At 39.4% G+C, this 57671-nt stretch carries 64 protein-coding genes and 3 tRNA genes (1 of these 67 running past the window's edge); 53 read left to right on the top strand and 14 right to left on the bottom strand.

Going from position 1 to position 57671, the window contains the following annotated elements; translation table 11 throughout:
* From metG to spoVG, 13 genes are all read left to right on the top strand, one after another.
* Positions 1-1830: the 3' portion of a methionine--tRNA ligase gene (gene metG / locus AC5WOC_RS18895; RefSeq protein ID WP_496056968.1), read on the top strand. Its footprint begins 147 nt before the window's first position; the window shows 1830 of its 1977 coding nt (coding positions 148-1977); its start codon lies off the left edge, out of view; its stop codon occupies positions 1828-1830.
* Between the two features lie 77 nt (positions 1831-1907).
* Entirely contained in the window at positions 1908-2432 is a 525-nt protein-coding gene (lepB, locus tag AC5WOC_RS18890; protein WP_496056967.1) for a signal peptidase I, read from the top strand.
* 23 nt (positions 2433-2455) lie between these two features.
* Positions 2456-3223 (top strand): TatD family hydrolase, encoded by a 768-nt coding sequence (locus AC5WOC_RS18885; RefSeq protein ID WP_496056966.1) that lies wholly within the window; start codon positions 2456-2458, stop codon positions 3221-3223.
* Positions 3224-3237: 14 nt separating this feature from the next.
* On the top strand, positions 3238-3789 hold the full coding sequence (gene rnmV, locus AC5WOC_RS18880) for a ribonuclease M5 (RefSeq protein ID WP_496056965.1): 552 nt from the start codon (positions 3238-3240) through the stop codon (positions 3787-3789).
* Complete coding sequence (gene rsmA, locus AC5WOC_RS18875; RefSeq protein ID WP_496056964.1) at positions 3786-4676, top strand: 16S rRNA (adenine(1518)-N(6)/adenine(1519)-N(6))-dimethyltransferase RsmA; 891 nt, start codon at positions 3786-3788, stop codon at positions 4674-4676. The genes rnmV and rsmA overlap by 4 nt, the downstream gene beginning before the upstream one ends.
* 64 nt (positions 4677-4740) lie before the next feature.
* A complete protein-coding gene (locus AC5WOC_RS18870) occupies positions 4741-5214 on the top strand; it encodes a ribonuclease H-like YkuK family protein (RefSeq protein WP_496056963.1) in 474 nt (157 codons plus the stop codon).
* 105 nt (positions 5215-5319) lie between these two features.
* Positions 5320-5601 carry a biofilm formation stimulator Veg gene (veg, locus tag AC5WOC_RS18865; RefSeq protein ID WP_028777584.1) on the top strand — a complete coding sequence of 94 codons (282 nt, stop codon included), beginning with the start codon at positions 5320-5322 and terminating at the stop codon, positions 5599-5601.
* 130 nt (positions 5602-5731) lie between these two features.
* A complete protein-coding gene (locus tag AC5WOC_RS18860) occupies positions 5732-5992 on the top strand; it encodes a hypothetical protein (protein WP_496056962.1) in 261 nt (86 codons plus the stop codon).
* Positions 5993-6181: 189 nt separating this feature from the next.
* Positions 6182-6364, top strand: a complete 183-nt coding sequence (locus AC5WOC_RS18855) for a small, acid-soluble spore protein, alpha/beta type (protein ID WP_496056961.1) — start codon at positions 6182-6184, stop codon at positions 6362-6364.
* A 302-nt stretch (positions 6365-6666) separates the two neighbouring features.
* The gene (gene ispE, locus AC5WOC_RS18850) at positions 6667-7560 is read left to right on the top strand and encodes a 4-(cytidine 5'-diphospho)-2-C-methyl-D-erythritol kinase (RefSeq protein ID WP_496056960.1); all 894 of its coding nucleotides are present in this window, start codon (positions 6667-6669) and stop codon (positions 7558-7560) included.
* A gap of 24 nt (positions 7561-7584) precedes the next feature.
* Positions 7585-8400 carry a pur operon repressor gene (purR, locus tag AC5WOC_RS18845; protein ID WP_496056959.1) on the top strand — a complete coding sequence of 272 codons (816 nt, stop codon included), beginning with the start codon at positions 7585-7587 and terminating at the stop codon, positions 8398-8400.
* Between the two features lie 14 nt (positions 8401-8414).
* The gene (locus AC5WOC_RS18840) at positions 8415-8798 is read left to right on the top strand and encodes a RidA family protein (RefSeq protein ID WP_496056958.1); all 384 of its coding nucleotides are present in this window, start codon (positions 8415-8417) and stop codon (positions 8796-8798) included.
* Positions 8799-8883: 85 nt separating this feature from the next.
* The gene (gene spoVG, locus AC5WOC_RS18835; RefSeq protein ID WP_028777589.1) at positions 8884-9177 is read left to right on the top strand and encodes a septation regulator SpoVG; all 294 of its coding nucleotides are present in this window, start codon (positions 8884-8886) and stop codon (positions 9175-9177) included.
* A gap of 122 nt (positions 9178-9299) precedes the next feature.
* On the opposite strand, the gene AC5WOC_RS18830 is transcribed toward spoVG, so the two are convergent.
* The 6 genes from AC5WOC_RS18830 to AC5WOC_RS18805 form a co-directional block, all read right to left on the bottom strand.
* Positions 9300-9533 (bottom strand): hypothetical protein, encoded by a 234-nt coding sequence (locus tag AC5WOC_RS18830; RefSeq protein WP_496056957.1) that lies wholly within the window; start codon positions 9531-9533, stop codon positions 9300-9302.
* A 194-nt stretch (positions 9534-9727) separates the two neighbouring features.
* A complete protein-coding gene (locus AC5WOC_RS18825; protein ID WP_496056956.1) occupies positions 9728-10000 on the bottom strand; it encodes a hypothetical protein in 273 nt (90 codons plus the stop codon).
* 103 nt (positions 10001-10103) lie between these two features.
* Positions 10104-10358 carry a hypothetical protein gene (locus AC5WOC_RS18820; protein ID WP_496056955.1) on the bottom strand — a complete coding sequence of 85 codons (255 nt, stop codon included), beginning with the start codon at positions 10356-10358 and terminating at the stop codon, positions 10104-10106.
* 138 nt (positions 10359-10496) lie between these two features.
* Entirely contained in the window at positions 10497-10760 is a 264-nt protein-coding gene (locus AC5WOC_RS18815) for a hypothetical protein (protein WP_496056954.1), read from the bottom strand.
* Positions 10761-10903: 143 nt separating this feature from the next.
* Positions 10904-11212, bottom strand: coding sequence for a hypothetical protein (locus AC5WOC_RS18810; protein WP_496056953.1), 309 nt, complete (start codon positions 11210-11212; stop codon positions 10904-10906).
* 235 nt (positions 11213-11447) lie between these two features.
* The gene (locus AC5WOC_RS18805) at positions 11448-11702 is read right to left on the bottom strand and encodes a hypothetical protein (protein ID WP_496056952.1); all 255 of its coding nucleotides are present in this window, start codon (positions 11700-11702) and stop codon (positions 11448-11450) included.
* Between the two features lie 155 nt (positions 11703-11857).
* Here AC5WOC_RS18805 and glmU point away from each other — a divergent pair, with 155 nt between their 5' ends.
* From glmU to AC5WOC_RS18775, 6 genes are all read left to right on the top strand, one after another.
* Positions 11858-13285 (top strand): bifunctional UDP-N-acetylglucosamine diphosphorylase/glucosamine-1-phosphate N-acetyltransferase GlmU, encoded by a 1428-nt coding sequence (glmU, locus tag AC5WOC_RS18800; RefSeq protein WP_496056951.1) that lies wholly within the window; start codon positions 11858-11860, stop codon positions 13283-13285.
* 14 nt (positions 13286-13299) lie between these two features.
* Positions 13300-14247 carry a ribose-phosphate diphosphokinase gene (locus AC5WOC_RS18795; protein ID WP_496056950.1) on the top strand — a complete coding sequence of 316 codons (948 nt, stop codon included), beginning with the start codon at positions 13300-13302 and terminating at the stop codon, positions 14245-14247.
* A gap of 42 nt (positions 14248-14289) precedes the next feature.
* Positions 14290-14865, top strand: a complete 576-nt coding sequence (gene pth / locus AC5WOC_RS18790; RefSeq protein ID WP_496056949.1) for an aminoacyl-tRNA hydrolase — start codon at positions 14290-14292, stop codon at positions 14863-14865.
* Positions 14866-14902: 37 nt separating this feature from the next.
* Positions 14903-15127 carry an anti-sigma-F factor Fin gene (locus tag AC5WOC_RS18785; protein WP_496056948.1) on the top strand — a complete coding sequence of 75 codons (225 nt, stop codon included), beginning with the start codon at positions 14903-14905 and terminating at the stop codon, positions 15125-15127.
* A gap of 74 nt (positions 15128-15201) precedes the next feature.
* A complete protein-coding gene (gene mfd, locus AC5WOC_RS18780) occupies positions 15202-18747 on the top strand; it encodes a transcription-repair coupling factor (protein ID WP_496056947.1) in 3546 nt (1181 codons plus the stop codon).
* Positions 18731-19756 carry a peptidylprolyl isomerase gene (locus AC5WOC_RS18775; protein WP_496056946.1) on the top strand — a complete coding sequence of 342 codons (1026 nt, stop codon included), beginning with the start codon at positions 18731-18733 and terminating at the stop codon, positions 19754-19756. The genes mfd and AC5WOC_RS18775 overlap by 17 nt, the downstream gene beginning before the upstream one ends.
* A gap of 164 nt (positions 19757-19920) precedes the next feature.
* On the opposite strand, the gene AC5WOC_RS18770 is transcribed toward AC5WOC_RS18775, so the two are convergent.
* A complete protein-coding gene (locus tag AC5WOC_RS18770) occupies positions 19921-20238 on the bottom strand; it encodes an ArsR/SmtB family transcription factor (RefSeq protein ID WP_496056945.1) in 318 nt (105 codons plus the stop codon).
* Positions 20239-20827: 589 nt separating this feature from the next.
* On the opposite strand from AC5WOC_RS18770, the gene spoVT reads away from it, so the two are divergent.
* Positions 20828-21370 carry a stage V sporulation protein T gene (gene spoVT, locus AC5WOC_RS18765; RefSeq protein ID WP_496056998.1) on the top strand — a complete coding sequence of 181 codons (543 nt, stop codon included), beginning with the start codon at positions 20828-20830 and terminating at the stop codon, positions 21368-21370.
* 107 nt (positions 21371-21477) lie between these two features.
* Here the strand turns inward: spoVT and AC5WOC_RS18760 are convergent, their stop codons facing one another.
* Both AC5WOC_RS18760 and AC5WOC_RS18755 read right to left on the bottom strand, forming a co-directional pair.
* On the bottom strand, positions 21478-21873 hold the full coding sequence (locus tag AC5WOC_RS18760; RefSeq protein ID WP_496056944.1) for a hypothetical protein: 396 nt from the start codon (positions 21871-21873) through the stop codon (positions 21478-21480).
* Positions 21874-22020: 147 nt separating this feature from the next.
* Complete coding sequence (locus AC5WOC_RS18755) at positions 22021-22452, bottom strand: hypothetical protein (RefSeq protein WP_496056943.1); 432 nt, start codon at positions 22450-22452, stop codon at positions 22021-22023.
* A 197-nt stretch (positions 22453-22649) separates the two neighbouring features.
* On the opposite strand from AC5WOC_RS18755, the gene AC5WOC_RS18750 reads away from it, so the two are divergent.
* Both AC5WOC_RS18750 and AC5WOC_RS18745 read left to right on the top strand, forming a co-directional pair.
* Complete coding sequence (locus AC5WOC_RS18750) at positions 22650-24230, top strand: putative polysaccharide biosynthesis protein (RefSeq protein WP_496056997.1); 1581 nt, start codon at positions 22650-22652, stop codon at positions 24228-24230.
* Positions 24231-24461: 231 nt separating this feature from the next.
* Positions 24462-24857 carry a hypothetical protein gene (locus AC5WOC_RS18745; protein ID WP_496056942.1) on the top strand — a complete coding sequence of 132 codons (396 nt, stop codon included), beginning with the start codon at positions 24462-24464 and terminating at the stop codon, positions 24855-24857.
* Positions 24858-25378: 521 nt separating this feature from the next.
* Here AC5WOC_RS18745 and AC5WOC_RS18740 read toward each other — a convergent pair.
* A complete protein-coding gene (locus tag AC5WOC_RS18740; RefSeq protein ID WP_496056941.1) occupies positions 25379-25564 on the bottom strand; it encodes a hypothetical protein in 186 nt (61 codons plus the stop codon).
* Positions 25565-25726: 162 nt separating this feature from the next.
* On the opposite strand from AC5WOC_RS18740, the gene yabN reads away from it, so the two are divergent.
* The 5 genes from yabN to AC5WOC_RS18715 all read left to right on the top strand — a co-directional run bounded on the left by yabN (position 25727) and on the right by AC5WOC_RS18715 (position 28698).
* A complete protein-coding gene (gene yabN, locus AC5WOC_RS18735; protein ID WP_496056940.1) occupies positions 25727-27199 on the top strand; it encodes a bifunctional methyltransferase/pyrophosphohydrolase YabN in 1473 nt (490 codons plus the stop codon).
* Positions 27196-27456 carry an RNA-binding S4 domain-containing protein gene (locus tag AC5WOC_RS18730; protein WP_496056939.1) on the top strand — a complete coding sequence of 87 codons (261 nt, stop codon included), beginning with the start codon at positions 27196-27198 and terminating at the stop codon, positions 27454-27456. Before yabN ends, AC5WOC_RS18730 begins: the two co-directional genes overlap by 4 nt.
* A gap of 66 nt (positions 27457-27522) precedes the next feature.
* The gene (yabP, locus tag AC5WOC_RS18725; protein WP_496056938.1) at positions 27523-27807 is read left to right on the top strand and encodes a sporulation protein YabP; all 285 of its coding nucleotides are present in this window, start codon (positions 27523-27525) and stop codon (positions 27805-27807) included.
* Complete coding sequence (gene yabQ, locus AC5WOC_RS18720) at positions 27804-28346, top strand: spore cortex biosynthesis protein YabQ (RefSeq protein WP_496056937.1); 543 nt, start codon at positions 27804-27806, stop codon at positions 28344-28346. Before yabP ends, yabQ begins: the two co-directional genes overlap by 4 nt.
* The gene (locus AC5WOC_RS18715; RefSeq protein ID WP_496056936.1) at positions 28330-28698 is read left to right on the top strand and encodes a septum formation initiator family protein; all 369 of its coding nucleotides are present in this window, start codon (positions 28330-28332) and stop codon (positions 28696-28698) included. Before yabQ ends, AC5WOC_RS18715 begins: the two co-directional genes overlap by 17 nt.
* 78 nt (positions 28699-28776) lie before the next feature.
* Here AC5WOC_RS18715 and AC5WOC_RS18710 read toward each other — a convergent pair whose 3' ends face one another.
* Positions 28777-28932: a hypothetical protein gene (locus AC5WOC_RS18710; protein WP_496056935.1), complete on the bottom strand. Its 156-nt coding sequence runs from the start codon at positions 28930-28932 to the stop codon at positions 28777-28779.
* A gap of 12 nt (positions 28933-28944) precedes the next feature.
* Positions 28945-29817 carry a haloalkane dehalogenase gene (locus tag AC5WOC_RS18705; RefSeq protein ID WP_496056934.1) on the bottom strand — a complete coding sequence of 291 codons (873 nt, stop codon included), beginning with the start codon at positions 29815-29817 and terminating at the stop codon, positions 28945-28947.
* 376 nt (positions 29818-30193) lie between these two features.
* On the opposite strand from AC5WOC_RS18705, the gene AC5WOC_RS18700 reads away from it, so the two are divergent.
* The 11 genes from AC5WOC_RS18700 to cysK all read left to right on the top strand — a co-directional run bounded on the left by AC5WOC_RS18700 (position 30194) and on the right by cysK (position 40825).
* Positions 30194-30270: transfer RNA gene (locus AC5WOC_RS18700), tRNA-Met, on the top strand.
* Between the two features lie 7 nt (positions 30271-30277).
* A tRNA-Met gene (locus tag AC5WOC_RS18695) sits at positions 30278-30354 on the top strand.
* 15 nt (positions 30355-30369) lie between these two features.
* Positions 30370-30446 (top strand) — tRNA-Met (locus AC5WOC_RS18690).
* 89 nt (positions 30447-30535) lie between these two features.
* Positions 30536-31024 (top strand): ribonuclease FAU-1 family protein, encoded by a 489-nt coding sequence (locus AC5WOC_RS18685; RefSeq protein ID WP_496056933.1) that lies wholly within the window; start codon positions 30536-30538, stop codon positions 31022-31024.
* 268 nt (positions 31025-31292) lie between these two features.
* Positions 31293-33734, top strand: coding sequence for a stage II sporulation protein E (gene spoIIE / locus AC5WOC_RS18680; protein ID WP_496056932.1), 2442 nt, complete (start codon positions 31293-31295; stop codon positions 33732-33734).
* A gap of 122 nt (positions 33735-33856) precedes the next feature.
* Positions 33857-35245: a tRNA lysidine(34) synthetase TilS gene (gene tilS / locus AC5WOC_RS18675; protein WP_496056931.1), complete on the top strand. Its 1389-nt coding sequence runs from the start codon at positions 33857-33859 to the stop codon at positions 35243-35245.
* A gap of 69 nt (positions 35246-35314) precedes the next feature.
* The gene (gene hpt / locus AC5WOC_RS18670) at positions 35315-35857 is read left to right on the top strand and encodes a hypoxanthine phosphoribosyltransferase (protein ID WP_496056930.1); all 543 of its coding nucleotides are present in this window, start codon (positions 35315-35317) and stop codon (positions 35855-35857) included.
* A gap of 133 nt (positions 35858-35990) precedes the next feature.
* Positions 35991-37973, top strand: coding sequence for an ATP-dependent zinc metalloprotease FtsH (gene ftsH / locus AC5WOC_RS18665; RefSeq protein ID WP_496056929.1), 1983 nt, complete (start codon positions 35991-35993; stop codon positions 37971-37973).
* Between the two features lie 202 nt (positions 37974-38175).
* Positions 38176-38943: a type III pantothenate kinase gene (locus tag AC5WOC_RS18660; protein WP_496056928.1), complete on the top strand. Its 768-nt coding sequence runs from the start codon at positions 38176-38178 to the stop codon at positions 38941-38943.
* Between the two features lie 10 nt (positions 38944-38953).
* Complete coding sequence (hslO, locus tag AC5WOC_RS18655) at positions 38954-39823, top strand: Hsp33 family molecular chaperone HslO (protein ID WP_496056927.1); 870 nt, start codon at positions 38954-38956, stop codon at positions 39821-39823.
* Positions 39824-39895: 72 nt separating this feature from the next.
* On the top strand, positions 39896-40825 hold the full coding sequence (cysK, locus tag AC5WOC_RS18650) for a cysteine synthase A (RefSeq protein WP_496056926.1): 930 nt from the start codon (positions 39896-39898) through the stop codon (positions 40823-40825).
* Between the two features lie 104 nt (positions 40826-40929).
* Here cysK and AC5WOC_RS18645 read toward each other — a convergent pair whose 3' ends face one another.
* Positions 40930-41250, bottom strand: a complete 321-nt coding sequence (locus AC5WOC_RS18645; protein ID WP_496056925.1) for a hypothetical protein — start codon at positions 41248-41250, stop codon at positions 40930-40932.
* 163 nt (positions 41251-41413) lie between these two features.
* On the opposite strand from AC5WOC_RS18645, the gene AC5WOC_RS18640 reads away from it, so the two are divergent.
* The 12 genes from AC5WOC_RS18640 to AC5WOC_RS18585 all read left to right on the top strand — a co-directional run bounded on the left by AC5WOC_RS18640 (position 41414) and on the right by AC5WOC_RS18585 (position 52849).
* Positions 41414-41986 (top strand): anthranilate synthase component II, encoded by a 573-nt coding sequence (locus AC5WOC_RS18640; protein ID WP_496056924.1) that lies wholly within the window; start codon positions 41414-41416, stop codon positions 41984-41986.
* A gap of 12 nt (positions 41987-41998) precedes the next feature.
* Positions 41999-42814, top strand: coding sequence for a dihydropteroate synthase (gene folP, locus AC5WOC_RS18635; RefSeq protein ID WP_496056923.1), 816 nt, complete (start codon positions 41999-42001; stop codon positions 42812-42814).
* A 208-nt stretch (positions 42815-43022) separates the two neighbouring features.
* Positions 43023-43379 (top strand): dihydroneopterin aldolase, encoded by a 357-nt coding sequence (gene folB / locus AC5WOC_RS18630; RefSeq protein WP_496056922.1) that lies wholly within the window; start codon positions 43023-43025, stop codon positions 43377-43379.
* Positions 43376-43876 carry a 2-amino-4-hydroxy-6-hydroxymethyldihydropteridine diphosphokinase gene (gene folK, locus AC5WOC_RS18625; protein WP_496056921.1) on the top strand — a complete coding sequence of 167 codons (501 nt, stop codon included), beginning with the start codon at positions 43376-43378 and terminating at the stop codon, positions 43874-43876. Before folB ends, folK begins: the two co-directional genes overlap by 4 nt.
* A 28-nt stretch (positions 43877-43904) precedes the next feature.
* On the top strand, positions 43905-44888 hold the full coding sequence (dusB, locus tag AC5WOC_RS18620) for a tRNA dihydrouridine synthase DusB (protein ID WP_496056920.1): 984 nt from the start codon (positions 43905-43907) through the stop codon (positions 44886-44888).
* 30 nt (positions 44889-44918) lie between these two features.
* Positions 44919-46409: a lysine--tRNA ligase gene (gene lysS, locus AC5WOC_RS18615; protein ID WP_496056919.1), complete on the top strand. Its 1491-nt coding sequence runs from the start codon at positions 44919-44921 to the stop codon at positions 46407-46409.
* An 820-nt stretch (positions 46410-47229) separates the two neighbouring features.
* Positions 47230-47880, top strand: coding sequence for a nucleotide exchange factor GrpE (locus tag AC5WOC_RS18610; protein WP_496056918.1), 651 nt, complete (start codon positions 47230-47232; stop codon positions 47878-47880).
* A gap of 342 nt (positions 47881-48222) precedes the next feature.
* A complete protein-coding gene (locus tag AC5WOC_RS18605; RefSeq protein WP_496056917.1) occupies positions 48223-49746 on the top strand; it encodes an Hsp70 family protein in 1524 nt (507 codons plus the stop codon).
* A 22-nt stretch (positions 49747-49768) separates the two neighbouring features.
* Positions 49769-51076 carry a tetratricopeptide repeat protein gene (locus AC5WOC_RS18600; RefSeq protein ID WP_496056916.1) on the top strand — a complete coding sequence of 436 codons (1308 nt, stop codon included), beginning with the start codon at positions 49769-49771 and terminating at the stop codon, positions 51074-51076.
* Positions 51077-51587: 511 nt separating this feature from the next.
* A complete protein-coding gene (locus AC5WOC_RS18595) occupies positions 51588-51968 on the top strand; it encodes a hypothetical protein (protein ID WP_496056915.1) in 381 nt (126 codons plus the stop codon).
* Positions 51857-52309 (top strand): RNA-guided endonuclease TnpB family protein, encoded by a 453-nt coding sequence (locus tag AC5WOC_RS18590; RefSeq protein ID WP_496056914.1) that lies wholly within the window; start codon positions 51857-51859, stop codon positions 52307-52309. Before AC5WOC_RS18595 ends, AC5WOC_RS18590 begins: the two co-directional genes overlap by 112 nt.
* Before the next feature lie 150 nt (positions 52310-52459).
* Positions 52460-52849, top strand: coding sequence for a hypothetical protein (locus tag AC5WOC_RS18585; protein ID WP_496056913.1), 390 nt, complete (start codon positions 52460-52462; stop codon positions 52847-52849).
* Between the two features lie 143 nt (positions 52850-52992).
* On the opposite strand, the gene AC5WOC_RS18580 is transcribed toward AC5WOC_RS18585, so the two are convergent.
* Entirely contained in the window at positions 52993-54252 is a 1260-nt protein-coding gene (locus AC5WOC_RS18580; RefSeq protein ID WP_496056912.1) for an MFS transporter, read from the bottom strand.
* Between the two features lie 263 nt (positions 54253-54515).
* On the opposite strand from AC5WOC_RS18580, the gene AC5WOC_RS18575 reads away from it, so the two are divergent.
* Genes AC5WOC_RS18575 through pyrB form a run of 3 tightly spaced genes read left to right on the top strand, consistent with a single transcriptional unit; the run spans position 54516 to position 57623 of the window.
* A complete protein-coding gene (locus tag AC5WOC_RS18575; protein WP_496056911.1) occupies positions 54516-56477 on the top strand; it encodes a tetratricopeptide repeat protein in 1962 nt (653 codons plus the stop codon).
* A gap of 22 nt (positions 56478-56499) precedes the next feature.
* The gene (locus AC5WOC_RS18570; protein ID WP_496056910.1) at positions 56500-56709 is read left to right on the top strand and encodes a hypothetical protein; all 210 of its coding nucleotides are present in this window, start codon (positions 56500-56502) and stop codon (positions 56707-56709) included.
* A gap of 5 nt (positions 56710-56714) precedes the next feature.
* On the top strand, positions 56715-57623 hold the full coding sequence (pyrB, locus tag AC5WOC_RS18565; protein WP_496056909.1) for an aspartate carbamoyltransferase: 909 nt from the start codon (positions 56715-56717) through the stop codon (positions 57621-57623).
* Positions 57624-57671: the final 48 nt, after the last annotated feature.

Here is a 57671-nt window from a genome sequence, read left to right as displayed (position 1 = left end):
GGAACAGACGAACACGGTCAAAAAATACAAAAGAAAGCACAAGAAGTTGGAAAATCGCCTCAACAGTTTGTCGATGATATTGTAGTAGGGATCAAAGAGTTATGGAATAAGTTAGATATTTCTTACAATGATTTCATCCGCACAACAGAAGACCGACATAAAGTAATTGTCCAAAAGATTTTTACACAGTTACTAGAACAAGGCGACATTTATTTGGGGGAATATGAAGGATGGTATTGTATCCAATGTGAAGCATTCTTTACAGATCGCCAAGTGGTAGACGGCAAATGTCCAGATTGTGGTCGTCCAGTAGATCGCATCAAAGAAGAAAGCTATTTCTTTCGTATGAGTAAATACGTTGATCGATTGCTGCAACACTATGAAGAAAACCCAGAATTTATTGAGCCAGTCTCTCGTAAAAACGAAATGATTGAAAACTTTATCAAACCAGGATTGGAAGATTTGAGTGTCACACGTACCACCTTTGATTGGGGGGTGCCGGTACCTGGGAATCCTAAACATGTCACATATGTATGGTTAGATGCGCTTGCAAATTACATTACTGCACTTGGCTATGGGACAGATGACCCTGCTAAATTTGAGAAATACTGGCCAGCAGATGTACATCTGATCGGAAAAGAAATTGTCCGCTTCCACACCATATATTGGCCAATTTTCTTGATGGCATTGGATTTACCACTGCCGAAAAAAGTTTTCGGACATGGATTTTTCCTTGTCAAAGGAGAGAAAATGTCTAAATCCAAAGGGAATGTAATTGATCCAGTTCCATTGATTGAACATTTTGGTCTCGATGCAGTGCGTTATTATATGCTTCGCGAAGTACCATTTGGCAGTGATGGAATCTTTACTCCAGAAGCATTTGTGGAGCGGATTAATGCTGATTTGGCAAATGATCTAGGCAACTTACTGCATCGGACTTTGACGATGGTTGAAAAATATTTTGACGGGGTTGTTCCTGCTTATATCCCAAATGCTACTGATCATGACCAAGCATTTGTTTCATTAGTGGCAGAGACAGTAAATAAAGTAGAACAATCGATGGAAAAAATGCAGTTTTCCGTAGCATTAACACAAATTTGGGAGCTTGTGCGGGCAGGTAATAAATATATTGAAGCTACTACTCCTTGGAACTTAGCTAAATCAGAAGAAACAAGAACTGCACTTGGTTCTGTCTTATATCATTTATTAGAAGGTATCCGAGTTGTAAGTGTTTTGATTCAGCCGTTTATGACGAAAGCGCCACAAGCGATGTACCAACAATTGCAATTGAGTGAAGATGAGCACGCTTGGGAAAGTATTCATCGATTTGGTGTGACAAGAGCAGGAAAAAAAGTTAGTAAAGGAAAACCAATTTTTCCTCGTTTGGAAGTGGAGAAAGAACTGGAAGCTATCGCGGAAATGATGGATCAGGCTGCAAAACGTCGTCAAGAACCAGTAACGGATAAAAAAGAAATAAAAGTAGAAGAGAAAAAAGAGGTGCAAACGGAGCATATTTCCATTGATGATTTTGCAAAAGTAGAACTCACGGTAGCAGAAATCGTAGCTGTTTCTCCAGTAAAAGGAGCAGACCGTTTGTTACAATTACAGCTCGATTTGGGAAGTGAACAGCGCCAAGTCGTCTCAGGCATAGCAGAACATTACACTGCAGATCAATTAGTGGGTCAAAAAGTCATTGCTGTAACGAACCTAGCTCCAGTCACCTTGAGAGGAGTACGTTCAGAAGGTATGATTTTAGCCGCGAAAAAAGGCAAGAAACTTGTGCTTTCAACAGTGTCAGATGATATTCCCAATGGTACCCGGGTAAAATAATTTAGGAAAATATGCTATGATTGGTGCAATCCACTCATTTTCTGAAGTCTATGAATTAAGTTAAAGGACGTGACCAGATGTCAAGTAATAGTGGCTCTGTGAAAAGCTCAATAATCGAGTGGGGGGTAGCGGTTATCTCTGCCTTATTAATTGCAGTGGTGATTCGATTTTTCCTCTTTGCTCCTTATGAGGTAAATGGTACTTCGATGTATCCAACCCTCGACGGTAATGAATTGTTGATAGTGAATAAGTTTATTTATGATGTTAGCAAGCCTAGTTATGGTGATATTGTCGTTTTTCATACCAATGAACAACGCGACTTTATTAAGCGTGTTATTGGTGTACCTGGTGACAAGATAGAAGTGAAAGATGGGTATGTTTACCGTAATAACAAACGTTTGACAGAGCCCTATATCGCTGAAAAAATGATTGGTGATTTTAAGCAAGTGACAGTACCAAAAAATCATCTGTTTGTATTAGGTGATAATCGGAATAATAGTAAAGATAGCCGTATCATCGGAGCCGTAGATGATAGTGCGGTTGTTGGTCGCGCTGATCTAGTAGTGATGCCTTTTAAAGAATTTCGTTTATTAAATAAGTAGTAAGAGACAAAGGGGTTTGAGACATGCTGTTTGAGACTCATACACATCTAAATGACGAGCAGTTTGATCAAGATCGTGAACAGGTGATCAAGCGGGCACAAGATGCAGGAATCTCATATATTTTGAACATCGGTTATAATCGCAAAACGATTCCTAGTTCAATCCAATTGGCTGAGAATTACCCCTTTTTCTATACTTCTGTTGGATGGCATCCCCAAGATGCCATTTCTTGTTCAGAAGAAGATATCGATTGGTTACGTTCGCTCACTGTTCATGAAAAAGTCGTAGCAATTGGTGAAATTGGTTTGGATTATTATTGGGATACATCACCAAAGGAAATACAACATGCTGTTTTTCGCCAGCAGATTCAGCTCGCAAAGGAAGTTAACCTCCCTATTATTATTCACAATCGTGATGCTGACGAAGATGTTCTGCGAATTTTGAAAGAAGAACATGCAGAAGAAGTCGGTGGTGTGATGCACTGTTTTTCTAGCGATGTTGACTATATGCAGGAGTGTATCCAGTTAGATTTTTCCATTGGAATCGGTGGGCCAGTAACCTTTAAAAATCGCCCTGTGTTAAAAGAAGTCGCCAAAGTAGTCCCATTGGATCGATTGTTATTGGAAACAGATTCTCCTTACTTAGCGCCACATCCATTCCGGGGAAAACGCAATGAGACATCATATGTGCGCTTAGTTGCAGAAGAAATAGCGAGGCTTCGGGAAATTAGTTTGGAAGATTTAGCAGAAGCAACTACAAAAAACGCAAAAAAATTGTTTCAAATTATATAGATAGGGTATAGATTATGCGGAAGGTAAAAGAAATCATTGTAGTAGAGGGAAAAAATGACAGCCTAGCGATTAAGCGAGCAGTAGATGCAGATACGATTGAAACACAAGGTTCAGCAATTCCTAAGCATGTTTTGGACGAGCTTCATCGCGCTCAAAAAGCAAGAGGTGTAATTGTTTTTACAGATCCTGATCATGCCGGCGAGCGAATAAGGAAAATTATTTCCCGGGAAATCCCAAATGTGAAACATGCATTCATTGAAAAGGAGCTAGCATTTGAAAAGCACAAAGTTGGTGTAGAGCATGCTCATCCTACGGATATCATTGCTGCGCTTAATAACGTTCGAACGATGGTAGAGGAACAAGAATTTTGGCTTACATGGCAAACGTACTTTTCATATGAATTAGTTGGTTATCCGTACTCTAAGAGATTGCGGGAAAAATTGGCAAAAGAATTAGCAATCGGTTATGCGAATGCAAAGCAATTTTATCACCGGCTGAAAACTTTACGTATAAGTAGGGAAGAATGTGAACAAGCACTCCTGAACATAAGAGGAGATTTAGTATGAATTTTGGTATTTCTGCAAAAACACGAAAATTGTTGAAGCAGCATAATATAGTACTAAAAAAAAGTTTAGGACAAAACTTTTTAACTGATCAAAATGTACTGCAACGAATCATTGAAGCTGCTAATTTGAGTGACCAGTCTGGAGTTATTGAAATCGGACCGGGTTTAGGTGCTCTGACAGAAGGGTTGGCTCAACAGGCAGAAAAGGTAGTAGCGATTGAACTAGACAATCGTTTGATTCCTATCTTACAGGAATTATTTATCAATCAGTCAAACATTGAAATTGTACATGCTGATGCAAGCAAATATGATTTTGCTCAGCTTATATCGGATAAATTCTCCTCATGTTCAGATGTTCACGTAGTGGCGAACTTACCTTATTATGTTACATCGCCTATTTTAGTGAAGTTGCTAGAGTCAAAATTAAATCTAACTAACATTGTGGTCATGATCCAAAAGGAAGTTGCTGAGCGGATTTTAGCTGCGCCTGGAACAAAAGTTTATGGATCACTCAGTGTATTTGCTCAGTATTTCAGTGAACCCAGCAAAGTAGTACAAGTTCCAAGTACAGTATTTGTTCCCTCTCCGAAAGTAGATTCGATGGTTATTAAGTTAGCAATCCGCTCCACACCTGCAGTACCTGTGCTCGATGAATCATTCTTTTTTCAAGTAGTTAGGGCTTCTTTTGCGAAACGGCGAAAAACGTTAGTAAATTCTCTGGCAAGTTCTTTACCTTTCCCATTGGAGAAAATGTATCTGGAAGAATTGATTCAAAGTATTGGGTTAGATCCGGGTTATAGGGCAGAAATGCTCTCAATTGACGCGTTTGCTCAGTTATCCAATGTCTTATATCGACAGAGAGAGGCAGTGGCTACCAAACAAGTTTAACTCATTCATTTATTGATGTCTTGAGCTGCAATTTCCATGCAAAAACCACTTGGAGGGTGATGGAATGGATTTTTTTCATCCACGTAAAGGCAAGTACAGTATGGATAACATGATTAGGGAAATCAAGGATTACCTAGAAGCAGACCGCAATAGAGACTACAAGATAATGATTGGTACCGATTCACAGACCAGAACGAGAGAAACATTGTTTGTCACAGCTATTATTATCCAACGAATTGGAAAAGGTGCATTGTTCTTTTATACTCGAAAATCACATCCAGCGATGAAAGACTTACGATATCGTATATATCGTGAAACAGAATATAGTTTGCATTGCGTAGACATGTTAAAAGAAAGTGGTTTTTTTCGCTTAGCGGAAAATATTCCCATGGAGATCCATTTGGATGTTGGTCAACGGGGAGAGACACGAAAAGTAATCCAAGAAGTAGTAGGCTGGGTTACGGCTGTAGGCTATGAAGCCAAGATTAAACCCGATTCTGTTGCAGCAAGTGCAGTGGCAGATCGTTTTACGAAATAAAAATTGATTGACAAATCCTTTGTACCACTGCTATAATAACAAATTTGACATTTCACACCGTATGGTATATAATCTTCTATGAGTGAAGTGAGGTGGTCGTAGACAATGGGCAAAAACGCACTATCAGAAATCAAACTAAAGTTAGATGGCTATATCGGACAGAAAATCCACCTAAAGGCCAACAGCGGACGCCGCAAGACCATTGAACGGACAGGTATATTAGAAGAGACATACCCTTCTGTCTTTATCGTAAAACTGGATGAGGATCAGCATTCGTTCAAACGGGTTTCCTACAGTTATGCAGATATTTTGACGGAGTCGGTAGAGCTCACCGTTTATCAACCCGACAACGAGCAGGTACAAGTAAAATACATTAAGGCAACATAAAACAAGGAGATCCTTAGGGATGTCCTTTTTCTTTTGTGGAGTAAATTGGATCAATATTGAAAATAAATCATGAAAAAGATATGCTTGATTTGTCAATGTCAGAGCGTTTCTCGGTTGGAAAGGGTCATTCATGGCTGGTACTGTCGGAGAAGTGAAAGTAGCCCTTCGTTCTCTTCGTAATACATTCGGAGAGAAGGAGAATGTGTGGGGAGTCCTTGATCGGATTTATCACAATCTGAACTCGCAGGGACTGAGTGATGCTACACTGATCACAAGTGCTAAGAATGCTGCCGACTATAAAAGGAAGCTGGAAACCCTGGAATCTTGGGGTGTAAACCTATCCCCTGACCATAAATCAAAGAGGGATGCATTGGTTGGGATGTTTTCCTGACAATGACGGGTTGAGTAATCTCAACCCGTCACAAAATTTTATAATAGTGATCTGTTTATTTGATATGCAGTTTGTTTTTGTGGACAAGTCAGATCGATTGCATACAGAAATGAAATCTTATTTAAATAAAAACCAGTTTCCTTTCTCATACTAATAGATACCCTGTTAATCTTTAGGAGGCGATGGTAAATGGCACGACGGGCTGTGATGTCAGAAGCCTTAAAAGTAGAGTTAGCCAAAGAGCTTGGTTTTTACGATGTAGTACAGCGTGAAGGTTGGGGCGGGATTAAAGCCCGTGACGCTGGAAATATGGTAAAAAGAGCGATTCAGTTAGCAGAAGAGCAGTTGGCAAAACAAAAAGCAGGGGAATAAGAAAAAGTCGGGGGTTTAACTCTCGGCTTTTTCTATTGTTTGATCTATTTATCTGGCTTTAAAAAAAGCTAGCCAATCACCAAGTTTTCTTTCGCAGATAAAGCGGAAGAGGAAGGATTGCATTATCTGCATAAGTGCAACTAGGGTTCTGTTGTCGCTTTAAAAAAAGCTAGCCAATCATCAAGTTTTCTTTATTGGTATGTAAACCTGCTCGTGGTACAATAAAACAATAATCTGGACGGACAAGCATCAATGGTTACCCAAAATAGTGTTTTGGGGTGTTACGAGGAGGAATATATGGTTTGTTTATATCAGAAAAAGCGCCAGCGAAAATTAATCTTACATTAGATGCGCTATACAAGAGAGCGGATGGATATCATGAATTAGAAATGGTCATGACATCTGTCGATTTAGCTGATCGCATTGATCTGCTGTCCATCCCGACTTCGGCGATTCTCTTAGAATCTAGCTCTGGGTTAGTGCCGCAAGATGATAAAAATCTTGCATATATGGCTGCTAGTTTGCTGCGGAAAAAAGTGGGGATTCGACGTGGGGTTGCGATAAAAATAGATAAAAAGGTACCCGTAGCTGCTGGATTGGCTGGAGGGAGCAGTGATGCGGCTGCTACTTTACGTGGGTTAAACCGGTTATGGGGATTGGGATTGAGCCTTCGAGAGTTAGCAGAAATCGGAGCAGAAATTGGTTCAGATGTACCTTATTGCGTATTTGGAAATACTGCTTTGGCAACTGGCCGGGGAGAGAATCTACAGGTGTTACCTGCACCACCACCATGCTGGGTTGTTTTGGCAAAACCACCTCAAGGAGTATCTACTGCTGATGTGTTTGGAGCTTTGCGCGTAGATCAGGTAAAACGCAGACCACGAACAAAAGAGATGATCGATGCTCTCTATCGCCAAGACTATCGAGCGATTACTCGAATGATGGGAAATGTCTTGGAGACGATAACTATGCAAATGGAGCCGGATGTTCGGAAATTAAAACAGAAAATGTATCAGTTTGGTGCAGATGGTGTGTTGATGTCCGGTAGTGGTCCAACGGTCTTCGCCCTTGTAGATCGTGAGTCGAGGGCGCGAAGAATGGTGAATAGTTTAAAAGGATTCTGCCCGCAAGTTTTCGCAGTACGAATGCTCGGAAACTTGAACAAAACCAAACAAAATGTTATAGTTCAGGCATGATGTTCGGGTTTTGGGGGATTGCGAATGGAAAAATGGAAACGGAGTGCGCGTTTAGTCGATATGACACGCCAATTGCTAAACGCCCCTTATCAACTGATTCCGCTTACAGCGTTTGCAAAGCGTTATCAAGCTGCCAAGTCTTCCATCAGTGAGGACTTAACGATTATTCAAGAAGTATTGCATGCAGAGGAAAACGGGCAATTGGAGACAATGGCTGGCGCCTCTGGCGGTGTGAGATATATGCCTGGTATGGGTGTTGACGAGACAAAAGAGGTTTTATCTCGATTGTGTAGACGTTTGACAAACCCGGAGCGGATCCTACCAGGTGCTTTTTTATTTATGTCTGATTTACTGGGTGATCCAGTACTGCTTCATTCGATTGGACGGATATGGGCAAAAATATTTGGGCGCAGCAATATCGATGCAATTGTAACAGTAGAAACCAAAGGTATTCCGCTCGCTTATGCGGCAGCATATCATTTGCGTAAACCTGTCGTTATTGTACGCTATGATACAACTGTCACAGAAGGTTCTGTTGTGACTGTAAACACCGTTTCTGGATCTAGCGGGAGACTGAAACAATTATCACTTGCTCGAAGAAGTCTGGCACATGGTTCCCGTGTTTTATTGATTGATGATTATATGAAAGCGGGTGGGACCGTTCGAGGACTGATCGAATTACTTCGCGAATTTGAGGCGGAAGTAGTTGGAGTCGGGGTGATGGTTGATTCCGTGGTACCAGAAAAGTTAGTTGATGATTATGTTTCATTGGTAACCGTAACTGAGGTTGATGAGAAAGAAAAACGAATTACGACACAGATTGGTAATCTGTTCGAATAAGGAGTGTTTACACTGTGAAAATCATTCAAACTAATAAAGCACCACAAGCAATTGGCCCATACTCGCAAGCAGTAAAAATTGGAAATTTTTTATTTGCATCAGGGCAAATTCCGTTAACACCGGATGGTGAACTAGTTTCGGGTAGTATAGAAGAGCAGACACACCAAGTCTTAAAAAATATTACCAATCTCTTGGCAGAAGCAGATGCAAAACTAGAAAACGTCGTCAAAACAACATTGTTTATAAAAAATATGGATGATTTTGCAGCGATTAACGAAGTGTATGGACAATATTTTGCGACACACAAACCAGCACGTTCAACAGTAGAAGTAGCGCGTTTGCCTAAGGATGTAGGGATTGAGATCGAGGTCATTGCAAATCTTTCCAGTGATTTCTAATTTTTTTGTCATATTTGGAAGGAATTTCAAGTGTTCCCGCGAATACTAAGAGTAAAGTCATCTTGGTAACAGGTGGTGCATTTGGATGGAAATAACAGATGTAAGATTACGTAAGGTTAATCGAGAAGGTCGTATGCGTGCGATTGCATCGATTACAATTGATAGTGAGTTTGTGATTCATGATATTCGTGTGATTGATGGGAATAATGGTATGTTTGTTGCAATGCCTAGTAAGCGTACTCCTGACGGTGAGTTTCGCGACATCGCTCATCCGATTTCTCCGCTCAGCAGAGAAAAGATCGAATCAGCTGTGTTAGAAGAATACCGTCGGGCTGATGATATAGAAGAAGATATCATTCCTACGCCAAAAGCATTATAGGGAAAAGCCTCCTTCCATGAGAAAGGAGGCTTTTTGCTTTTTTATGTTAAATAGAAGATTGTTCTTGTTGTCTGCTGGGTTGAATTATATTTATTTTATAAACCTAGCAGACATGAAAAAAGTTATGTAACAGTGATCGTTACTTTGAACTCGCTACATGTCAACCATTCGGCATGTAGCCTACTTTTTTCATAACGTGTCAGTAGTTTTTTGTTATCAATAATCTCCAGTGAGCCGCTTATTTTGTCTGTATCCTCTACTTTGATTTTAAATTTAGGATTATTTCTCCATTTTGTCTCACTACAAAATATTGCAAAATCGTATGCGACATTTCTCGCTTCCACAGATTGGGACATTTTCCCTCCGATTAATAGAGAAACATGCAAGTTAATTATAACAAAAATTATTTTAAGGATGGTCATGATTTAAAAGATTTTATTATTAGTTTAAGGTGCATGAATATACGAAATAATGGGGATGGGGAACCAGTTGTTGAACTATTGGACTCCTAGACAAAGGATACCTTCATCTAGGAGTATTATGAAAACTACTACTTCTTGGGTTTAATATTTATGGTAACCTCGTACTTCACAAAGTAATTTTTGGTTACGAAAATACCCTCAAATGCTTCGGTGATCCAGTCTTTTGTATCTTTGTCTAGGAGATTTTTCTCATCAATAATATGGAGTTTCGGCGGGGCATATTCTCCAGAATTATATGCAGTTCTCTCCATGGATACTTGTTCGATGGTTACACCATTGTCTTTGCTATGAATTTCCCAAAGTCGGTCAAGTTCAGATTGGCATTCCGGCTTTTTAGCCATTTTTTCTCCAATCAACTGAAGTAGACAACTGTATTATAACATAGAATTATTTATCTTTGATTTGGCTCCTAGATGGAATGTAACCACCTAGGAGAGGAGCAATTTACTTCTGTTTCACTTCCACTTCCGCAGAAAACGTGGGAGTATACTTGGCAGCAAATTTTTTATATATCGTTTCAAGTTCATTGTTTTGGTCTGAAGTCAGGAGATGCAGTTTATCTTTAATTACAAGGTCTGGACCAGAAGGATCTTCCTTTAGATTTTTTTGGACAATCTTTACTCCAAAAGATCCTTCATATGTTTGCCAAATCATGTTCAGCTGAATTTGGAACATCTTTTTGGAAATCGATTCTGCCATTTTGACTCCAAGTAATCTTGAGGACATGGATCAAGAGTAGTATATCAAATATTTATTGATTTTTCAGTCATTGGTATGGCGAATGTTTATATCGTTTGTCTCCTAGAAAAAGAGTTCTTTTTCTAGGAGGGGCAGGATTTACTTCTTCTTTGGTTCAACCACTACTTCCACCGAAAATGTGGGAGTGCACTCTGAAGCGAAGCGAGCAAATACAGCTTCCAATTCCATTTTTTGTACTTGTCTCAGCAGCTTGTTATCATCTGTATAACCTACAATCTTAGGGTCAGTGGGAACTTTTTTCAGTGCTTTATGTCGAATCGATATTCCCCAGCTACTCTCATACGTTTCCCAGATTTTATTCACTTGCTCTTCGAAATGCTTCTTCGTGATTTGCTTTGACACTCCAACTCCAAATTTTGTTGTGGATCGTAGACGATATTAGTATATCATTTCATGTTTAATTGTTTTTATGACTAGTTAAAATTGGACTATCATAATATTTCTGTTCCCTGCTGAGCAAACCATACTCAGCAGTTGATTTTGTGTTAAGCTCGGTCAACCGTGATGGTAATGGTATAACCAAAAGAGATGAAATTTTGCAGGATGAAAAATGTTTCGAGCCGAGATTTCTGATATTTTTTTAGAAAAAGGTGAGGATCAATAATTTTTACGGAAGGGTGCTTGTCTTTCTCTACCCTGACGCTAATACGAAGATTTTGGAACGTAAAGTAGTTTTGGTCCTCAATCGCTATTTTTGCGATTTCTTCTGCGTAGATTGTTGATTTTTTCAGTTTATCAAGGTGCTCAAGGCAATCTTTGAGATCCTTGGAAAGACGGCCCCAAAAAGTTGACATTTTTCCTCCTATAAAAGGGGATTGGACATCATTATTATATCATGCTGATCATTTTGAATTATATAATAAATAGTTGGACTCTTAGATGTAGTTTCTAATAGAAGTGTGGCAGCAAAAATTGTTCAATAGTATTGGCTGCAACTCAATTTCGGGATGGATATATTTCTGTGTTGCTTCTTCGTATTTTTGGGTCTCCATACTGAAAATTATTTAGTATGGGGACTTTTAAATATTTTTAATTCACAATTAGAGTGATTGTAAAGGCGTTGAAATAGGGCACCCTGAGACGCTCCTCAAAGAATGCCTTTTCAAACTTTGTAAGGAGCTTATCATCTCCCTTATAAACAATCGACCCTTTATTTACAGACGTTTCTGTCACATCTTCAATAATGACTTCTTTTGCCCTTGTCCAAACGTTTTCCCTATTTTTTTCCAAAATAATCGACAAGAAATCATTATAGACAGTTTCGATGGAATGTTGGTTGGGCATGAGAGCCTCCTATATTGTTGTCTGTAAATCGTAACTATTTTATTATAACACTTCGTTTTGTTCCAATCTGCTAATAATTCGAGATACGATTTTATAGGTACCTTAGAATAAAATACAAAAGTTGCATAAACCCCTATGATTACGATATATTCAAAATGGTAATTTATAACGATGGGAGCTTATACACTGTGACGGAGAATTTAAGCGCGGTTATCTTGGCGGCGGGGAAAGGTACCCGGATGAAATCAAAGAAACACAAAGTTTTGCATGAATTATGCGGGAAGCCAATGATAAACTATATCTTGGATACATTAAAAGATATGGGGACAGCCCAGACGTTAATGGTAATCGGACATTTAGGGGAAACATTAGAAGCAGCACTTGGGGAACAAGTTACTTTTGTACGGCAAACAGAGCAGTTAGGAACTGCTCATGCTGTCATGCAGACAGAGGATCACTTAAGAGGGAAAGATGGAATTACCCTTGTGTTAAATGGTGATCATCCGTTGTTTACAAAAGAGACACTGCAGTCATTAATAGAAAATCATATCAATCAAGAAGCTGCTGCTACCATTTTAACAGCCGAGTTAGAAGATCCCACTGGATATGGCAGAGTGATACGCCAATCGGATGGAAGTGTTTCGCGAATCGTTGAACATAAAGATGCCAGTGAAAAAGAACACGCAGTTAATGAAATAAATACAGGAACGTACTGTTTTAATAATCGGAAGTTATTTGAAGCGCTGAAATTGGTAAACAATAATAATGCACAAGGGGAATACTATCTCCCTGATGTTATTTCTATTCTCCAAGAACAAGGTGAAATCATTGCCGCTTCGATGATGGATGACGAAAAAGAAGCGATGGGTGTTAATGATCGAGTACAACTAGCAGAAGCAGAAACTCATCTACAACAGCGTATCATCAAAAAACATATGCTAAACGGCGTTACCATTCATCAACCGTCTACCGTTACAATAGAAGCAGAAGTAGAAATTGATGCTGATACAGAAATATTTCCCGGGAGCACTCTCAAAGGAAATACAAAAATTGGAAGTGCTTGTATTATCGGACCAGAAGCCGATTTGTATAATGTTCGAGTAGCAGATCAAACAAAAATCCGGTATAGTGTAATCGAAGATAGTGAGATAGGAAGTAATGTTAACGTTGGTCCATACACTTATATCCGCCCAAATACATCTTTGGCGGAAAATACTAAAGTAGGTGCATTTGTTGATTTGAAAAATGCGCAGTTAGGCAAAGGAACGAAAGTCTCCCACTTGGCATATGTAGGAGATTCAGAAGTAGGGCAGGATGTGAATATTGCCTGTGGTGTAGTGACGGTAAATTATGATGGTATTGCCAAACATAAAACCATTATTAAAGACGGTGCATTTATTGGCTGCAATACCAACTTGGTTGCACCTGTTACTATTGAAGAAAAGGCATATATCGCTGCAGGTTCGACCATTACTGATGATGTCCCAGCAGAGGCATTTGCTATTGCTCGTGAGCGTCAGGTGACCAAAGAAGATTATGTTCCAAAACTGCGTCAGAAAATCAACAGACACAATTCATTATAGGTGGAGATAAGGTAATGTCCCAGGCAAACTCTCGTATAAAGGTTTTTAGCTGTAATTCAAATCCGCTGTTAGCCCAAAAAATATGTAATCACTTGGGAATTCCATTAGGAGACTCCAAAGTGAATAAGTTTAGCGATGGTGAAATCCATATCCAGTTAAATGAGACAGTTCGAGGGTTAGATGTATATGTAGTTCAGTCTACCTGCGATCCTGTTAACCAGCATTTGATGGAATTACTCGTCATGGTAGATGCGCTAAAACGAGCATCTGCAGGTACGATCAATGTAGTAATCCCTTATTATGGTTATGCGCGTCAAGACCGGAAAGCGCGAGCGAGAGATCCAATTACAGCAAAATTAGTAGCAAACTTGATCGAAACGGCTGGTGCAGATCGTGTGATTGCAATGGACTTACATGCCACACAGATTCAAGGATTTTTTAATATTCCAGTTGATCATTTACTTGGTGTACCAATTTTGGCGAATTATTTCCAAGGGAAAAATTTAACGGACCTTGTAGTGGTATCACCTGACCATGGGGGCGTTATTCGTGCGAGACGTTTAGCTGAGCGGTTGGAGGCTCCACTTGCCATCATTGATAAAAGAAGACCAGAGCCAAATGTTTCGGAAGTAATGAGTATTATCGGAAAAGTTGCTGGTAAAACAGCAATTATCATTGATGATATTATCGATACTGCAGGTACGATTTGCTTAGCAACCGAAGCAATTCTCGAGCGTGGAGCAAAAGAAGTGTATGCTTGCTGTACACACCCTGTCTTATCAGGTCCAGCTCTCGAACGCATTGAAAACTCTGGTATTAAACAATTAGTAGCGACAGATACCATTGCACTGAAACCAGAAAAAATGTTAGATAAAATAGAAGTTCTTTCTGTGGCACCAGTTATTGGAGAAGCGATTTATCGTATTCACCACGAACAGTCAGTAAGCAAATTATTTGTATAGGCGGTCAAGGTTGATCGTCTTTTCTTTTTTGAGGTGAGCGTGTTGAAAGTTATTGTCGGGTTGGGAAACCCTGGGAAAAAATATGAATTAACAAGGCACAATGTTGGTTTCTGGGCTGTTGACCAATTAAGTGATAAATGGAATATTCCTTTTCAAAAAGAAAAATGGAGCAGTATGGTTGCAGAAGGGGTAGTAAATGGGGAAAAAGTTTATTTGTTAAAGCCTCTTACATATATGAATTTATCAGGTGAAGCAGTGGGAGCTGCTGTGCGTTTCCTTAAATTATCATTAGATGATTTACTGGTAATTTTTGATGATATGGATATTCCATTGGGACAACTGCGACTGCGACAAAAAGGGAGTTCGGGTGGTCATAACGGCATTAAATCTTTGATCCAACACCTTGGAACGGAACAATTTAACCGAATAAAAATTGGCATAAATCGTCCGCCGGCACCCATGACGGTTGTAGATTATGTGTTAACTCGATTCTCCGATCTCGATCACAAAGTAGCTGCTGACGCTGCAGTTGCTTCTGCTGAAGCAACAGATGAGTGGTTGAGGAATGATTTTCTATCTGCGATGAATAAGTATAATGGAGCGATCTTACGAACATAATAAGAATTGACTCTTTTAGAAAGCGAGGCATCTCAAAATGGAGTATGTCTGCCGTTTTTGTCAATCATCGTTGGGAAAATTAAATAGTTCTGTATATTCCGAAGAAGAACTCGGGTTGGATCGGTTGACCGCAGAAGAACGAGAAGATATAATTATCCGTGACACAAATGGTCAGATGCAAGTTCGAGTAGTTTGTGAGAACTGCGAACATATCTTAAACCATTACCCGGAACGTTCCCTTCTACCATCACTGTATCACTAAATACATCGAATGGAGAAGCATAGCCTTGGCAATCTGCTGAGGCTTCTTTTATATAGGGGGAGAAGGAGGAAGCCTTGGAACCGCTTACGAATTTATTTGACCAAGATAAAGATGTCCAATCCATTTACCAAGGAGTCCAATCAGGACTTCAGGAACAACTAGCTACCGGTCTTACTGGCTCTGCACGTATGATTTTTGTAGCTACGCTGTACCAAAAAACGAAGCGCAGTTGTGTAGTAGTCACACATAATTTGAATCAAGCTCAAAAAGCTGCTGATGATTTAAGCGAATTATTATCAAAAGAAGAAGTATTATTATATCCTGCTGACGAGCTGATCACAACGGAGATAGCTCTTGCTAGTCCAGAAACATTGGGAAATAGAATCGATGTTATCACTCGTCTTACCTCTGGATTCTCAGGGGTATTTGTCATTCCTTTCGCGGGGCTTCGAAAAATATTCCCCCCAAGACGAACTTGGAATCACTGTTCGATAGCGTTGTCTGTGGGACAGGAGTATCCGATAGAATCATTATCTGAAAAATTAGTACACATGGGCTATGAACGAGTAGATATGGTAGAAAAGAGTGGCGAATTTTCCGTTCGAGGTGGAATTGTAGATATATATCCTGTTACGTTTGAACAGCCTATGCGTATGGAATGGTTTGATGATGAGGTTGATTCCATTCGAAAATTTTCTGTTGCAGATCAACGTTCAACAGATAAATTAATGGATGTTATTTTGCCTCCTGCAAAAGAACTTTTTGCAGATGCGAAAACGTTGTATCAAGCAGGAGAACACGTTCAACAATTATTGACAGAACGATTGAATAAAACCAAAGATCCTGCTCTGCGTGAAAAATTACAACAATCAATTGGTTGGGATATTGAGCAACTGCAGTCAGGTGTATATTTTACTGGAATTTATAAATATATTTCACAAATTTATCCACAGGGAGAAAGTATTTTAAACTTTTTGCCTACAGATTCCATTCTCATTTTGGATGAACCTGCTCGTATTCAAGAAACAGGGAAACAGTTGGAAAGAGAAGAAGCCGAATGGCAGACAGCCCTTTTAGAACAAGGCGAGATGCTGCCGTCTTTGAAGCTCTCTTATTCTGTAGAAGAAGTATCTAAATCAAATCATCAAAAAATATATTTATCCTTGTTTATGCGGCAACTAGCCCATATGCAGGCACATAATATTGTACAATTTATGTGTCGCAGCATGCAGCAATTTCATGGCCAGATGCATGTATTAAAGGCAGAATTGGAGCGTTTGACGAAAGCAAAATATACGATTTTATTTACAGCCAGTACAGAAGATCGTATGTTAAGACTTATTCGTGTATTGCAAGATTATGGAATGGAGATAACCAAAACCGATGCTTCTTCTTCTCTTCCCATTGGTAAACCAGTAGTTCGAATCTCCTCTTTATTAAATGGGTTTGAAATGAGTAGTAACAAATTAGCAGTTATAACCGAAGGGGAAGTATTTACACAGAAACAAAGAAGGACTCGTAGATCGACTAAATTAGATCATGCAGAAAAAATTAAAGATTATCAAGAATTAAAGCCTGGTGATTATGTAGTACATGTCAATCACGGAATAGGGAAATATCTTGGCATCGAGACATTAAATGTAGCTGGATTGCACAAGGACTATATGCATATTCAATATGCAGGCAATGATAAATTATATGTACCTGTTGAACAAATTGACCAAGTGCAAAAATATGTAGGAAGCGAGGAAAAAATTCCGAGAGTTTACAGCTTGGGCGGCAGCGAGTGGAGCAAGGTCAAAAACAAAGTTCGAACAGCTGTAGTAGATATTGCCCAAGATTTGATCAAATTATATGCAAAGCGCCAAGAAGCAAGAGGATATGCTTTTCATGAGGATTCTGCCTTTCAGCGTGAATTTGAAGCGATGTTTCCATATGAAGAGACACCAGACCAGCTTCGATCCATTCAAGAGATTAAAAAAGATATGGAAAAAAGTCAGCCAATGGATCGCCTATTATGTGGGGATGTGGGGTATGGAAAGACTGAAGTTGCTGTACGTGCGGCATTTAAAGCGATTATGGATGGGAAGCAAGTAGCTGTATTGGTTCCTACAACCATTTTGGCACAACAACACTATGAAACTTTTCGGGAGCGGTTTGCTGATTTCCCTATAGAAGTACATGTACTCAATCGCTTTCGCAGTCGAAAGGAACAAAAAGAAACAATCGAAGGCCTTAAGGCTGGATCAGTAGATATCGTGATTGGAACGCATCGTGTATTATCAAAAGATCTAGGTTTTCGTGATCTTGGATTGTTGATTATAGATGAGGAACAGCGCTTTGGTGTAAAGCATAAAGAGCGAATCAAGGAATTAAAAACAAATATCGATGTCTTGACGCTAACTGCTACTCCTATTCCTCGAACCTTACACATGGCGATGATGGGTGTTCGCGATTTATCCGTTATAGAAACGCCTCCAGAAAATAGATTTCCTGTTCAGACATATGTTATTGAATATTCAGCAGCATTGGTGCGAGAGGCGATTGAACGAGAGCTGTCCAGAGGAGGACAAGTATACTTCCTCTATAATCAAGTCAACAACATTGACCGGATGGCAGATCAAATTCGCATGCTCGTCCCTGAAGCTAGAATAGCTGTAGCACACGGTCAAATGGTAGATACAGAATTGGAACGAGTCATGTTAGACTTTTTAGATGGGGAATATGATGTTTTAGTCAGTACGACGATTATTGAGACAGGTGTCGATATTCCAAACGTAAACACATTGATAATTTATAATGCAGATAAGATGGGACTGTCTCAACTTTATCAGCTCCGAGGAAGAGTTGGACGATCCAATCGTATTGCCTATGCGTATTTTACGTATCAGCGAGATAAAGTGCTTTCCGAAACTGCAGAAAAAAGATTACAAGCGATTAAAGAGTTTACTGAGCTAGGTTCTGGGTTTAAAATTGCCATGCGGGACTTGTCCATTCGGGGAGCAGGGAATCTGCTCGGCGCAGAACAACATGGTCATATTGCGACGGTAGGTTTCGAAATGTACAGCCAAATGTTAAAAGAGGCAGTGGTCGAACTCCAACAAGGAGTTACAGAGATAAAAGAAGTATCAGAACCACAAATAGATTTAAATGTGGATGCTTATTTGCCCAGTGAGTATATCACAGATGAAAAGCAAAAGATTGAGTTGTACAAAAAAATCCGTTCCTTGCAAACTTTGGAACATGTTGCTGATTTGGAAGAAGAAATGGAAGATCGATTTGGTGATCTACCTGATCCTGTTCAAAATTTGTTACGTGTTGCCAAACTCCGTGCGTATGCTTTTAAGTATGGAGTAGAAACAATGGAAGAAAAACCTTCAGAAATTCATGTCATGCTTCGTCCAGAAGAAAATGAAAAAATCAATGGGCAGGCACTCTTTAAACTTGCAAATCAATTTCCAAGCAGAGTGAGATTGGTTTCTGGAAAACATGTAGGCATGGTTTTCAAAAAAACAGGCTTGACTCCAAAAGCAATTCTAGAATTGATGGATGCATTTTTCAAACAATATGATCAAGTAAGGAAAAAAGAAGGAGTTGTTAAGAGTGCAGCGATCGACTAAATGGGTAGCTGGTATTATAGCGGTGGTATTATTGGCAGGTAGTATTATCGCGGTTACCTCTACTTATTGGGGGAGTACGAAAAACAATACCACGCAAAATAATTCGACACAGACCAAAACAAAACCACTGGATACTTCAAGTCAAAAAATAGCAGCAGAATATAAAGACGGAAAAGTAACAGAAGGGGAGTTAAACGCTTATATCAATATAAACTCGTTTTTTGACCCCCAACTTGCTGCTATTTTTTCATCTACAGATGCTGCTGCTGTCGCACAACAAAAACAAGCGAAACGAGAGTTCGCAAAAGTATATTTAACAAAACAATACATAGCTAGTCTGCAAAAGGTAACACCTGCTCAGCAAAAAACGATTCAACAACAAGGAAAACAACTAGAAACACAAGTAATTAGTTATGCACAAATGATGGACCAAAATGCTAAAATCAAAACACTTCAAGATGCATTAAAGGGAAGAGGATTTACACAAAGTCAACTGCAAAAAGTTGCCGAACAGGATTCTAAAGTGGATATGTATTTACTAAGCCAAATTCAAAATGCAACTTATGAGCGAGTAAAACTTCGTCATATTCTTGTGACGTTTACTCAACCAGGCACGCAAGCACAAGAAGGACAAACAGCACGTACAGAAGCAGAAGCAAAAACTCGTGCATTAGACGTGAAAAAGAAATTGGATGAGGGCGGTGATTTTACTAAGCTTGCCAAAGAATACTCTGAAGACCCAGGTTCGAAAGATAAAGGTGGTCTTTATGATGCGGATGTAAGTGGATTTGTGACTGAGTTTGCTAATGCAGCGAAGACATTACCAATTGGTAAAATAAGCGATCCAATTAAAACAGAGTATGGTTTCCATGTGATGAAAGTGGAATCAAGAACACAAGAAAAAGTTGCAAATGCACCAAAAGATCAACTCGAACAAATTCAAAGTACGAAAAAGCAAGAGGTATTTAACCAATTTCAGCAGAAAATTGGAGTGAAGCTATTCATATAGAGAAGGAATTGCATCGCAAACTGATTCAACAAACGAACTCCCTATGTTAATAGGGGGTTCGTTTGTTCTATTCTAAGTTTAGCTCGTTTTATTCATACTAGGTAATAAGTACATTGTGAACTATCATTTTTTCATGAAGTAAGCTTTTTTGTTTCTTTTCATAGTTAGTTGCGGAGATAACGTTCTTGGATTGCTAACTGATATTCATCAAGCAATTTTTTGTTTATTATATAAAAATTCCATTTTCCTCGTTTTGTTTCATAAATCAATTCTGCTTGTTTCAACTCTTTTAAATGATAGGATACTTTTGATTGAGCTAATTCAAATGCGTCTTGTATATCTAACACACATATCCCCTCTTCGCAGTCCTCCACAGGGGAAGAGGTATGAAGAACATCATAACCTGCTCGAATAAGATCCAGTATTTGCAGACGAATAGGGTCGCTTAAAGCTTTTGAGATACGTGCTATCTTATCAGACAATTTTTATAACACTTCTTTCTTTAACTCGTTAATAAAATAGTATATCACATTGCTTTTTTTATTCTTTGACTACTAAGATTACCAGTTATAGGCTGGTTCATTTTTTAGATGGAAACAGATATTGAAGTATAGAATCAATTAAATTTTTTCGATTGGTGGTGTTATATATTTTCATTTCTGATTGTTTCTGTTTCACATCTTGTTCTAGTTCATAATAGCTTTGCATTTACTAACACCTCGCATCAATTTTTCTTGATGTGATTATACATCAAAAAAAATTGATGCGTCAATGTTGTATGCTATTAAATAATTTAATACTTAAATTACAGTTAAACAATTTTGCTTTTATAAATGAAAATATTAGAATTCCGAAAAAGAGTAGGAAGATGGTTACTTACTCAGTTAATATGCCATCTTTTTTCATGGAACATTATTCTATAAGGGGAGGTCAGAAGAAAATTCTCTCTATTTTTGTCTCTATCCAAATGAAATAAATTTATTCTCCGCATAAGATGTTACCAGCAGATTCATACTATGCCTTATAAGAACAAAAAGAACCAAGGAATTCAGAACGGAGGCAACTATGACAATGAAAGCAACCGGCATCGTGCGCCGAATCGACGACCTTGGACGCGTCGTGATTCCTAAGGAAATTCGTCGTACACTTCGGATTCGCGAAGGAGATCCCCTAGAAATATTTGTGGATAGAGATGGGGAAGTAATATTAAAAAAATATTCTCCTATTGGTGAACTAAGTGACTTTGCCCAAGAATATGCAGAAGCACTATATGAAAATATTCAACAAACGGTTTTGGTGTGTGATCGCGATAGTATTATTGCGGTAGCTGGAGGTTCGAAGAAAGAATATATGGAAAAACCAATCAGTACAATGATTGAATCGTCTATGGAGTCGCGCCGAGCACAACATGAGTATAATGGCGGTATTGCAGAAATTATTAAAGGAAATTCAGAGGAATATGCATCTTATATTATTGTTCCAATTAATGCAGGTGGAGATCCCATTGGTGCAGTTGTATTGATATCAAAGAAAGATGGAAACAAAATGGGTGAACTGGAAAGCAAACTCGCAAGTACAGCATCTACTTTTCTTGGAAAACAGATGGAGAACTAAGACAAGCCTAAGATTACATAGCTTGAATCTAGTTATTGTTCTTATTTATTCCTATCGCTTTTTCTATAATTTAGCGGCGGTGTACCTATAGGTACACCGCCTTTGTGTTACATGTAAGGTGTCTTTTTCCGTCCCTGCTCCAGGTCAATGAGGTCTTCTGATGTGATCGGAGGTTTGTTATTAAACACCAGCTGGGTGACAAGGAATGCATCCGCGCCGTGTCGACTATGGGAGTACTTCCCGATGAGCCGAATCTTGGCAACCGGATAGATACGCTCCTTGGGGATCTTTGGCCTCCAATGATCACTAGAGAAAATTTCAAAATTACGCCCGGAGACAGGGGTGAATTCCTTTTTATTCTTATCGAACTTTGCTCCAGTAACTACATAACTCCATGTAATGGAGCTATCATCTAGGAAAAGAGTAATGATGTAATTAGCTGGAATGAGAATTCCGTCAGGGATTTGCTTCTTTTCTTTAAAAGTAACCCCAACGATCGGCATTGTGCCTCCAATGGACTACCCTGTATGGCAACAATTGTCACCACTAAAATCATTGTATCAAATAATCGTTTACATATCTGTTTAACAGCAAACTTCACTTAATCAAAAATTAGCAGCGGTGTACCTGATGGTACACCGCTTTTGTTGTTACATATAGGGCATCTTCTTTTGTGCGGTCTCCATTGTCATGAATTCTTTCAATCCAATTTTATTGGAGCCGTTAAAGACGAGGTGAGTGACTTTGTACACGTCAATGTCAGTCTGTATACCCGAATGAAATCGTGTGAATGCATGGCGCCCAATCAACCGGAGTTTGGAAATCTCATATACTCCATGATAGGGGGTAAGATTAGCCGAACACAGATTACAATAAATGATTTGCATCGTTTTATTGGGTTTGGGAGTAAAGGTCAGCGTTTTCTTATCAAAACGAGCATCACGGAGCACATATCCACTGCCATCGAAAGAGACGGTGCTTACGTTATCAACAAGTTCCAACTGTAGTTTATAATGTTCGGGCCGCACCCGCGTTTTTGTAAACTCTTTCTCATCAAGATGAGCGAGCAGAGCGAATGTCATGTATCCTCCAAAGTATTTCCTATATGAAAACAACAATAACATGTATAGTATAGCAAATAATGTTCGAAGTATGACTATTTTCATCGTATAGTTATTATTTGTTTTTCCTCTTACATGACAGCAAAAGTGGGAATTTGCTATAGTTAGCTTTGTTAGTTTCCAAAACATATAGCTAGCAGGTGTTTATATTGCGAAAAATGCAACGTTCGTTTTTAACTGGAGCTCTTATTTTAAGTATTGCTACGATGATTTGTCGTTTTTTAGGTGCAGTGTATCGTATTCCTTACCAAAATATTACCGGTAATGAAGGTATGTACGTATACAGTCAAGTTTACCCGTTGTACAGTGTGCTGCTTCTTTTGGCAACGGCTGGATTTCCGCTGGCTATATCCAAACTTGTATCTGAGAAAATCGCAGTTCAGGATTATGCAGGGGCTAAGCAGATTTATCGGATATCTATGATCATGTTATTTTTAATGGGAAGCATTGCCTTTCTATGCTTGTTTTTCGGAGCGCCGATGATTGCTGCTTGGATGGGCAGCAGAGAACTTTTGACATTACCGATTAAAGCAGTGTCCTTTTCTCTATTGATTATTCCTTTTACTGCGGTTTTTCGGGGAATGTATCAAGGGCAGCAAGAAATGATGCCATCGGCCGTGTCACAAGTAATGGAGCAATTGATACGAGTGATTACTATTTTAGTTTGTGCTTGGTATGCAATGAGTTCAGGTTTAGGGGTAGTTTATGCAGGTGCAGGGGCGGTTTTTGGAGCGACGACAGGAGCTCTTGTCGCTTTCCTTATTTTGCTGCTGTATCGGCGGACTAGTGAAGGTTTTGGACAACTGCGTGCAAACTCAACAGATGATAAAAAAAGTACCAAACAAGTTATTAGAGCACTTTTTATCATCTCTTTACCAATTTGTATTAACTCTTTGCTGTACCCTTTGTTTGGTTTAGTAGATTCTTTTACGATTGCGAATTACTTGGTGGATTCTCATTGGAGTGTAGCAGCATCCATTAACTTAAAGGGGATCTACGACCGTGGGGGACCTCTACTGCAGTTTGCTGCTTTTTTTGCCACCGGAATTGCCCTTTCTATTGTGCCTGCAATGACAGTTGCGAGACAAAAAGGCAATGAGCAAGAAGTAAAAGAACGGGCGAATTTGGCGATTCGTTTGACTTGGATGCTTGGTTTACCATCTTCAATTGGCCTTGCCGTCGTCGCTCTGCCGACAAATGTAATGTTATTTAAAGATGCGGCTGGTTCCGATGCTCTATGTATTTTGGCATTCTCCACAATCTTTGTGACGCTTGGTGTTACTTCCGCAGGTATTCTTCAAGGTCTGGGACGTGTTGTTGTACCAGCTGTTACCATTATAGTGGCTGTAATAGCGAAATGGTTGTTCAATTATTTTTTTGTTCCCATATGGGATATTAGGGGTGCAGCTTTAGCAACGGTTTTAGCTTATACAATTGGTGCAGGGTTTAACTTAATTATAATAAAAAGGTTGATTCCTGCCATTCGTACCCCTTGGTTAAAATTATTGATCGCTAACGGGTTATTGGGTTTAGCGGCTTATACCATGCGATGGCTTCTGTTTATAGGGACAGCCGGCTGGGAGAATGTACGGGTAGCTATGAGTGTTACCTGTCTCGGTTCGGTACTTGTTGGTATTATCGTCTATGTATGGGCAGTTTTACGCACACAGTTAATCTCAGAAAACGAACTGGATATGGTTCCAAAGCTGCAGAAACTAGTAAGAAAAATAATGAAATAAAGGCCCTAAACATTTTGACATCGTTTTTTTGAAAGGATATCCTTGTATTAGGATATCTATTTTTGTTCCAACACTGATAAACCTCACTGGCTACATATGGTGAACATGAGATGTTCGCTGTATGTAGCCAGTGAGGCGGTCGAGGTAAATCTCATATTCAGTCGAGACGATTACACGTTTCCTGAATAATGCCTTGGACGCTTTCCGCCTGCTGGTGGAAAGGACTTTACAATGTCTAAGAGAAAGGACAACAAACGTCAAAAGAAGATGCAACTTCATAAGGAGCAGCTGGAGAACAACAAACTGGAGCAGAGCATCCGCTTTGAACTGGAAGAAGAGAAGCGAAAACAGGCTAAAGAACTCCGTGAGTTAGAAGATCAGCAGATGAAACGGCAGGAAGAACGTCGTAAGCAATCCGCTGATATGCGTGAGGAATTAGGCTTGTGGTTAAAATGCATGTTAGGGGTATCAGTTGGACTGATGACTCTTGTGCGTTTTGAATCCCTCTTTACTTCCATCTTCGGACATATCGCCTTCTATTCCTTGATCAGTTTGCATGGACTCTTAGTCATCGTATTTACGACTCACTTAGCGGTGAACTACGTAAAGCGTACAGGCAAGAGATAAAACCCCTATCAGTAAGTTGAGAACAATCGGGCCAGGTGGATACACATCTACACGGCCCGGCTGATTCAAAATAAAATTCTGAAAAATCAAATAATTATACGCCGAAAATACCTGCCCAGCGATCAAATTTAGGCAAGTAGTAATACCCCTATCACTTTTTGCCAGTTGAGAACAATCGGGCTGATTGCTGGGCAGGATATGTTCATTATAGGAATTAATAAGGTTAAATTCAATGAGAAGATCTCCAAAGGGCGTACAAGATAGATATAGTTACAATAAACAAGAGTATGAACATAGAAAATGGAATTTTATAAGGTTTTTTTTCTTTTTTTCTGTGCCTATATATTTGAAAAAACATTCCGACAAAGATCCCACAAACTACTAATATAATAAGTCCGATGAAATCTAAATTTTGCATATTTCCCCCTGTAAAGGTTTTTTTTAGTATATCATTTTTTGTAATTGAATGTTTATACTCTAATTCAGTTGAAATTACTGTATTCGATGAACAGGTATCATTTTTAGATTTGACGAGCCATATACCACAAAATCAAAACAATGAAAATTACACCAATAATAAAAAGGGTCAGCGCATGACCGTATGGTTCATTTTGTTTTTGCTTTTGCCGGAAAATTTGATATAAAATCCCTGCAAAGAAGCCACCGATTATAAATAAGACTAAGGAAACAATGTCTATATTTAGCATACAACCCCCTAAAATAGTTTTGTTAAAAGTATATCATTTTCCTAGATAGAACAACTTGAAATGAAAATTTGCTTCCTCATGAGAATGTAGTATCGTTTTCCGCTAAATTCCCATGGTATGATAATAAGCATACGGATTTGTTGGTTGAAAGGAAGTTGTGAAGTGAAAGCAAAAGTAACAGTTGTCGGTCTGGGCTTTGGTGATGAGGACAGCCTGTCGATAGGGACATGGAAACTATTGCAGTCAGGCGACCCGATTTTTTTACGAACCAAAGATCACCCCATAGTGCCTTGGATGAAAAAACAAGGAATTGAATTTGAAACGTTTGATCAAATATATGAAAAACATGATCAATTTGCCCCAGTCTATCAGGAAATAGTACAAAAAATTATTCAGTATGCGAGAAATCATGATCATATTATATATGCGGTGCCAGGGCATCCGATGGTAGCGGAACGTACCGTGCAACTTCTATTGCAAGAGGGGGCATCCCATTCTATTCAGACCGAAGTGCTTGGCGGGGGGAGTTTCCTTGATGTTGCCTTTGCTAGATTAGGAGTTGATCCAATTGAAGGATTTCAATTGCTGGATGGAACCCATTTCGAAGCAGGGCATATCATCAACCCAGAACAGCATATTTTTATCGGACAAGTTTATAGTCAGCTAGTAGCTTCTGATGTAAAGTTGACCCTTATGCATGTATATCCCGATGATTATGAAGTTATTATCGCTGATTCTCTTGGTGTTGCAGGGAAAGAAAACATCGTGAAGATACCGCTGTACGAATTGGACCGTCAAGACGGTTTTACAAATCTCACTAGTGTGTATGTGCCTCCGGCAAAAGAAGAAAGTGTTTTTTATAAGCAATTTTCTTATCTCATGCAGATCATGCACAAATTGCGAAGTTCTGACGGCTGTCCTTGGGATCAAGAACAGACACATGAATCGCTCCGACCGTATTTGATTGAAGAAGCATATGAATTTATCGATGCAATCAATCAACAAGATGACATATCGATGATGGAGGAACTTGGAGATGTACTACTGCAAGTAGTATTTCACGCGGTTATTGCGGAGCAGCGATACGGATTTACCATTCAAGATGTCATCGAAACGTTAAATGAAAAGCTGATTCGCAGGCATCCCCATGTATTTGGTACTGCAAATGCTGAAACTCCTGATCAAGTTGTACAAACATGGGATGCGGTAAAACAGACAGAAGGAAAAACGAAAAAAGAATCACTCCTAGATTCAATACCTAAATCGTATCCAATATTATTGACTGCTTATGAACAGCAGAAAAAAGCAGCTAAGGTTGGATTTGACTGGGAAGATATTGCAGGGGTGTGGGATAAATTAAAGGAAGAACTAGACGAGTTATCGCTTGCTTCCACTAGTGTTGAGCAGGAGAAGGAACTTGGAGATGTATTATTTTCTGTGATTAATCTTGCTCGTTTTTACAAATTAGATCCCGAACTGGCCTTACAACAAGCAACACAAAAATTTGACCGGCGTTTTCGCCATGTGGAGCAGGCAGCAAAAAGAGCCGGTCAGCCTATGGAAGAGTATTCAATCGATCAATTAGAAATTTGGTGGCAAGAAGCGAAAAAATTAGAAAAGGATGATATTCAATGAGGCTGGACAAGTTTTTAAAAGTTTCTCGAATGATTAAACGCAGAACTCTTGCAAAAGAGGTTTGTGATGGTGGTCGGGTATCCATTAATGACAAGGTTGCCAAAGCTGGTTCTGAAGTAAAAGCAGGTGATGTGCTGACCATCCGTTTTGGACAAAAACTGGTTACAGCAAAGATTGAACGGATAGCTGACAATGTCACAAAGGATATGGCAGATTCCCTTTATACTATTGTCAAGGAAGAACCAGTGTCGCAATAACGTTCTAATGTTTAGGTTGTCCCCATATTATATAGCAAAAGTGTTTTATAGGAGGGGGACAATCGTATGGTACAGGATACAAGCAAACAGCATGAGCTCATCCTCACGAATCGTAATGAGCTGGAAATAAGTGGAGTGACAGGTATAGAGAGTTTTGACAGTGAAGAGTTTTTACTCGCTACACACTACGGATATGTAGGCATTAGAGGACAAGAACTGCATTTGAAAAATCTAGACCTGGATCAAGGGATTATATCGATTCGAGGGCAGTTTTTAGATATTAGTTATCTGGATGTAAATCATCCCAGATCAGATAAAACCAAGGGCGTATTAGGGCGGTTATTTCGGTGACATTAGCGACACAATGGATGACACTGTCACTGATGTTTGGCTCTGGCGCACTACTCGGCGTTTTTTTAGATATTTATCGCGTAATAACGAAACGCTTTTCTCTGCGAGGCTGGCCGATTTCTATGATTGACCTTCTTTTTTGGATCTCGTCCGCCTGTTTTGTTTTTGCGGTATTGCTTTGGAGTAATTGGGGCGAAATGCGTTTCTATATTATGTTAGCTATTATTGCAGGTATTTTGTTTTATTTGCGGTTTTTGACAAGACCGATCACAAAAATATTGACTAAATTATTACAAATGATAGAATGGCTCATCAGAGCAATTAGTAAGGCGATTTCCATAATTATTTATCGACCGATTGTAAAGCTCATCCTATTTACTTGGAAGATAATCAAGAGCATCTTATTTTTTATTTGGAAAATATTAACAAAACCGTTATTATGGGTATTAACTCCATTAATCACCCTTTGTAGGCCGTATACAACGAAGATAAAAAATTGGTGGGCTAGCCGGAAGAAAGGAAATGATGAACCTGAATAATAATGTGCTGAGATTTCGGTCTCCAAAGCCTGTTATGGAATCGGAAACTCCTGCTAAATCGCTTCCCCCAAAACTACATCCAAGTGTAAAACGGAGAAGAATAACTTGGTTTGTGCTGATGGTACTTTTTTTTGGATGGTGTATTGCCCAACTTATTATTCAAGAAGTAAAGATTTCAAAGAAAGAAGAATTACTACATAAGCGTCAACAAGAATTAACTGCTACACAAGCTACTACAAAACAATTGCAAAAAGATGTAAATCGGTTTCGGGATAAGGATTATTTGATGGAACAAGCACATAAATACGGGTATGGAAAACCAGGGGAAAAAAATGTTCAAATCGATAAGTAGAAAAGCTCAAAAAAGTTTGAGCTTTTTTTGTGGTATGAATAGATAGTAGCTGGTGCAAGTACACTTTGTACCAGCTCCCTACAAATCAAGAGAGGAGAATTGCCATGCACGCTCCGATTTAGCCAGCAATAACATCTCTGTCTTTTTCCAGTAATTTCGTAGGTCTTCTGTTAACAATTCAGGAACTTCCATTGCCGCGAAGTACCCACCATTCGTATATACCCTGTTATCCATAATGTCTAGATTCTATTTCAAACTTTTCAACCAAGAAGCAAGAGCTTTCCCAACTTCATCAGGTGCATCTTCCATAGGATAATGAATTCCCGGCACCGTGACTTCTGTTTGTTCAGGCCAACTGCGACAAAAATCTAGGTGGGATTGTGTAGTTCTTCCTTGTTCTGTATGGAGAAATAGTTTTGGGATAGAACTTTTTGCCAACCAATTTCCATTAGCTGTCATAATTTCGGCCACTGCTGAATGGCTATCAAAAGGAAGTTGTCGTGCCCAAGATAACATCGGACGACGACTTTCCCCCGGTTCGATAAAGGGACGGTGATACTGCGCTATCTCTTCCTCTGTCAACTCACGTAAAATATTAATAGGAAGATTGACATTGAGAAAAGAGTTTTGTTCCAGTATCATCTTTTCTCCTTCTGGAGATTGCAATGCCTGAAAGATTTTCCGCCCTTGTTCTGACATCTCGCTCCATTTACCCGGAAAAAGTGCTTCCGTATACACGATGCCATCTACAGCACCAGGATGTCGCCTTGCCCAATCAAAGCCCAAAACCGAACCCCAATCTTGTACTACGAAAGTAATATTTTTATGGATTCCAAGTTTTTTGAGCAGCTCATCGAGATATTTACGATGCTCAAAAAAGCTGTAGGAGTCAGGACCGCTAACTGGTAATTTATCGGAATCTCCCATCCCAATTAAATCTGGGGCAATGCAGCGTCCATATTCTTGTGCATAAGGAATAATGTTGCGCCATAGATAAGAGGACGACGGATTACCGTGCAAGAAAACGATTGGATCACCACTGCCAACTTCTACATATGCCATTTCTAAATCGAAAACTTGGTGACGCTTTTTGTTGTAAGGAAATGCTCCGCTAATCATATTAACTCTCACCCTTCTGTTCACGCCAATGATTTTGAGGTATCTGGTGTGTATTTCATTTTGGTTGACATATCAACTTAACTATAAGTATAGCGCCATTTGGTTGATAAGTCAACTGAACATTTTTAATAAAAAAAGATCTTGCTGGCTTTTTCAAGAGCTGATTTAGCCTTTTTTCTTCTGATTGTCTGACAGTGGGTTTATCCATTGCTTTGGCATGCTTTCTCCATTCGTAATGGCAGACATCATACCTTATGGACACCACTAAAAATAACAAATATATTACAAATGTAGTCTTCTTGAAAACGTTATTAAAAAAATTACCTCTTGACTTATGCTATCGGCATATACTACAATAAAGTCTGTTCGCTGATGCCGCGGGGTGGAGCAGCTCGGTAGCTCGTTGGGCTCATAACCCAAAGGTCGCAGGTTCAAATCCTGCCCCCGCAACCATTATTATCACAGGGTGGAGCAGTTCGGTAGCTCGTTGGGCTCATAACCCAAAGGCCGCAGGTTCAAATCCTGCCCCTGTAACCAAACTATATATTGTTTGGCGGCGTAGCTCAGCTGGCTAGAGCGTACGGTTCATACCCGTGAGGTCGGGGGTTCGAGCCCCTCCGCCGCTACCAAAAGAAGAGAGGAGAAGGCGAAACACAACCTTAAACTTAGGTTGCGTATTACGCCTTCTCTTCTTGTATGGAAGAGTGGGAAATATCTGGTGAATGTGGTAATCAAAAAGGTGAAGTTTACTACGATTAATAAAACCTATACCGAAAAAGTTCGTGATTGGCGCGGCCGGTCCTGCTTTTCCACTCAGTATGCAAATCCTGATGGGAAGCGCATCTTTCATACGTATTATTTTGTGAAGAAAGGCTATACCATCTCAAAGGTTTTCCACAAAAACGGCGAATTCATGTATTACTATTGTGATGTGATGGAAATGAAAGAGGTTGCACCAATGCGGTATGTCATGGTAGACCTTCTGCTTGACCTGATCATTTATCCGGACGGCCGATACCATTTGATAGATGTTGATGAATTTGCAGACTCCATTGACAAAGGCCATTTGCGTAAAAGACAACAAGTCCATGCGTTAAGGACATTGGATACGATGTTGCAACTGCAAACGAAACGGAGACTGGTACCACGTTTTGTTCAGGATGTAGAGATGATTCCGATTGTCACCAAACCAATAGCAAGAAAATAAGATTTTCGACAGGTTCGTGATAGTTATTAGGAAGTTTTGTCGGAGAATCCAATCATATTTTACTTATCGACATCATAAGACGAAAAAAGAAGCAGATGTACCCAAAAAAATTGGGTACACTGTTTCTTTTTTTTGACCTTCAAACTTTTATTTATATAGGGTGCTCCATTTGTCGGAAAGTTTTTTTGGAATTACAGGCGTTTTGACAAACATTTTTAAATTTGCCACCTATAATTGGGGGCACAAATAAGACAAACGGGGGTCTAGTATGTCATTTATGAAAAGTATTCTATATCGTCAATCATTCTTAGAAAAAGGGTGGATGAAGCGATTTTCTCATCGATTTACGAAAATGTGGAACTTTCCAGTTTTGGCAATGGGTTTTTTGTTAGGTCGCGCATCTATTCTCGATTCAATGTCGCCTTTTGCATTGGCTTACTTAGCAGTACTTTTTCATTTAGGAAGACGAGAATGGCCATTAGTGATGATGTTCTTGCTGCTTGGTTCAGCTACTACAGGAACGATGGCAGCTGTGAAAATGACTGGTTTTTTTATGGTATTATTCATTGTTCACAAAGTGTTCCAATGGATTGGCAGAGGAAGTTTATCTTCCACCCCGTTTATTGTATTGATCAGCAGCATCGTGGGCCACCTGATCGAGTTTAGTTGGCAGCCATACAGCACTTATCCTTATTTACTTTCGGTTGTTGATGTTTTGCTCAGTTTTATTCTTACGTTTATTTTTGTCCAATCATTACCACTTTTTACCGTGAAAAAAAATCGACTTGGATTAAAACATGAAGAAATGGTCTGTCTCGTTATTTTAATGGGTTCTGTATTAACAGGGATGATTGGCTGGCATATTGGAGACATTTCCGTTGTTCACATTGTTTCCCGCTATATGATCTTGGTGCTCGCACTTGTTGGCGGTGGCATGCTAGGTGCATCGATGGGGGTTGTAACAGGTCTTATATTAAATTTATCAGATGTAAAGGCAATTTTGGAAATATCGCTGCTTTCGTTTTCTGGTCTATTAGCTGGATTATTTCAAGAAGGTAGAAGAATTGGTGTAGCAATCGGATTTTTGCTCGGTTCGTCTATTCTATCTTTCTACCAGGCAGGCAGCAGTAACTTTTGGATCTCCTTAGAAGAGTCCATGATCGCTATATTTGTTTTCTTTTTAACAAGAGAATCCGTGTTTATGAAATTGTCTCGTTTGGTTCCGGGTACATTTGAAAATCAGATGGCGCATCAGCAGTATATTCGCAGATTGCGTGATGCAACAGCAGGAAAAGTAGAGAGATTTACTGAGTTGTTTTATGAATTAGCAGGAAGTTTTCGTGAAGATGTCTCTCGCAAAAGACAAGACGATGAAGAGCAAGTCAATCAATTTATTGGCAATATTATGGAGGAAGCATGTATGGGTTGCCGGCGGTTTACTGACTGCTGGGAAAGAAAAGTAGTAAAAACCTATCAAGGGATGACTAATTTACTTACATTAGTTGAATCGAGCGGCGATGGACCAATATCGCCTCCAGCCTTTTGGACAGAGCATTGTATCCGACCGGATAAAGTCTTGGAGTCATGTCAAGCCCAATATGCATATCATCATGAACGAGTGTATTGGAAAGAGAAAATCGATGAGTCAAAAAAAATTGTTTCTGATCAATTGAGTGGAATGGCAGAAGTAATGGAGAAGTTGACTAGGGAGATCCGGCATGAAGCTCAAGTGTTGACAGTACAAGAAGATCAAATTCATTCTTCTTTGGAATCTTTAGGGATTGCCATTCAACGAGTGGATGTATTGAACTTAGCGGAAGGAAAAGTAGAGATAGAAGTGGTAATGCCACATACTGACGCATTAGATGAGTGTAAAAAGTTAATTGCTCCGTTGTTGACAGAAATTATCGGAGAACCGATCAGCGTACATCGCAAAATGATTCAAGATGGAATGTCTGGAGCGATCATTACACTAGGATCTGCACAAAAATTTGAACTGAAAACTGGATCAGCTGTAGCTGCAAAGGGTGGAGCTGTCATATCTGGAGACAGTTTTTGTTCTCTGCATCTAGGAACAGGAAAAGCCGCTATTGCGATTAGTGATGGTATGGGGAATGGCCAACGTGCGCAAGAAGAATCCAGTGCAGCATTAAAATTACTTCGCAGACTGTTACAAGCTGGGATGAATGAAGAGCGAGCGGTAGACTCAGTAAATTCTATTTTATCCTTGCGTACAATGGATGAAATGTTTGCGACCATCGATTTAGCGATGATTGATTTAAATTCGGGAAGAGGGAGGTTTATGAAGATCGGTTCTACACCAGGATTTATTAAGCGTGGCAAAAAAATTATTAAATTAGCCGCTTCCAGTCCACCAATTGGAATCTTAAAAGAAATTGATGTCAGACCGATTGACATGCAACTCGAACCTGGAGATATATTGATCATGATGAGTGATGGAGTTTATGATGCCTCTCGACATGCGATGAATAAAGAAGCATTTATGAATCGAATTATTCAGGAAATAGATACAAAAGACCCACAAGATTTCGCAGATTGTCTGCTTGAAAAAGTTGTTCGTGGGCACCAAGGCGCTATTCATGATGATATGACCGTAGTGGTATCAAAGGTAGAACGCTATGCGCCGGAGTGGTCCTCCATTCGAATCCCTGGTATACGCAGAATTGATAGGCAGCTTGCAAGTAATTAATTTTGTAGGACGAGACGGTATTTTAAAATGCCGTTTCGTCTATTTTTTTGTAGGCAATAGATTGGAAATGAAGTGTTTAAATTGGTAAAATAAAACCACCATTTGATTATGAGGTGGCCCTGTTGTTTCTAACAAAACTTGAACAAGAAATTAAACAAAATCAACTTTTGCAGAAGGCGGATAAGGTATTAGTAGGTGTATCCGGTGGAGCCGATTCCATGGCTTTACTCTATGGGTTAACCCAGCTTGCAAAGTATCATGGATGGGTAATCTATGTTGTTCATGTAGATCACCAACTTCGTGGGCAAAATAGCAAAGAAGATGCACAATATGTTGCAGCGTTCTGTGAAAAACAGCAGATCCCTTATCAAATCGTGAAGGTAGATGTGCAAGCTAAAAAGTTAAAAGAAGGAGGAAATAAACAAGATATAGCGCGTACACTTCGATATGAGGCATTTTTACAAGTTGCGCAACAATGGAATATCAATAAAGTAGCCTTGGCTCATCATGCAGATGATCAAGTAGAAACGATTCTTATGCGTTTGCTAAGAGGCACTGGTCCTAGTGGTCTCACTGGAATTTCTAAATTGCGCAATTGGCATCATTTGCAGATTGTACGTCCACTGTTAAGCTTTTACCGGTTGGAATTGGAGCAATATCTTGACACTGTAAAGATTATTCCACGGCAGGATGAGAGCAATCAATCGACTGACTATACAAGAAATAGATTGAGATTAGAGCTTATACCTGATATGATGCGTTATAATCCTCAAGTGAAACAAGCGATTTTGCAACTCGGAAAATTATTGGAAGAAGACGAGGAAGTGTGGAAAAAATGGACAGAGGATATTGTGCCAATTATTTCCAAAAAAATTAGTGATCAGGAGTATCATATTGATATTAAATCCTTACTTACTCAACCGATTGCTTTACAAAGGCGCATCGTTAAACTAATATTAAATTGTCTAACTGATGAAAATTTACCTTATCATTCGATTGAACAGGTGTTACAATTAACGGTACACCCATCTCCTTCGGTATGGATTTCCCTTCCCGGTGGAATAAAAGGAGTAAGATCATATGAGAAACTCCGTTTGACCAAAGATTACATAAATGAAATGGGAAAAGAAGAGTGGTTGGTTCCTCTTCGTATTCCTGGAACTACTTACTTACAACAAGGTTCGATTCAAGCTGTTCTTGTTACAAATTTTGATGAACCTATACGTGAATCTGATCACAAAGCGATCTTCGACGCTGATTTGCTTAAACTTCATCAGATGTACGTGCGAAATCGACGTACAGGTGATCGTATCCAACCTTATGGTTTTCATGGACATAAGCGAGTAAAATCTTTATTTATGGAGAAAAAAATTTCTCTTGTGGAGAGAGATAAATATCCAGTCATTACTATGGATGATGAGATTATCTGGATTCCAGATGTTCGGCGATCGGCGATTGCTCCGGTTACGAAAGAAACAACTCAATTTCTTATTCTCAGCTGGTTGAAATGAATTTGAGGGAACAGTAATACATAATTGGGAACAGCTCAGCTTTACAAGTCGTTTGGAGGGAACATTACTTTGCATCAAGATGTGAAAAAGACTTTGGTTTCAACAGAACAAATTCAGCAAAAGATTGTGGATTTAGGAAAACAAATTACAAATGATTACCAAGAGAAAGACTTGTTGTGTGTGTGCATATTAAAAGGAGCAGCACCTTTTATGGCAGATCTCATTCGTCAGATTGAATTACCGATTGAAATCGATTTTATGGCTTGCTCGAGTTACGGGGCATCTACCAAATCTTCAGGAGAAGTTAGAATCATAAAGGATCTTGATACATCAGTAAAAGATCGCGATATTCTCCTAGTAGAAGATATCATTGATACGGGACTTACTCTTAGTTACTTAGTAGAGCTCTTTAAGGGGCGTGATGCCCGATCAGTGAAAACGATAACTTTGTTAGACAAACCTTCCAGACGACAAGCAGACTTAGTACCAGATTATTTTGGTTTTCAAGTTCCGGATGAATTTGTGATCGGCTATGGGCTTGACTTCAACGAGAAATATAGAAATTTGCCTTACATAGGTGTTTTAAAAGAAGAAGTATACTCCCAAGAGTAACAGAATTTAGTTGAAAAAAGATAGGAGTGTAGTCGACCATTTTTACTTGTGCTAGAATGAACAAGTGCTCTTTTGCGAAGAACACAATTTTTTCATATAAATGGACTGATAAGGACTGGAGAGGAGGCCAAGGATGAAAAACTACTTCCTCAGAAATGGATTATTGTATGTTACCCTCATCCTTGTTATTGTTGGTGTGTTTAATCTCGTAGCTAATACAAGTTCAGCTACGAAGCAACTAACGTATAGTGAATACTATAATCTGTTAAAAACAAATCAAGTTGACAATGTTGTCATTCAACCAGAAGGTGATACCTATCACATTACTGGTAAGTATAAAAACAATAAATCTAAATCATTTGTCACACAAGGACCTTTAGGTTACGGTTCTACCGTCACACAAGATTTGCAAAAATACAATGTGAAGTTTTCTGTGGAGAAAACGAAAAGCGACTCTATTTGGATTTCTATTTTTACATCCATTATTCCGATCGTGGCTGTAATAATCCTCTTCCTTTTCCTCATGAATCAAGCACAAGGCGGCGGCAGCCGAGTGATGAACTTCGGGAAAAGTAAGGCACGGCTTTATAATGAGGAAAAGAAACGCGTTACCTTTAACGATGTTGCAGGCGCTGATGAAGAGAAGACAGAGCTTATCGAGATTGTCGATTTCTTAAAAGACAATAGACGATTTGCACAGATGGGTGCACGTATTCCAAAAGGTGTTTTACTTGTCGGACCTCCTGGAACAGGGAAAACTTTGTTAGCAAGAGCTGTTGCTGGGGAAGCTAAAGTGCCATTTTTCTCTATCAGTGGTTCCGATTTTGTTGAGATGTTTGTAGGGGTTGGGGCTTCAAGGGTTCGTGATTTGTTTGAGCAGGCAAAGAAAAATGCACCTTGTATCATCTTTATTGATGAGATTGATGCAGTTGGTCGTCAACGTGGGGCAGGGCTTGGTGGCGGACATGATGAACGGGAACAAACCCTTAACCAACTGCTTGTAGAGATGGATGGTTTTGATGCAAATGCTGGTATTATTATTATGGCAGCTACAAACCGCCCGGATATTTTAGATCCTGCATTGCTGCGTCCAGGTCGTTTTGACCGTCAAATTTTGGTGAATCGCCCAGATGTTCGTGGAAGAGAAGAAATTTTAAAAGTGCATGCACGTAACAAACCTATTGATGAAAGTGTAAAATTGTCTGTAGTAGCACAGCGAACAACAGGTTTTTCTGGTGCAGACTTGGAGAATTTGTTGAATGAAGCAGCACTTTTAGCAGCTCGTGAAAACAAACGAAAGATCACCATGCTGGAAATTGATGAAGCGGTTGACCGCGTAATCGCAGGACCTCAGAAAAAGAGTCGTGTTGTCAGCAAAAAAGAAAGACGAATTGTTGCTTTCCATGAAGCAGGTCATGTTATTGTTGGGTATTATGTCAAAAATGCCGATACAGTACATAAAGTGACAATTGTACCGCGTGGTCAAGCTGGTGGATATGCCATGATGCTGCCGAAAGAAGACCGCTATATCGCAACCAAGGGTGAATTGCTTGATCGAGTCACTGGTTTATTAGGTGGACGGGTGGCAGAAGAGGTTGTGTTTGGTGAAGTAAGTACTGGTGCTAGTAATGACTTTGAACGTGCCACATCGATTGTCCGTTCTATGATTACCGAATATGGAATGAGCGAAAAATTTGCTACCATGCAGTTCGGTAGAACGCAGGGACAAGTTTTCTTAGGTCGCGATCTTGGTCATGAGCAAAACTATTCTGATCAGATAGCATATGAGATTGATACAGAAATGCAAGAACTTATTCGCAAATGTTATAATGATGCGAAACAAATGTTGACAGAGCGCCGCGAACAGCTTAATCTTCTTGCAGAAACACTGTTAACACGTGAAACACTCGATGAAGAGCAAATAAAACAATTGCTGGAAAATGGAAAGATTGACGATAATGTTGTCGTTACGATCCAAAGCAAAGACGAATCTGTAAAAGAAGAACCAAAAGTGGAAAAAATCGAACCACCAGCGACAAATTTAGAAGAACCAAAAATTGATGAAACAAACACTGATGAAACGAAAAATGATGAGCCACCAAAAAAAGATTTGTAAAAACAAGAACCTAGTATAGACACTCCATGGGAGAAAGGATCAAAAAGGCTAGCGGAAAAATGCTTTCTCTAGCCGCTCCTTTTCACCCAAAAGGTCATACAGGTTTTTTTTCTTGGGGAACAAAATGAAATTATTGGTCGTTTCTTCTGAAACAATTGTAAATTTCCGAGATTGTTTTATTGAAACAAAGGAGTCAAAGATCATGTTATTGGTAATTGATGTAGGAAATACAAATGTTGTCTTCGGTGTATACGATCAAGATAAACTTTTGCATCATTGGAGAATGCAAACAGATCGAAATGCAACAGAAGATGAATATGCAATGACTTTTAAGCAGCTTCTTACTCATGTTGGACTTGAATTTTCACAAATAAGTGGTGTTATTCTCGCATCTGTCGTTCCCCCTTTGACTTATGTATTACGGAAATTAAGTGAAAAATACTTATTAACTGAGCCGCTTGTGTTGGGGCCAGGTGTCAAGACAGGTTTACCTATTTTGTACGAAGATCCAAGAGAAGTGGGGGCAGACCGAATTGCTAATGCAGTAGCAGCGATCGAACTGTATCGTGCTCCAGCTATTATTGTTGATTTTGGAACAGCTACTACTTTCTGTTATGTTGATGAACATGCAAGATATATCGGTGGAGCAATCGCCCCTGGTGTGCAAATCTCCTCGGAAGCCCTATATCAACGGGCAGCGAAACTTACAAGAGTAGAGATTGTACAGCCCACAGAAGTCGTAGGTAGAAATACTGTACATGCTGTCCAATCTGGTATTTATTATGGATATGTAGGATTAGTGGATGGCATCGTCAATCGGATGAAAGAGCAATCTTCAGGTACCCCAATAGTAATTGCCACAGGTGGTTTGGCCAGTCTTATTTGCCATAGCACTAAAACGATTGACAAAATTGATCCGTTGTTGACTCTGGAAGGATTAAAAATTATTTATAAAAGGAATGTAAATTAGGAGGATAGAGATGGACTATACCATACGAGCAATTTCTGCTGATGGCTACGTACGTGGATTTGCTGCCCTTACTACCAATCTTGTGCAAGAATTGCAGCGCAGACATACTACTTTTCCTGTGGCGAGTGCGGCTCTTGGTAGAACAGCAACGATGGCATCTTTATTGAGTCTTACCATCAAAGGGAAAAAAGAGCGAATTACACTGCAAATTGATGGAGATGGGCCATTGGGAAAGATCGTTGCAGAAACAGACGGTGAAAGTACGATTCGCGGCTATGTGGATAATCCAGATGTGCTTATTCCTTTGAAGGAAAATGGAAAACTAGATGTTTCTGGGGCTGTTGGACAGGGTTCTCTTTATATCACTCGCGATCTTGGGCTCGGCAACCCATATCAAGGTGCTTCTCCAATCGTATCAGGAGAACTGGCTGAAGACTTTACGTATTATTTTACTTCCTCAGAGCAAACTCCCAGTTCTGTTGGTCTTGGTGTATTGGTAAACCGCGATAAGATTTTAGTCGCTGGAGGTTATATGATTCAACTATTGCCAAATGCTTCTGATGGAGTCATTGATACTTTGGAAGAGCGCATTGGTAAGATAACATCCATCACGGATTTACTCGCACAAGGAAAAACTCCGGAACAACTGTTGCAGCAAATACTAGGAGAAGACGCCAAATTCCTCGAAAAAAAAGAAACACAGTTTGGCTGTACTTGTTCTCGTGAAAAAGTACAAAACATGTTAGTTGGTCTAGGCAAGATGGAGTTGGAGGCAATTGTTGATGAGGTAGGAGAAGCTGAAGTAGTTTGTCATTTTTGTAATGAGAAATATTTGTTTAACAAAGAAGAATTGCTCACCGTCATAGGATCTCTGGATTGACAATATATTCATGTAGTTGATAAGATTAACTCGTATATTCCTGTTTTATTACTCGGAATTAGGGGGATTAACATGCGAGTTGCTAATAACATACTTGAATTAATTGGTGAAACACCCTTGGTTAAATTGAATCACATTGTCGGAAAAGCTGATGCAGATGTTTATTTAAAGTTGGAATTTTTCAATCCAGGTGGAAGTGTAAAAGACCGGATTGCTCTTAGCATGATTGAAGGCGCGGAAGAACGTGGTGAGTTAAAACGCGGAGATACGATTATTGAACCTACAAGTGGTAATACAGGAATTGGACTAGCAATGGTAGCAGCTGCCAAAGGATATAGAGCTATTTTAGTGATGCCGGATACGATGAGCATGGAACGTCGCAACTTGCTTCGTGCATATGGTGCTGAGCTGGTTTTGACACCTGGAGCAGAGGGCATGAAAGGTGCGATAGCCAAGGCAGAGGAGTTAAAGCAGGAACATCCGGAATACTTTATGCCTCAGCAATTTAACAATGAAGATAATGTCAAAGTGCATCGCGAGACAACAGCAAGAGAGTTGGCTGATCAAGCTGACGGGCAAATCGATGCATTTGTATCTGGGATAGGAACTGGGGGAACAATCACTGGTGTTGGAGAAATACTCAAACAATCCTTTCCTGACTTGCATGTAGTCGCAGTAGAACCAACAGATTCTCCTGTGTTATCAGGAGGAAAACCAGGACCTCATAAAATCCAAGGAATTGGCGCTGGCTTTATACCTCCTATTTTAAATACAGAAATATATGATGAGATTGTACAAGTGGATAACGAAGAAGCATTTACATGGGCAAGAAAGCTGGCACGAGAAGAAGGGATTTTAGTTGGTATTTCCTCAGGAGCAGCAGTGTCAGCTGCACTTAAAGTAGCTCGACGCTTGGGTGCTGGAAAGAAAGTAGTAGCAGTCATTCCAAGTAATGGGGAACGTTATTTGACAACACCTTTGTATCAATTTGAAGAGAAGTAAGAGGATGAAGCTGATCTGTAATCAGATTGGCTTTTTTATTTTGTCTTTTATAATCGGGCAGCTGAGCACGGGTGTTGCTCGTACTCAGCCGTTTTGTGGTCAGGTCAGCCCTTGCGGGTCACCTTCCACTTGAACCCATCGTCGGGGACCTCGATGACTTGACCAGCGGCAAGAGACACCTTCAGCCGTTCGTCCATCACTTGTGTGATGAATTGGAACTTGTCGTCGGAGAAGGTGTGGCGGATAGCGATCCACCAGCGTGCCTTCTCCTCTCCTCCTTCACAAATGTAGAAGGTGGCTTCTGTATAAGCACAGTTGGCATAACCGTCGCATCCGGTGATAGCCGTGGTCTTCACGCATTCGATGATGAGCGTATCGCCGAAGAAGCCCTTGTTGCCCTGCTCCTCAGTGACGTTACCAGACATGATTCCTCCAAAACGACTAGGATATGTTTATAATATCAGTTGCTGATAAAGAAGTGGAGATAAAGATATCTCGCTTTTTCTTTTTGGTTTTCTCTCATTCTGTGTTAAAATGGGGCATTATGATGTTAAATAGCGGAGAAAAGCCTAGAGGAGTGGAGTAGAGATGATAGTGATGATTGATAACTATGATTCATTTACGTATAATTTGGTGCAGTATTTTGGTGAATTAGGAGAAGATCTACACGTTTTTCGCAATGATGAAAAGTCTGTGGATGAAATACGTGCTTTAAAACCAAAAATGATCGTGATTTCACCAGGTCCTGGGACACCAAATGATGCAGGTGTCACGTTGAAAGTGATAGAGAAATTAGCAGGTGAGATTCCGATATTTGGAGTATGCCTTGGGCACCAATCAATCGGCCAAGCGTTTGGTGCGAAGATCGTTCGAGCTTCCGAGTTGATGCATGGGAAAACATCAGAAATTTATCATGATGGAAAAGGGATTTTCACTGGTCTTCCGGTTCCTTTTAAGGCAACAAGGTACCATTCATTAATCATCGATCCATCCTCTCTACCTGACTCATTAGAAATAAGTGCAAAAACGCAATCAGGTGAAATTATGGCTGTTCGACATCGTTCTTATCCAATAGAAGGTGTCCAGTTTCATCCTGAGTCTCTGCTGAGCGAACATGGAAAGCATCTATTGACTAATTTTATTCATACGTATGCATCTTAGGAGGAACTTTCGTTGTTATTTGCTGGATCACATTCTCTTCCTATTGGAAAACGTACGCTTGTCATGGGGATATTAAATATTACACCAGATTCCTTTTCCGATGGCGGCAGGTTTAATACCCTTGATCATGCCCTTTCACATGCAGAAAAGTTGAAAGATGATGGTGCGGATATACTTGATATTGGCGGAGAATCCACTAGACCTGGTTTTCAATATGTGTCAGTTGATGAAGAATTACAGCGGGTAATTCCGATTATTGAAGCTTTGTCTAAACGGATTGACTTGCCTATCTCAATTGATACGTATAAAGCAGAGGTTGCAAAGGAAGCAATTCATGCAGGAGCACATATCATCAATGATATTTGGGGTGCAAAGAAAGATCCGAAAATGCCTTATGTGATGGGAGAACTAAATGTCCCGGTAATTTTGATGCATAATCGTGAAAATGCTGTTTATGACAATCTGATGGAGGATGTCAAACAAGACCTTTTATCGTCCATTCAAACAGTCAAACATGCAAGAGTGAAAACGGAGAATATTATTCTTGATCCAGGAATTGGTTTTGCCAAATCACTAGAGGAAAATATTTTTGTCATGAGACAATTAGATGAAATTGTTAAAATGGGATATCCAGTATTGCTTGGTACCTCTCGTAAATCGTTTATTGGGAAAACGCTCGATCTTCCAGTTGAACAAAGAGTAGAGGGAACATTGGCGACAGTGGGATGGGGTATTCACAAAGGATGCCATATTGTTCGAGTTCATGATGTACAGCAGACGGTTCGTTTTTGTAAGATGATGGATGTATTGGCCATTCCCCATATGTAAACAAGATGGGTTGTTGGACGATCATCCACTAGCTTTATGCTATCTTTAGCAAATAGTAACGAGAAAATTTGTTTTTTAAATATGTTCTCTAATTATTGTCAGATTTATTGGATGGGAAAACTCATCCAGTGTCCAGCTAACTGAGATACCCATAGCTAAAGCAAGAGCTTTCTCATTTGCAAAGATAAAAAAGGAGCCGTGGGTGAAAATGGATAAAATAATGCTCAATCAGATGAGCTTTTATGCTTATCATGGAGCGTTTCCAGAAGAAAATAAACTCGGACAGCGCTTTTTGGTAGATGTAGAAATACATTTGGATTTAAAGACAGCCGGAGAGAGTGATCAATTGGAGCACTCCATTGATTATGGTGCTGTGTTCGAAGTAATTCAGTCTGTTGTCGAAACGAAGCGTTTTCGATTAATTGAAGCATTAGCTGAAAATATCGCAGATTCACTTCTTACTAACTTTCTAGTGCCAGAAGTTATGGTAAGGGTGATCAAACCTGATCCACCAATTCCGGGTCATTATGAATCCGTTGGTGTAGAATTGGTTCGATCCAGGTGAGCAAACGAATCATCTCCTATTTGGGATTGGGTGCAAATCTAGGTGATCCGATTGGACAATTACAACAGGCATTGGCACTTTTACATCATTCGCAAGGTATCTCTGTCAGAAGAGTATCTTCTTTGTATGAAACATCACCTGTTGGCTATTTGGATCAGCCCAATTTTTATAATTTAGTAGCGGAGATCGATACAGTTTTACCCCCTATAGAATTACTTGCAAATACACAAAAAGTAGAGCAGTGTTTACACCGAGTACGAAAAGAAAGATATGGTCCTCGGACGATGGATGTAGATATACTCTTATATGACCAAAGAGTTGTTGACTTACCAGACTTAGTTATTCCTCACCCTCGTTTGCTTCAGAGGGCTTTTGCTTTGATTCCATTGCATGAGTTAGCAGGTGATCTGATGATCCCTACAGGTCAAAGAATCGAAGAAGCAATGAAAGATCTGCCGAATGATCAATGGATCAAAAAGCAATCTTTTACTTGGTAGCCAAAATTTTTTACAAAGGAGGAGAAAAATGCTCAAAATTGGTTCCATTACGATGAAAAATCAGGTTGTGTTAGCACCAATGGCTGGAGTGTGTAACCCTGCCTTTCGCCTAATCGCTAAAGAATTTGGAACAGGCTTAGTATGTGCAGAAATGGTTAGTGATAAGGCTATTTTGCATGGAAACAAACGAACAAGAGAAATGTTGTTTGTTGATGAACGAGAAAAACCACTTAGTTTGCAAATTTTTGGTGGTGATCGGGAAACATTGGTAGAAGCAGCAAAGGTGGTCGACCTAGAAACCAATGCAGATATTATTGATATCAACATGGGGTGCCCAGTTCCGAAAGTGGTGAAGTGCGATGCTGGAGCTCGTTGGCTTCTCGACCCAAATAAGATTTATGAGATGGTGTCTGCAGTCGTTAATGCAGTGAACAAACCAGTTACTGTGAAGATGCGGATCGGTTGGGATGATGACCATATTTATGCAGTACAAAATGCACAAGCAGTAGAGCGTGCTGGAGGGTCTGCTGTGTCTGTTCATGGACGAACAAGAGTACAGATGTACAAAGGAAAAGCAGACTGGGAAATGATCCGGCAAGTAAAAGAAGCAGTGCGAATTCCAGTAATTGGAAACGGCGATGTGTTCACACCAGAAGATGCTCGCGCCATGCTCACACAAACCGGTTGTGATGGTGTAATGATTGGCAGAGGTGCTTTGGGTAACCCATGGATGTTATATCGTACGATTCACTACTTGGAAGATGGTATTTTACGACCAGAGCCAAGTGCAGTAGAAAAAATGAAGATTGCCATATTGCACATGGATCGTTTGATCGCACTGCGAGGAGAAGAAGTGGCTGTTCGTGAAATGCGAAAACATGCAGCATGGTATTTAAAAGGATTACACGACAGCGCTAAAATGAAAGATATTGTAAATCGAGCGAAAACAAGAGATGAGATGGCTGGATATTTGCTGTCATTTGCTGAAGAAGTTGAGGAAACCGTTGCGTAAGTAGCTACAGGTTTGAGGAGTGAAGGAAAAATGATTGATCAAGTAGAACAAAGCGAACAAATGCAAGTGCGAAAAGAAAAAATGGAAACATTGAGAGAACGAGGTGTAGATCCATTTGGTAAAAAATATGTTCGCACACATACAACAAAAGATTTAGAAGCTCTCTATGATGGGCTTACAAAAGAAGAACTTGCCGAAAAAGAAGTAACGGTTTCTATTGCAGGACGTTTGATGACGAAAAGAAAGCAAGGGAAAGCCTCTTTTGCTCACTTACAAGATATGAGCGGGCAAATACAGATCTATGTACGTTTGGATCAAGTAGGGGAAGAGCTGTATGAAGTCTTTTCACAAGCTGACTTGGGGGATTACCTAGGAGTTACAGGAGTTGTTTTTAAAACCAATCGAGGAGAGTTGAGTGTACGGGCAAAAGAACTCACTTTCTTATCCAAAGCACTCCGGCCATTACCCGAAAAATACCATGGTTTAAAAGATGTTGAACAAAGATATCGAAAACGTTACCTAGATTTGATCATGAACCCAGAAGTGAAACAAACATTTATCACAAGAAGTCAAGTCCTCACCGCAATGCGTCGTTATTTGACAGATTTGGGATATTTGGAAGTGGAAACACCTACTTTGCATGTTTTAGCTGGTGGTGCGTCTGCAAGACCGTTTGTTACACACCATAATGCATTGGACATGCCTTTGTATTTGCGAGTTGCATTGGAATTGCATCTAAAACGCCTGATGATCGGTGGAGTGGAAAAAGTATTTGAAATTGGTAGATGTTACCGCAATGAAGGAATATCAACAAGACACAATCCAGAATTCACTATGCTGGAGCTTTACGAAGCATATGCCGATTTTGAAGATATTATGGATCTAACAGAAAATCTTATTGCTTCCATAACGAAACAAGTTCGCGGCACTTCCATTATCAGTTACCAAGGGCAAGAAATTGATCTGTCTCCTGGTTGGGCACGCCGTTCAATGACTGATTTAATCAAAGAGCATGTCGGAATTGACTTTATGGAGCAGATGACGGATGAACAAGCTCATCAACTGGCTCGTGATCATGGAGTGGAAGTAACTGAAGCAATGACTTTTGGTCATATTGTCAACGAGTTTTTTGAGCAAAAAGTAGAGCATCTTTTGATTCAGCCAACTTTTGTTTACGGTCATCCTGTGGCGATATCTCCGCTTGCCAAACAAAATGAGCAAGACAAACGATTTACAGATCGGTTTGAATTATTTATTTATGGCAGAGAGCATGCCAATGCATTTTCTGAATTAAATGATCCAATTGAACAGCGTATCCGTTTTGAAGCACAAATGGCAGAAAAAGCAGCAGGCAATGATGAGGCACAACCATTGGATGAAGATTTTTTAGAAGCGATGGAACATGGAATGCCTCCAGCAGGTGGTCTTGGAATTGGAATAGATCGCTTGGTAATGCTGCTTACAGACAGCCCTTCTATTCGTGATGTTCTATTATTTCCACATATGCGTGAACAACAATAAAAACAGACAAGCCTCTGTCAAACAATTGATAGAGGCTAATTTTACTATATTGACTTTAAAACTAATCTGATTTTTTGTATACTTATTGAGGAAACAAATCATTTCTTGTCAATAAGGAGGCTTTAGGTTATTTTTTACACCTCGAAAAAACAAAAATTGTGAAAATATATACACATATTGCCAATAGAATAACTGATTAGTGCTAGTATCCGAACTAGCTGTTATAATAAGAACTAGTCGACTAGATAGGAGTAGTTTAGGATCGAAAAGAACATACTTACTCTCCTTGTCTTCCCACTTTAAAGATACTATAATGACCCTGTGTCCATGATCGGACTACCCTTTGTAAGGAGAGCTAGAAGTAAAAACTCCTATCAAAACGAAAAATGAATGAAGCTAGTTTGTGAACAGATATCGCCTAATCTACGCTGTGTTATTCTAATCAGACTTGTATTCAGATGATATCGATCCTTCCTTCTATTTACAGAAGGGATTACATTGGTACAAGTCTAATGACACTAATTGTTTTTCTATTTCCGTGGAAGCAGTAGAAGAGCAATTAGCGGAGGCGATAATAAAATACTTTCTCCATACACAACGCCATAGATCACGACCAATTTCACGTAGTACATTTTTATCACATAACTTACTGCTGATTTTTCTAGAGATATGGAAGGTATTTCAATGTAAAAAAGTGAATTAAGATACTACCTTACCTTTTGCTCCTTTCATCTTGTGAGGACAGATCGCGACCAAAATTGTGATTTCAATAGGGCTAGTATCATCGCAAATGTAAACTCATGAATAGGGAGGAACATCTATGGGTCCCAAAAAAGAGAGCCAGAGATTCTTCGGTAAAGCTCCGCAGCTTCCGCAAAAAAGCCAGCAAGCTTCTCGGATGAGTTTTTTATCCAGAGATCGTGCAGCAACTTCTAAGGAAGTGAAGGAGGTCAAAGCACCCGATCGTCAACAGCAACAGGTACTCTCTTTTTTGTCTGGTCTACAATCTAATTTCACATCACTTGTTCGATTAGTTGAGAAACGGTTGAGCTATGACAAAACGAAAGAAGTAGCATTTGAACGTTTGTATCAAGAGATGGATGATCTCAAACAAGATCAGGAACTAGCACATCTTCGACCACTATATATCGATTTAATTCTATTTCACGATCGTATGGAAAGTATATATAAAGATGCCATTGATTCTGGTGCTCTATCTCCAGAGTTAGCAGATCTATTAAAATCACTTAACGGTGAACTGATGGAAATCTTATATAGACGTGGAGTAGAGCCAATAATCCTCACATCGTACACATTTGATCCTAAGTACCAAGAAGTAGTCAAAATAGAACCTACTTTTCACCCTAGTGAAGATAATCAAATAGTTGATATTGTTCGAAATGGTTTCAAATACAAAGACGTAATTTTAAGACCAACCAAAGTCGTTATCAAGAAGTATCAACCAAAATAAGCCGTTGCTCTCTATTGTTTATGGAGGTTGAGAGGTTAAGAGGGAAGTAGCTAGCGGGAAAGCGTTATACAATGGGTACAGTAATTTTATTGTTGCTAAGGATGAGATTTATAAGCATAGAGCTTAGTAACCTGCCCATCAGTAGATGGGATTGCCCATAAATCCATCACCCCAGCGAAACAGGTGATGGCAGTGTTCAAAAAAATATGAAATGATAGAACCCTCTAGCCTCTTTGCTTTTTTCCTCCTAATAGATGGGCAACCATCTTTTCATTTTCTTCTGAAGAAACTAGCGAGCTTGGCGTTCATCTGACATTATGCGGTAAGAAGGAGTGAAAAAAGATGGCGCGAGTAGTAGGAATCGATTTAGGTACAACATACTCTGCGATCTCTATCGTTAACCAATATGGAAAACCTGAAGTATTAACCAACCGTGAGGGAGAGAGAATTACTCCTTCAGTTGTATTATTTGATGGCGATGACCCAATTGTAGGGAGTATTGCGAAAAGGTCAGCTGTTGCAAATCCTTTTAATGTTATTCAATTTGTGAAAAGACAGATTGGTGACAAAGGATGGAAGTTCCGTACAGAAAATGCGGAAGTGTATACTCCTGAAGAAATTTCGGCGATGATTTTACGGCGTTTAAAAGAAGATGCAGAAACATTGCTTGGTGAAAAGATCGAAGATGCTGTTGTTACTGTCCCTGCATATTTTGATGATGCACAACGGAAAGCAACACAAGATGCTGGACGCATTGCTGGTATAAATGTTTTACGCATAATCAATGAACCTACTGCAGCCGCTTTGGCATATGGATTAAATAAATTGGATGATACTCAGACCATTCTAGTATACGATCTTGGTGGAGGTACATTTGACGTTACCATTATGCATCTCAGTCCCGGCGGGTTAAAAGTACTAGCTACAGGCGGTGCGAAAAGTTTAGGTGGTTTTGACTGGGACAATGCAGTGATGGAGTATCTCAATGACCAGTTTATAAAAGCAGGTGGAGTCGATTTATTAGAAGATCCAATGCTAGAACAGGATTTGCGTGATAAAGCGGAGATTGCAAAGAAAACGCTATCTTCCAGAGAACGGACAAATGTTTTCTTGTCTGCTAATGGTGTAAACGTAACGATTCCATTAACACGACAAAACTTTGAAGAAGTAACCCATCATCTCTTAAAACAAACCCAAAAAATTATGGAGTTTGTGTTAGAAGATGCAGGTTTAGACTGGGGAGATATTAATCGAGTGTTATTAGTTGGTGGTTCCACTCGAATGCGGGCAGTTCCAGAATTAATTGAGCGGGTTACAGGACTAAAACCATCCCTTGATGTCAATCCGGATGAGGTTGTAGCACAGGGAGCAGCAATCCAAGGATTGATATTACAAATGAAGCAAGGACAACATCATCTTGTCGATAATCATTCCTTCCCAATGGTAGAAGTCCAAGATGTGAATTCTCACAGTATGGGTGTAGTGGCTCTTGATGAAAGTGGTCACGAAGTCAACTCGATTGTCTTGAAAAAAGACACTCCAATCCCTACAAGAGTAAGCAATCATTACACCACTACGGTAGATCAGCAAACTCAATTACATATTCAAGTTACAGAGGGTGAAGACATTGACCTCGACTATGTGAAAATAGTTGGAGAAGGTATGATTAACCTTCCTGAATATCCGAAAGGTGCTCCAATTGAAGTTATTTTCGAATATGACAGTGATGGTATTATTCATATCTCAGTGATTGATTCTACTGCTGGGTCGTTATTAGGTGAATTAGATATTGAGCGTACTTCCAACTTGACAGAGGACGAAGTACTAGAAAAACAAAAACGTGTTGCGAAATTAGCAATTAGCTAACGCAAAAAAGGAATATCCTATCATGGAGAACTACTATCAATTTTTGGAGCTCTCCCCAGATGCAACTACGGAAGAGATACAAAAAGTAATACATGATCAAATCCGATTGTGGAGTGCTCGAACCAATGCTCCCCAAATGAATCGCCGGCAAGAAGCAGAGCAAATGTTGAAGAAATATGAGACGATTGAAGCAATATTACTTCATTCAGATCGAAGAGAAATATATGATCAACAACTTTTAGATCATCCAAAAGGATGGCCGGAAGAAAAGATTTTGGAGGTACTTACAGAAGGTTTTCGCCTATTAGAGGCAAATAAACCAGAGGATGCTCTGTTTATAGCAATTAAATTGACAGAACATATCCAAAATCGAGCAGAAGCTTGGGTGTTACTTGGACAAGCTAGATTTGCTGTAGGCGAAAAACAAGAAGCTATCGCAGCAATGACAAAAGCCTGTGATATAACACCTAATAATTCAGAATACTGGTTTATACTAGGTGAGATGTTTCAAAATTGTAATCGTTTATCACGAGCGGAAGAAGCATTTGAGAATGCTATTTCTCTAAACTGCTCAGAAATGAAATACCAGTATAAACTTGGTTCACTGTATATTCAACATGGAAACTTCAAGCACGGCATTCAGTTGTTAGAAAAATGTGTGGAAGAAGCTCCTGAAAACGAATCGTATAAAGAAGAACTAGTGCGAGCATATTTAGACATCGCCTTTAGCACTTGGAAAGAAATCGGGGAACAACATCCGCATTTAGAAGCCGGATTTTATCCTACTTCACAAGCTGATGTGACAATGGCGTATATTTATGTAAAGCGTGCTGCTTCAATCAAAACAAGTAATAGAGAATTATTGAAACAAATTAAAGAATCACGTACTCTTATTCGTAGAAGAGAAGGAAGACAATTTACAGGAAGTTGGTTATTTGCACTAGTCAGTACAGCAGAATTAGTTTTAATTCAACAATACAATCCTAGTATGATAAATGTATCTTTGATTGGACTTTTACCGCTCTTATACATTTTTGCTACTTTTACACCTCGTTATCGCATTTATCAATGGGCATTCGTGGGTAAAAGCACAAGAACAGATTTTGGCTATATGCTAGAGATTGTGCGTTCAAAACTGAAAGGTTTTGGAAACTTTATCGTTTTTCTTTTTGCATTGTTGCCTTTTGTTTATATGATAAATCCAGAGTATTTCGTCTCAGATAATAAAATATTCCGATCAGTAAATTTTTATTTCTATTTGGTAAACTATATCTTACCACTAGTACTAGTTGTCAATTTGTATCGTAACTATTTACGGAAACCTACTTAAGCTAGAGGATTTTGCCTCTAGCTTTTTGCTGTTCATTTGGAAAGACAATCATTGTTAAGCAATTTCTAAGTATAGATGAGATGTAAGAGTGAAAAATAGGAAAGAGAGTAGCTTATGCAGATACTAGATACTTATAACATTGCGAACGAGAAAACCAACGGTAGGGGTAATGGGATGATAGCGAGCTCAACCGTAGCCGTTTTGTATTCAATATTTTCTAGGTGAATGGAACAAAGCATATCAAGCAGTCGGAAAAGGGCTGACCTATTCCACTTGTTCCCGTGTCCTAACGGAGAAAAAAACGAGAATTAACATGGCTGAAAGAAGTCGATTTTACCACCCTTCAAAACACACTCAAACATCTTGCCGATGCCTCTCGGTTCTTTTTTCCGAAAACAAAACGATGCCCCGGTTTTAAGAGCAGGAAAAATTGGGTGCAAACGTATACGAGTCAATGTAATTATTCCAAAAATAGCAGACCGACCATCGAAATAAAGGGGAACAAATTAAATTGCCGAAATTAGGCTGGGTGAAGTTTGTCTCATCACGAGAAGTGAGTGGTCGTATTTTGTACGCCACGATTCGTTGTACATCCACGAGTAAATATAAAATATCTATCCTTTGTAAGGGATGCTATTTGCGATCGGTTCCGGGGAGAAGAGAAGCGGTTGGTATCGATTTAGGTCTGAAAGACTTTGCGATTTTCGATGATGGAACGAAAGAAATGCGAATCGGTTTTTCCGCCAATAGGAACAAAAACTTGCAAAAGCAGGGCGATCGATGGCACGAAGAAAAAAAGACGGCTCCAACTGGCACAAAGCCTGTATCCAAGTTGCTCGTATCCATGAGAAAATCACCCATGCCCGACATAAACTATCAACGAAACTGGTGAACGAAAACCAAGTCATCCGTATCGAAATGCTGCAAGTAAAAAATATGGTGAAAAATCATAAGCTGTCGAAATCGATCACTGATGCTTCGCGGTCGGAGTTTGTTATAATGTTAGAATACAAAGCGAAAGAATACGGAAGGAAGTTGGTGAAAGCAGGAAAATCCTTCCCATCCAGTCAGCTTTGTTCGAGTTGTGTCTATAAAAACAAAGAAGTGAAGAAACTCAAGTTGCGAGAATGGACATGCCCAGAATGTGGCGTTCCCCATGATCGAGACATCCATGCAGCCAAAAACATAGTGAAAGAAGGTAGAAGATCACTTGCCGTGGGGCTCACGGTCTAAGCTTGGTAAACTTCCTTGGAATACCGAGGATTACCCCAGAATCCCACGGTTTTAGCCGTGCGGGGTTGTCAACAAAGTAGTTTTGAACCTAAACTTACTTTCTCATTTTGTTTATTCGAAAAAATAGCACTAGATATAGGGAGTTTTTTCATGAATCAATTGCGTATCTTACAGGCAGTAGGTTTGGCGGTTGTTTGTTTGGTGATCGGTGGTTTGATATCAGGTGTTATCATTCAGAAACAAGGAATTTCTGTAGAATCTATTACAATGCAACAATTAATAACTTATTTTCTACCAGTACAGGTTATTGCTCAGTTTGTGCTGGGATTTTGGTTGGGCAGAAAAGTAGGCGGGAAATTTATGCATCTGTTTACGCATGTTTTCTTCGCTAATATTATCTTGTTTTTATTTTTGGTTATCTTAGGTTTTCTTGCAGGACAAAATGCTTTTTCTTATGCTGCATTTACGCCGTTGATGGCACTATTTTTAAGTATTCCTTCTCTCCCTTTAGCTTTGTTGGTTCGTAAAAATCAAAAGTAGTGTTAAAAATTCACATAATATCAAGACACAAAATGCCATTTTTGTAAATCGCGTTTTGTGTTTTTATTTTGCATAGAGGGATTTTGTCCCAAAACCAAAATAAAAACTACTCTGTCCATGAGTAGTTTTTACTATCTTTTCTTTTAGGTATTATTTGCTTCCTGTTTTCCCTTTTCTATATTTAATCTCCATAATAATGTGATACCAATCAAGAAAAATATAGCTAAAGAAAGGATTCCAAATCTGCTTGATCCAGTCAGTTGTCCAGCGAATCCAAAAACAAAAGGACCGAAAATAGCGGAAAACTTGCCAGAAAGTCCATAAAATCCAAAGAATTCGGCATTTCTACCTTGAGGTACTAATTGACTATAAATCGAACGGGACAAAGCTTGGCTTCCTCCTTGAACAATTCCTACTAAAATGGCTAATGCGTAAAAATGGAAGGATGTTGTCATTCCATAACCAAGCAACACAATAAACAAGTAAACGACAATGGTGACAATCAACGTTTTTTTTGCGCCGAACCATTCAGCGAATTTTCCGAATAGCAGTGTACATGGCAAGCCAACAAATTGAGTGATCAGCAAAGCGAAAATAAGATCATTTGTACCAATCCCGATTTCTCTTCCATAAATCGTTGCCATTTTGATAATAGTATTTATACCATCGTTAAAAAACCAAAAAGCAATTAAAAATCGAAGAAGTTCTGGGTATTTTGGTAACTGTTTAATTGTTTGGATCACTTGCGAAAGACTATTTTTGCTGAGTTGGAGCAATCCGATGTCTGATTTCTTCTTTTTTTCTTCTACATGCCGGAAGATCGGCAACGAAAAAACAAACCACCAAATCCCTACACTTGCAAAGGAAATTTGCGTAACTGCAACTGTATTGAGCCCAAGCCATGATGGATTTTGTATAAATAATAATTGTAAAGCTAAGAGTATTCCTCCTCCAATGTATCCAATTGCATAACCTCGGCTGGAAACCATATCGCGGTCTTTTTCTTTAGCGATCTCAGGTAAAAAGGCATCATAAAAGATATTGCTGCAGGCAAAAGCCAATGTACCGACAATAACCAGTGTAACTGCCCACATCCATTCACCTTCTCCAATCGTTGCCATCAGTAAGGATGTAATGATTCCGATATAAGTAAAAAACCGCAGGAATTGTTTCTTTCGTCCAGCTTGATCAGCGATGGAACCAAGAATTGGTGACAAGACGACAAGCATGACTAGAGAGATGGATTCGGTATAACCCCAGTATGCAGTTGCAGTTGTTTTAGGCAGATTTTTTGCGGCGACATCGGAGAAAAAGATGGGCATAACGGCTGCAATCATGGTTGTTGCAAAGGCAGAATTAGCCCAGTCATACCAAATCCATGCGCGAATTGCTTTTGGATTCATAAAGGTTGCTCCCTTTTTGTTACAGATAATAAAATAATGTGCATATAAAGAACATTTGTAATCATGTTAATAGCGGGTACTTATTATTATATAATATAAATTTTTTGTATATAAGTAATGCTTTGTTGGACCAATCTCGTTTGAATGTAATGGATGAAGATGGGAGTCAAGAATATAATGAAAATGGCATTCATCCTTTGATATACTTCATGTTACAATAAGGGATATGTAAAAATGTCCGCTTGATAGAGTGAGGAGAAGATATGGAGATAAAACAACAAGGGGAGCGAATAAGACGGAGCTACCAAGTTATCAGTGTTTTTCCTTTTGTCGACGGAGTACTATACTATACAACATATGATTCCTTTGATCCGGAAGAAACACCAACTCGTTTTATCCATGCAATTCAATTGAACCCAATGCCTGATGAAAATACCATTTCTCGATTACCGCTTAGAAATGAAAATGTTTTCGTTCCACTCCAAGAAGTGTTTGTAGAAGATGGTGTTCTTTATCAAGTGTTTGAAAAGATGGAAGGAAATCTTATGGGAATTTATCTTTATCAAAATGCGCCACTTGCTTTAGGGGAAATTTCCCAGATTACCCAAAAAATATCTGACCATTTGATGGAGTGCGAGTCTCAAGGTGAATTTGCACTTATCGATCCCCAAAACATGGTGATAGATGAAGATGGAAGAGTAAGGTTTTTATATGGCGGTCCTTTGGCTGTTCTACCGAGCGAAAAAACAGGTGCATATAGCGAGTCTGAACTCGCAAAACAACTAGCAGAGTTATTATTTCATATGTTAACTGGCGATAGCTTTGAAGAACACAAAGATGAGATGAGACCGCTTCGTTCCTTACGCGGAGATGTTCCAGTGGAGTTAGAATCATGGATTATGAAGAGTGTATCTCCTGATCCGCAGATGCGTCCTCCACTACATGAACTCTGGAAATGGGCACATTCTTTTGGTGGCAAAAAACCAGAGATGATTGAAGAGGAAGTAAAATCGGAAACAGAAAACGAGAACAAAGAAACCAATCCGTTTGCTAGTAAATTATTTCCGAGTCGCCCGAAATTAGAATCATTTGGCGTGAAAAATGTAAAAAAAGCGAAAAAAACATTGGATAAGGGTCAAAAGAAGAAGTTACCGTCTTGGGTAACTTGGGCAGCTATCGGAATAATTGCACTTATTTTTCTTCTTCGCTTACTTGGATCACCCAGTGCAGATATTACTCCGCTTGTAGATGCAAAGATTATTCAGGAAGTCGATCAAGATGAGCAAAAAGCGGCCACATTTTACAATCAATCAGTGAAAGCGTACGAAGCCAAAGATATTGATAAAGCTTTATCTTTAGCAAAACAAGCGCTTCAGTTGGATACGGAAAACAAAACGTATTATGTACACCTTTCCAATTTATTTGGATTAAAAGAGGACTATGTGTCAGGGGTTAAGGTTTTAACTGCAGCGACGTCTTTTATCACTGATGATGCAACTTTATATGATCAACTTGCTGTTTTTGATTTTTATGTTCGTGATTATGAAAAAGCAAAAGAGGCGATTGATCAAGCAGTGGAAATTAATAAAGATTTAGCAAGTGCGCAGTATCATCGCGGGAAGATTTATAGTGCACTCAAAGATAATAATACAGCTATTGAAAGCATGAAAATAGCTGTGGCGAAAAATCCAAAAAATGCTCTTTATTTTCATGATTTTGCCCTGATACAATTGCAAGCTAATCATACCAAACTCGCAGTGGACAACGAGAAGAAAGCAGTGCAGTTAAGTAAGAAAAATATTGATTATCATATTTCACTTGGTCTTTTGTATCTCAAACAACGAGACGAGCTACTTCGCAATCAAAGCTTGAAACCTGAAGTGAAGAAAAAGCAACTGAAACAAATTTTAGAGCTAGCATTTGCCGAATTCGTGGCAGTAAATGACATAGATGATAAAAATGCTAAAGGCTATTATTATAAAGCCAGAGCCTATTATATCAATGGCAAAGAAAATCCCAATAGTTATAACTCAGCAATTGTTGCTTCTCAAAAAGCAGTTGATCGTGATCCGGAAAATGCGGATTATTCCTATCAACTAGGGGTTTGTTATATGGCGGTGAAAAATAAAGCTGCAGCAATTACTGCGCTCCAAAAAGCAACTTCTTTAGTCCCTAGTAGCCGTTTATATCAAAATGCGCTATCAAGTGCTCAAGCCATGAAGTAGTTTGCTAGAAAGGATAGATAACGTGCAATTGAAGCTATTACTGCTAGGTATCTGTTCCCTGTTTTTATTTTCTTCGTCACATGTTAATGCAGCAAGTGGGGAAATTAAACTAAAGACACCATTTTTGGAGATGCAGTCAGATCGTATTGAACTAACACCCATCACTCCGAAAGTAGGACCTGGTGGCGAACCAGAAATTGTTGTTACGTTTACCAAAAACAGTGGAGGATAGCACCTATGCGACATGTTACTTCTAGTAGTCAATACACCAAGGAACAATTATATTCTTTATTTGTAGAAACTTCACGTATTAAAGAAAATCCAGGTCGTTATAGCAACGCGCTTCATGAAAAAGTGATAGCTACTTTATTTTTTGAACCGAGTACACGTACTCGGCTTTCTTTTGAGTCCGCTATTCAACGACTTGGTGCAAGCCTTATCAGCACAGAAAATGCAAGGGAAGCTTCTTCCTCTGTGAAAGGTGAAAGTTTAGCAGATACCATCCGCATCGTAGAAGGCTATGTTGACGCAATTGTAATGCGCCACCAAGAAAATGATGCTGCTGATCAGGCGAGTAAAATTGCAGCTGTGCCAATCATCAATGCGGGGGGTGGTTCTGGAGAGCATCCCACCCAGTCACTGCTCGATTGTTATACCATTTTTGAGAGACGTAATTCGCTGGATAGTTTAGCGATTGCGGTAATCGGAGATTTACGCTATGGGCGTACTGTTCATTCGCTGGTGAAAATGCTGTCTTTGTTTGATGGATTGACTGTGTATGGTGTTAGTCTTCCAGGATTGGAATTGCATGATGACTATATTCATTATATTGAAGTTCATGGCGGGCGGTTTGTCGCCTGTTCGTCTTTGGAAGAGGTCCCGCCTGACGCAGATGTACTCTATCAAACAAGAACACAGCGAGAAAGAATGTCTGCAAAAGAAGGAGAAGTACAGGAAATTGTTATCAATAAAGAGGTTCTAAGTCGTTTTTCTGAGGAAACCATTGTTCTGCATCCACTGCCTCGTAATCAAGAGATTGCAACAGAAGTAGATGAGGATCCAAGAGCGCTTTATTTTGAACAAGCCAAAAATGGTATGTGGGTAAGAATGGCATTGTTAAAGGATTTATTGACAGAGCGTCACTAACAAAAGTTAGTGGCTTTTTACATGCGTGTGCCCGCTGGCCGAAAGGAT

The organism is Shimazuella sp. NTD247, from assembly GCF_059510415.1.
Note: the sequence above shows the minus strand (reverse complement) of the source record. Positions and strands in the feature narration are given on the sequence as shown.

Excerpts from the sequence above, each read along its gene's own strand:
- spoVT (WP_496056998.1), top strand. The coding sequence starts at position 20,828 with ATGAAAGCAACCGGCATCGTGCGCCGAATCGACGACCTTGGACGCGTC.
- purR (WP_496056959.1), top strand. The coding sequence starts at position 7,585 with ATGGAAAAATGGAAACGGAGTGCGCGTTTAGTCGATATGACACGCCAA.
- AC5WOC_RS18810 (WP_496056953.1), bottom strand. The coding sequence starts at position 11,212 with ATGTCAACTTTTTGGGGCCGTCTTTCCAAGGATCTCAAAGATTGCCTT.
- AC5WOC_RS18885 (WP_496056966.1), top strand. The coding sequence starts at position 2,456 with ATGCTGTTTGAGACTCATACACATCTAAATGACGAGCAGTTTGATCAA.
- dusB (WP_496056920.1), top strand. The coding sequence starts at position 43,905 with ATGCTCAAAATTGGTTCCATTACGATGAAAAATCAGGTTGTGTTAGCA.
- lysS (WP_496056919.1), top strand. The coding sequence starts at position 44,919 with ATGATTGATCAAGTAGAACAAAGCGAACAAATGCAAGTGCGAAAAGAA.
- spoVG (WP_028777589.1), top strand. The coding sequence starts at position 8,884 with ATGGAAATAACAGATGTAAGATTACGTAAGGTTAATCGAGAAGGTCGT.
- AC5WOC_RS18760 (WP_496056944.1), bottom strand. The coding sequence starts at position 21,873 with ATGCCGATCGTTGGGGTTACTTTTAAAGAAAAGAAGCAAATCCCTGAC.
- cysK (WP_496056926.1), top strand. The coding sequence starts at position 39,896 with ATGCGAGTTGCTAATAACATACTTGAATTAATTGGTGAAACACCCTTG.
- AC5WOC_RS18645 (WP_496056925.1), bottom strand. The coding sequence starts at position 41,250 with ATGTCTGGTAACGTCACTGAGGAGCAGGGCAACAAGGGCTTCTTCGGC.
- pyrB (WP_496056909.1), top strand. The coding sequence starts at position 56,715 with ATGCGACATGTTACTTCTAGTAGTCAATACACCAAGGAACAATTATAT.
- rsmA (WP_496056964.1), top strand. The coding sequence starts at position 3,786 with ATGAATTTTGGTATTTCTGCAAAAACACGAAAATTGTTGAAGCAGCAT.
- AC5WOC_RS18590 (WP_496056914.1), top strand. The coding sequence starts at position 51,857 with ATGGCACGAAGAAAAAAAGACGGCTCCAACTGGCACAAAGCCTGTATC.
- AC5WOC_RS18830 (WP_496056957.1), bottom strand. The coding sequence starts at position 9,533 with ATGTCCCAATCTGTGGAAGCGAGAAATGTCGCATACGATTTTGCAATA.
- AC5WOC_RS18785 (WP_496056948.1), top strand. The coding sequence starts at position 14,903 with ATGGAGTATGTCTGCCGTTTTTGTCAATCATCGTTGGGAAAATTAAAT.
- hslO (WP_496056927.1), top strand. The coding sequence starts at position 38,954 with ATGGACTATACCATACGAGCAATTTCTGCTGATGGCTACGTACGTGGA.
- spoIIE (WP_496056932.1), top strand. The coding sequence starts at position 31,293 with ATGTCATTTATGAAAAGTATTCTATATCGTCAATCATTCTTAGAAAAA.
- AC5WOC_RS18745 (WP_496056942.1), top strand. The coding sequence starts at position 24,462 with ATGTCTAAGAGAAAGGACAACAAACGTCAAAAGAAGATGCAACTTCAT.
- veg (WP_028777584.1), top strand. The coding sequence starts at position 5,320 with ATGGGCAAAAACGCACTATCAGAAATCAAACTAAAGTTAGATGGCTAT.
- AC5WOC_RS18705 (WP_496056934.1), bottom strand. The coding sequence starts at position 29,817 with ATGATTAGCGGAGCATTTCCTTACAACAAAAAGCGTCACCAAGTTTTC.
- yabP (WP_496056938.1), top strand. The coding sequence starts at position 27,523 with ATGGTACAGGATACAAGCAAACAGCATGAGCTCATCCTCACGAATCGT.
- AC5WOC_RS18585 (WP_496056913.1), top strand. The coding sequence starts at position 52,460 with ATGAATCAATTGCGTATCTTACAGGCAGTAGGTTTGGCGGTTGTTTGT.
- AC5WOC_RS18730 (WP_496056939.1), top strand. The coding sequence starts at position 27,196 with ATGAGGCTGGACAAGTTTTTAAAAGTTTCTCGAATGATTAAACGCAGA.
- AC5WOC_RS18795 (WP_496056950.1), top strand. The coding sequence starts at position 13,300 with ATGTCCCAGGCAAACTCTCGTATAAAGGTTTTTAGCTGTAATTCAAAT.
- folB (WP_496056922.1), top strand. The coding sequence starts at position 43,023 with ATGGATAAAATAATGCTCAATCAGATGAGCTTTTATGCTTATCATGGA.
- AC5WOC_RS18600 (WP_496056916.1), top strand. The coding sequence starts at position 49,769 with ATGGAGAACTACTATCAATTTTTGGAGCTCTCCCCAGATGCAACTACG.
- AC5WOC_RS18755 (WP_496056943.1), bottom strand. The coding sequence starts at position 22,452 with ATGACATTCGCTCTGCTCGCTCATCTTGATGAGAAAGAGTTTACAAAA.
- AC5WOC_RS18605 (WP_496056917.1), top strand. The coding sequence starts at position 48,223 with ATGGCGCGAGTAGTAGGAATCGATTTAGGTACAACATACTCTGCGATC.
- AC5WOC_RS18825 (WP_496056956.1), bottom strand. The coding sequence starts at position 10,000 with ATGGCTAAAAAGCCGGAATGCCAATCTGAACTTGACCGACTTTGGGAA.
- AC5WOC_RS18710 (WP_496056935.1), bottom strand. The coding sequence starts at position 28,932 with ATGGATAACAGGGTATATACGAATGGTGGGTACTTCGCGGCAATGGAA.
- AC5WOC_RS18660 (WP_496056928.1), top strand. The coding sequence starts at position 38,176 with ATGTTATTGGTAATTGATGTAGGAAATACAAATGTTGTCTTCGGTGTA.
- AC5WOC_RS18805 (WP_496056952.1), bottom strand. The coding sequence starts at position 11,702 with ATGCCCAACCAACATTCCATCGAAACTGTCTATAATGATTTCTTGTCG.
- AC5WOC_RS18715 (WP_496056936.1), top strand. The coding sequence starts at position 28,330 with ATGATGAACCTGAATAATAATGTGCTGAGATTTCGGTCTCCAAAGCCT.
- AC5WOC_RS18860 (WP_496056962.1), top strand. The coding sequence starts at position 5,732 with ATGGCTGGTACTGTCGGAGAAGTGAAAGTAGCCCTTCGTTCTCTTCGT.
- glmU (WP_496056951.1), top strand. The coding sequence starts at position 11,858 with ATGGTAATTTATAACGATGGGAGCTTATACACTGTGACGGAGAATTTA.
- AC5WOC_RS18855 (WP_496056961.1), top strand. The coding sequence starts at position 6,182 with ATGGCACGACGGGCTGTGATGTCAGAAGCCTTAAAAGTAGAGTTAGCC.
- AC5WOC_RS18580 (WP_496056912.1), bottom strand. The coding sequence starts at position 54,252 with ATGAATCCAAAAGCAATTCGCGCATGGATTTGGTATGACTGGGCTAAT.
- ftsH (WP_496056929.1), top strand. The coding sequence starts at position 35,991 with ATGAAAAACTACTTCCTCAGAAATGGATTATTGTATGTTACCCTCATC.
- AC5WOC_RS18750 (WP_496056997.1), top strand. The coding sequence starts at position 22,650 with ATGCAACGTTCGTTTTTAACTGGAGCTCTTATTTTAAGTATTGCTACG.
- AC5WOC_RS18820 (WP_496056955.1), bottom strand. The coding sequence starts at position 10,358 with ATGGCAGAATCGATTTCCAAAAAGATGTTCCAAATTCAGCTGAACATG.
- AC5WOC_RS18575 (WP_496056911.1), top strand. The coding sequence starts at position 54,516 with ATGGAGATAAAACAACAAGGGGAGCGAATAAGACGGAGCTACCAAGTT.
- rnmV (WP_496056965.1), top strand. The coding sequence starts at position 3,238 with ATGCGGAAGGTAAAAGAAATCATTGTAGTAGAGGGAAAAAATGACAGC.
- AC5WOC_RS18740 (WP_496056941.1), bottom strand. The coding sequence starts at position 25,564 with ATGCTAAATATAGACATTGTTTCCTTAGTCTTATTTATAATCGGTGGC.
- lepB (WP_496056967.1), top strand. The coding sequence starts at position 1,908 with ATGTCAAGTAATAGTGGCTCTGTGAAAAGCTCAATAATCGAGTGGGGG.
- AC5WOC_RS18610 (WP_496056918.1), top strand. The coding sequence starts at position 47,230 with ATGGGTCCCAAAAAAGAGAGCCAGAGATTCTTCGGTAAAGCTCCGCAG.
- AC5WOC_RS18870 (WP_496056963.1), top strand. The coding sequence starts at position 4,741 with ATGGATTTTTTTCATCCACGTAAAGGCAAGTACAGTATGGATAACATG.
- AC5WOC_RS18640 (WP_496056924.1), top strand. The coding sequence starts at position 41,414 with ATGATAGTGATGATTGATAACTATGATTCATTTACGTATAATTTGGTG.